Below are 42,183 nucleotides of genomic sequence, written 5' to 3' on the forward strand. Positions count from 1 at the left end.
GACGCGAAGGGTGGGCGTATCAGCTACAACTCGCCGCTGGGTCGCGCGTTGATCGGCCGAAGTGTCGACGACGAGGTCGAGGTGACGGTGCCGTCCGGCGACCGTTACTATCTCGTGTCCAAGATTGAATTCATCTGATCGCCCCACGGTCGCGATCAGCGCGAGCTATTGGGGCGAGTACAGGTTGCAAAGTAGCAGTTGCGGCTGGCGCTGTTTGTTTCTCTGTGCCGATCTGCAGGTCGGAACGCCATTCGCTAAAGATGCCCAGCACGGAACAGGTGCGCTATAACTCGTACTCTCACTGACGCTCTAATAAGCAGACGCTGTCGCGTCGTGTGACAACGTCTGCCTCATTGTTACGTTTCGGATTTGAGCGACGGCTCCAGCAGGCGGTGAAGGTGTACCACCACGTACTTCATCTCGGCGTCGTCAACTGTCCGCTGCGCGGCTCCGCGCCATGCCTTTTCTGCGCTGGCGTAATCAGGGAAGACGCCTACGACGTCGATCGACTTTAGATCGTTGAATTCCAGCGTGCGGGGGTCGCTGACGCGCCCGCCGAAGACGAGATGAAGCTTGCTCATGCTGGCCCCTCTAGCGTCCTCGGCGGGTTAGGTGAAGGGTCAGGCTGCGCTCGTCTGCCCGGCCGGCTGATCGTCGGAGTGACGAAGCTCCTGCTTTCCCGCTGATGCTGCCGCCTTGCCAGCGGTTGCCGCCGCACCGGCGACGTTTTGCAACAGGGTCTTTACCTGATCCTTTGCGGCACCCTTGGTGAAGCCGATGTTCTGAAGCTCGCTCTTCCCGCTGTTGCGCGCTGCTGCGAAAGCGGCAACGGCGGTCGCGCCGAGCCGCTTGCCAACCGGGGCGAGCAGTTCCTTCTCTTTCGCGCTGCGCGGCACGATCGCACCCACGAGTGCGCCGAGCGCGATACCGCCGGCGACGATCGCGAGCGGGTTGGTCTCCGCCGCATGCGCGGTCTGGTGCGCGAACTCACGCGTCTTCTCACGTGTCGTCTCGACGGCTTCGGTCACGGCCGATTTGGCGGTGTCGAGGCTCTCGCGGAATTTGCCGTGGTCGTCCGCATGATTGTGGTCGGTCATGTCGTCGTTCCTTTCGCGAACGGAAGAATGAGTTATCGAACGCGCCTGAGATGAGGCGGTTTCGCCGGTGATGGCGGTCGCTTGGAGAGGCCGAGCGCGCGGGCGAGTGGCTTACGGCACAGGAAGAGGACCACGGCTGCGACGCCGCCGGTCACCCCGCCAGGATGCTGCATCGCGGTCTTGATTGACGCGCGTGCTGCACTTTGCGCATTCTCTGTAACGCGATCGGCTGCGGTGCGAGCGAGCTTGCGCGGTGCAAGCTGCCCCTGCAACTGCTCCACCGTTCCGTTCAGTCGCGCTCGCGCCTCTGCGGCACGCGCCTCTGCTGCGGCCACGTCGGCAGGCGTACTCACACGCCAGCCTTGGGTGAAAGGCGGTTCTTGCCAACGATGCCAAGGATTGCGGCGATCAGCAATGTGCTGCCAACCACTACCAACGTCGCCAGACCGGGACCGATCAGCGTCGCCAGCGCCTCGATTGCGCCAACAAGCAGCGCAATCAGGCCCGCGAACGCGAGGACAGCCGCGATAACAAAAAAGATAATCGCGTTCTTATATCGTCCGACCGCCTCGCTGACTTTCGCCTTCTGCAAGTCGAACTCAGCACGCGCCAAGTCTTTCGCGTCGCCGGTCAAACGAGATACGAGATCGGTCAAGCCGGGTTCCGGCGCTATCCGTTCACGAACTGCCTCAGTCGTGCGCCTGATCGGCGTCACGTTGCTCGGGTCGCTCATCGCGTCAGGCGCCGCGCTGCTCGACACCGGCGGAGACGAGGCGTGCGACGACAAAGCCTACCGCGGCCGCAATCCCAACGGCAACACCAGGGCTCTTCTTCACCAGTTCACGCGCTTCGTCGAAAATTTCGTCGACCGTCGTGTCGTCCAATTTGGTGCCGAACGCCTGCACCTGATCCGCGGCGCTGCGGGCATATTGGCCGTACTGCTTGCCGAGCTTGTCATCGACCTGCGCCGCGGCATCGTTCAGAATCTGCGTCAATTGGCCTAGCGCGTCCGTTGCCTTCGACTTGCCGTCCTCAGCGAAAAGGCGCACGCGGTCGGTCGCTTGCCCGCGTAAGTCGGAGGCGCCCTGCTTGATTGTTTCGCCTGCCTCGCTCGCCTTCGACGACAGTGTGTCAGCGCCTCCCGCGTTGCTGCCCGGGTTTGCGTTCTTGAGTGGCGCTGCCTGCTGGAACGATGCGCTGCCGCTCGGCGTATCCATATCGCCGCTGGTCATCGGGGCCAAATCGTTGCGATCATTCGGGTCGGCCATCGTGGTCATGTCCTTCATGGTTTCGTCGTGAACCCCGCGCGTCGCCGCCGGTTCCCTCGCGTTGCGGCATCACTCGCCGCTCGCTACAGCCGCCCACGACATTGCTTTGCCCGAACAGCTAGGGGGATCGTTACGTGACCGCAATCATCGACATTCACGCACGCCAGATCGTGGACAGCCGCGGCAATCCGACGGTGGAGGTCGATGTGTTGCTGGAGGACGGCAGCTTCGGCCGCGCGGCTGTACCTTCGGGTGCGTCGACCGGCGCGCATGAGGCGGTCGAGCGGCGCGACGGCGACAAGGCGAAATGGAGCGGCAAGGGTGTCGACCAGGCGGTCGCCGCAGTGAACGAGGAGATCGCGGGCGAAATCGTCGGCATGGACGCGGAAGATCAGCTCGAGATCGATCACGCGATGATCGCGCTCGACGGTAGCGACAACAAGGGGCGGCTGGGCGCCAACGCGATTCTGGGCGTTAGTCTGGCGGTCGCCAAGGCCGCCGCGGACGCGCGCGGGCTGCCACTCTACCGCTATGTCGGCGGTGTCGCGGCGCACGTGTTGCCGGTACCGATGATGAACATCATCAACGGCGGCGAGCACGCCGACAATCCGATCGATTTCCAAGAGTTCATGATCATGCCGGTCGGCGCGCCCTCGCTCAGCGAGGCGGTACGCTGCGGGTCGGAGATCTTCCACACGCTGAAGAAGGGTCTGCACGACAAGGGGCTGGCGACCGCGGTGGGTGACGAGGGCGGCTTCGCGCCCAACCTCGCCAGCACGACCGACGCGCTCGACTTCATCATGTCGAGCATCGAGAAGGCGGGCTACACGCCGGGCGACGACGTGATGCTGGCGCTCGATTGCGCCGCGACCGAGTTCTTCAAGGACGGCAAGTACGTCATCTCGGGCGAGAACCTGACGCTCGAACCCGGCGCGATGGCGGAGTACCTCGCCGACCTCGTCGCGCGTTATCCTATCCTGTCGATCGAGGACGGCATGGCCGAGGACGACTTCGAGGGCTGGAAGGCGCTGACCGACGCGGTCGAGGGCAAGGTGCAGCTGGTTGGCGACGATCTGTTTGTCACCAACCCGAAGCGGTTGCGCGACGGGATCGGTCGCGGGCTCGCCAACTCGTTGCTGGTGAAGGTCAACCAGATCGGCACCTTGTCCGAAACGCTGGAAGCGATCCGCATCGCCGAGCGCGCCGGTTACACCGCGGTGATGAGCCACCGCTCGGGCGAGACCGAGGATGCGACGATCGCCGATCTGGCGGTTGCGACCAACTGCGGGCAGATCAAGACGGGCAGCCTCGCGCGCTCGGATCGGCTCGCCAAGTACAACCAACTGATCCGGATCGAGGAGGAACTGGACAAGGTCGCGCATTACGCGGGCCGCGACGTGCTCCGCATGCGCTGAGCCGCCTTGCAAACGGGGCGCATCTGCGCGATTCTGTCGCGCGATGCGCCGCAAGCCGACCCCTCCGCTCGTTCTTCTCCGCCGTGCGGCGGTACCCGCCGCGGCGCTGTCGGTCATGGCGTTCTTCGGCGCTTACGCCGTAACTGGTTCGAACGGCATCTTCGCGCTTGGTGACTACAAGCAGCAGATTGCGGTGCGTGAGCGGCAGTACCAGCAACTCGACGAGCGGCGGACGATGTTGCGCAACCGCGTGGCGCTGCTCGATCCGCGCCACGCCAATCCCGACCTAGTCGACGAGTTGGTTCGCAAGGAATTAAATGTCGCTCACCCGGACGAGGTGATCGTCCCCTTGAAGTAATCGGCGGAGCCGCGCCGAGCGGCCCCGCCGTTATCTCTCAGCGCAGGAAGGTCAGCAGATCCTGCGTCAGGCGATCGCCCTCGGTTGCGAACAGACCGTGCGGCGCGCCGTCATATTCGACAAGCTGGCTGTTTGCGATGCCTGCCGCTGCTGCGCGACCTGCGGCATCGATCGGTACCGTCTTGTCCGACGTGCCATGCAGAACCAGCGTGGGCACACGAAACGCAGGCAGATCGGGCCGGAAGTCGGTGTTGCCGAAACTCTCGGCGCAGGCGAGCGTCGGCTTCAACCCGGCCTGCATCGCCAGCCGCCAAGCCCAATCGATCGTCGCACTGCTGACCGGGCTGGTCAGATAGCCTTCGCCGAAGAAGTCCTTGAAGAACGACTGAAAGAAGGCGGGGCGATCCTTTTTGATGCCGTCGGCGATCTCCTGCAGCTTTTCCGCGGGCGTGCCATCGGGATTGTCGTCAGTCTTCAGCATGTATGGCACGACCGACGAGATCAGCCCGGCCGAGACCACGCCGCGGCCCTCATGCCGGCTCATGTAGCGTGCGACCTCGCCGCCGCCCATTGAGAAGCCGACGATGCTCGCATCGCTGTCCGCACCGGTCGCTTTCATCACGTCGGCCAGATCATCGGTGAGCGTGTCATAGTCGTATCCCGACCACGGTTGCCCCGAGCGCCCGAAGCCGCGACGATCGTATGCGATGACGCGGAAACCGGCGTCGGCGAGCGCCATCATCTGCGGGTCCCAGCTGTCCGACGACAGCGGCCAGCCGTGGATCAGCACGACCGGGCGACCGGAACCCCAATCCTTGACGTAGATGTCGGTACCGTCGCGCGTTTTGAGGTAAGGCATGCGGGAAAACTCCAGCCGGTTGTTGCGCGCGATCAACGTGGCGCCGGCTCCGCTGTTCCTGCGCCCCCTCAGCGCGCCTTGTCGTTCAGGAATCGCTCCACCCGATCGAGCGAGACGGTCTTGTCGAGGAAGGTCCGCCCGATCCCGCGCGCGAGCAGAAAGGGAAGCGTGCCCGCTGTCATCTTCTTGTCGTGGCGCATGTGGTCGACCAGCCGTGCCGCTGGCGCGGTGATGCCCGATGCGGCAAGTCCGTCGGGCAGCCCGCTCTCGCGCCAGTGGGCCTTCACACGTTCGGCGTCTTCGTGCGTGCACAATCCCGTCGTCGCCGAATAGTCGAAGGCCAGTCCGCACCCGGCTGCAACCGCCTCGCCGTGTAGCAGGCGGTCACTGAATCCTGCCTCCGCCTCAAGCGCGTGGCCGAACGTATGGCCGAGGTTCAGGAGCGCGCGGCGACCAATCGTCTCGAACTCGTCCTCGCCGACGATCCTCGCCTTGGCCGCGACCGCGTGCGCAATCGCGTGGGCGCGCGCCGCAGGATCGCCGGCGAGCAGCGCAGCGCCGTTCGCCTCGCACCAGGCAAAGAAATCGGCGTCATCGATCAGTCCGTATTTGACCACCTCAGCATAGCCGGCGCGCACTTGCCGTGCGGGCAAGGTATTGAGCACGTCGGGGTCGATCAGGACAACCGCCGGCTGGTGGAACGCACCGATCAAATTCTTGCCTGCGCGCGCGTTGATGCCAGTCTTGCCCCCGACCGAACTGTCGACCTGCGCCAGCAAAGTGGTGGGAATCTGTATGAAGCGGCACCCGCGCTTCAGGATCGCGGTCGCGAACCCGACCAAGTCGCCGATTACCCCGCCGCCGAGCGCGATCACGTGATCCTGCCGCTCGACACCATATTGGAGCAGCGCATCACACAAACGTTCGAGAACGGCCCAGCTCTTGGTGCCCTCGCCCGAGGGAAGCACGATCGCACGCGCGCTCACGCCGGCCGATGCGAGCGAGTGTTCGAGCGAGGCGAGATGCGGCGCGACATTTTCGTCCGCAACGATCACGACCGGTCGCGTGCCCACCAGCGGGGCGAGTTCGTCGCCGGCACGCGCGAGCAGCCCGCTCGCGATCCTGACCTCGTAACTGCGTGCGCCAAGCGCGACGGGCACCACCTTCATCGACCGATTGCCTCCAGAATGGCGCGCACCGTATTCTCGTGCGGCGCATCTGCGCTCGCGACACGCAGGTGCGCGAGGCTGTAGAACGGGGTGCGCTTGGCGGCGAGATCGCGCAGCACGGCGCCGGCATCGCGGCCGCGTAGCAGCGGGCGCGTGTCGCGGCGACGCACGCGATCGACCAGCACCTCGACCGGCGCGTCGAGCCAGATCGACAGCGCGTCCGCCAGGATAAGCGCGCGGGTTTGATCGTTGATGAACGCGCCGCCGCCGGTCGCGATCACCTTCGGCTTGCCATCGATCAGCCGTGCGATCACGCGGCGTTCACCGTCGCGGAAATACGCCTCGCCGAAGCGGTCAAAGATGTCGGCGATCGTCATGCCCGCCGCATCCTCGATCTCGTGATCGGCATCGACGAAGGGCAGCTTCAGCCGGTTGGCGAGCCGTCGGCCGACGGTCGACTTGCCCACGCCCATCAGCCCGACCAGAACGATCGGTCGCCCCGTCCAGGCGGGGATCACGGGCGGGCTATGCAACATGATGGGGCGGGCTATACAGCGCACTTCGACACCGACGCCAGACCTAGCGCTCGGTGAGGTCACCCGTTCATGTGCAAGGTCCGGATATGCGTTTCATCGTCTCGCTCGTGGTGCTGATCGTCCTGGTCGTGGGTGCCTTGTTCTTCTTCGCCGGACGCGCGACCGAGCGGCCGGTGACGCAGATCGAGAAGCCGGTCGAGCTCGGCAACCTTGCCAATTAAGCACCTGCTGATCGGGGTCGCCGCGACAGCGATCACGGCGACGGCATTGGCGCAGGAGCGGCCGGAGTCGCTGCTGCCCCCCGGCTTCGGGCAGACACCGGCACCCGCGCCTGCACCGACGCCGACGCCTGGCAGCAGCAGTGACGCCGGAGCGACGCCGACTTCGAGCAACATCGCCGGCGCGCTGCCTGCGTTACCGCCGCTGGTGCTCCCCACTCCGACGCCTACGCCGTCGCCGACCCCTGACGCGGCGCAACTTGCGCTCTACGAGATGCCTGCATTCGCGCGGCGGTCGCTGACGCGGGTCGGTCCGATCGGAGCCGGTGACGGAGGAGTGAGCGCCGACGCGTTCGGTCGCGCCGACGGCCGTTACCTCGAAGTGCTGATGCGGCGCCTGTCGGCGCCGCTGCCGTCGCGCTGGATGTCGATCACGCTGCGTCGGCTGCTCGCCTCGCAACTGAACACGCCCTCACACGTGAACGGTGCCGATTTCGCGGCAGAGCGCGCATGGCTGCTGCTGCGAATGGGGGAGGCGGTGGCGGCGCGTGCGGTGGCGCATTCGGTCGACGTCGGCAACGTCACGCCCAAGCTCGCGCAGGTGTGGATGCAGACCGCGCTCGCGACCGCCGACCCAGCCGGGCTGTGCACCTTGGCGCAATCGCCACGCGTGGCGGAAAGCGAGCCCGGCTGGATAGCCGCGCAGGCAATGTGTGCGGGCCTGACAGGCGAACCGACACGCCCGCTCGTTCAGAAGCTGCGCCGCCGCCGCATCGCGAGCGGAGTAGATCTGCAACTGGCACAGAAAGTGATCGGCGCAGGCGCCAACAGCGGGCAGGCGACCACGATCGAGTGGGATCCCGTATCTCAACTGACAGCGTGGCGCTGGGGCCTTGCGACCGCAACCGGTGTCGCCGTGCCGGACACGCTATACGAAACGGCCGGGCCGCAGGTCACCGGTTGGCGTGCGCTCGCCCCAGCCATTTCGCTAGCCGATCGGGCGAAGCCGGCCGAGCGCGCGGCGGCAATGGGGATCCTCTCCAATGCCGCGTTGGTCGATCTGTTCGCTGCCTCGCGTGAACTGGAGGAAGCGCCCGCAGCATTGGCGCAGACCGCGAACGACCTGCAGGACGCTTATGTCGGCAGCGATCGCGCCACCCGGCTGAAAGCGATGACGGCGTTGTGGAACGGCGGCGACACGCCCGCCCTGCGCTATGCCCGGCTGATCCTGACGGCGCGCGCGGCGGGGCGTCTGACCGTGTTCGACGGGGTCGAGCAGGCGGACCAGCTGATCGCGTCGATGCTGTCGGCCGGTCTCGATCGCACCGCGATGCGCTGGCAGGGACACGTGCCGGCCGGCAGCGATGCCTGGGCGATGCTGCAGATCGCTGATCCGGATCGTTCGGGCAGTGGTTGGGGCAGCGTCGACGACTATGCGCCCACGGGCGCGAATGCGCAGCGTAAGAAGCAGCTGTTCTTCGCAAGCATGGCCGGGCTGGGTCGTATCGGCGCAAGCGAGGTCGAGGGGACAGCGCAGTCGCTCGACGTGCGCATTGGCGCGGCGAACGCGTGGACACGCGCACTCGATCGTGCGGCGGCGGAGGGGCAATCCGGCACCGTGGTGCTCCTATGTGCCGTTGGCATGCAGACGAACGACTGGGCAGGTGTTCCCCCCGCGGCCTTGTATCGCATCGTCGGCGCACTGCGCGCAGTTGGTCTGACAGGCGAGGCGCGCATGATCGCGGCGGAGGCGCTGACGCGCTTGTGACGCAAGCGCCACCGCCCAGTGACCACGACGCGATCGATCGCTTTCTGGAGATGATGGCGGCGCAGGCGGGCGCAGCACGCAACACGCTGGCTGCATACCGGACCGACCTGCGGCTCGCGTCCGAACTGCTTAGCGGCGAGCTCGCGACCGCGCAGCCCGCGAGTTTGGAACGACTCTCGGCGAGCTGGCGCGATCTGTCGCGCGCCACGGTTGCGCGCAAGGCCGCGGCACTCCGACGCTTCTACGGCTTTTTGCTCGAGGAAGGTGACCGTGCCGACGATCCTTCATCCGCGCTCCCAAGACCGGGTACCGAACGCGGGTTGCCGCGCACCCTGTCGCACGATGAGGTCAACCGATTATTCTTGATTGTCGCCGAGCGGCTGCAACGCGATCCGCCGCTTGTACCCGACCTGCGGCTGTCGGCGCTGCTGGAACTGCTCTACGGCTCCGGCCTGCGCGCGAGCGAGTTGGTCGGCTTGCCGCGCGGTGCGGTGCAGGCGGACAAGCCGTTCCTGATCCTGCGCGGCAAGGGAGGGCGCGAGCGTCTGGTGCCTTTGTCCGATCGTGCCCGCGCCGCGGTTGCCGCATGGCGCGCTCATGTGCCGACCGATCAGGCGTTCCTGTTTCCTTCGGGAAAAACGCACCTCTCGCGCGTACGACTGTTTCAGATCGTTCGCGCCGTGGCGGCGGAGGCGGGGATCGCGCCCGAGCGCATGAGTCCGCACGTGCTGCGCCACGCCTTTGCCACGCATCTGCTCGAAGGCGGCGCCGACCTGCGCGCTTTACAATCCATGCTGGGGCACGCGGACATCGCCACGACTGAAATCTACACCCATGTCGACCGGCGTCGGCTGGTCGAGCTGGTGAACGAGCGCCACCCGCTACGCGAGGCGCTCGTTGACGCTGGCGCGCGCGCGTCCTAACCGCGCGCGATGTACAAATTCCTCGATTTCGAGAAGCCGATCGCCGAACTCCAGGCGCGCATCGACGAGTTGCGCGACACCGGCGCAGAGGGCGGGGTCGATATCGCGGCCGAGGTGTCGCGCCTCCAGGCCAAATCCGACAAGCTGCTGAAGGATACGTTCGCCAAGCTGACACCGTGGCAGAAGACGCAAGTCGCGCGACATCCCGAACGGCCACATTTCAAGGATTATGTCGCCGGCCTGTTCAGCGATTTCATGCCACTCGCGGGCGATCGCGCGTTCGGTGACGATCAGGCAATCCTGGGCGGCTTCGCGACGTTTCGTGGTCGACGTGTGCTCGTGCTAGGCCATGAGAAAGGCGACGACACTGCGACGCGCCTCAAGCACAATTTTGGGATGGGAAAGCCGGAAGGGTATCGCAAGGCGATCCGCCTGATGGAACTCGCCGACCGTTTCGCGCTGCCTGTCGTCACGCTGGTCGATACCTCGGGTGCGTTTCCGGGCATTCAGGCGGAGGAGCGCGGGCAAGCCGAGGCGATCGCGCGTTCGACCGAGACGTGTCTATCGCTCGGCGTTCCGCTGGTGTCGGCGATCGTGGGCGAGGGGGGCTCAGGCGGTGCCGTCGCGCTGGCGAGCGGCAACAAGGTGCTGATGTTCGAGCACGCGGTCTATTCGGTCATTTCGCCCGAGGGCTGCGCGTCGATCCTGTGGCGCACCGCCGACAAGGCGGCAGATGCGGCGGAAGCGATGAAGGTGACCGCGCAGGACCTGAAGGGTATGGGCGTCGTCGACACGATCGTGGCGGAGCCGGTCGGCGGGGCGCACCGTGATGCGGCGGGCGCGATCGCGACGCTGGGCGATGCGGTAAACAACGCGCTGGGCGAGCTTGTCGGCCAGACGCCGGATCAGCTGCGGCGCGGGCGCCGCGACAAGTTCCTTAAGATGGGCCGCGCCTGACGCGCGACGCACATGCGAAAAGGGCGGCGGATCGCTCCGCCGCCCCCCAGCTCACGTCTAATCAGTGAGCGACGGCAATATTACGACGTTGCGCCGTTCGTCGGGGCGGTACGGGCTGACGTGGTCAGCTTGGTTGCGGTGATCCCAAACGTGTCCTTGATGCCGTTACCAAGCTGCGTCATCGCACCCATGGCGGCGATGGCGATGAGCGCGGCGATCAGGCCGTATTCGATGGCGGTGGCGCCCTTGTTGTTCTTCAGGAATGCGCGAATCTGCTGCATATCGATCTCCGATGTCAGAAAGAGTAGTTTACCCGGCTGAACGACCGGGGGCCGGTATCCAGCAACGCCGTTCTACACGCCCGGCAGTTGCGAAATGCTTAAGAGCATTGGTAAATTACGGCGTCTGCATCGCTTCGGCGAACTTGCCGCTCACGTCGTCCCAGATTGCTAGATTGGCGTCCGCCGTCTGAGAGATGGCGGCAGCCACGGCGAGGAAAATCACCGCAATGATCATCGCGTATTCGACTGCAGTGCCGCCGCGCCGCGACTGTGCAAGCAGTCGGACGTAACGACCAAGCTTCGCCCTTATGTACCTGGCATCGCTCATGGAGCAAAGGAGTAGCAGCTGAGCCTTAACGATTCGCTCACCCATGTGTCCTTGACCAACCGTACGCCGCTTCTCGTCGTCGCAGCTGCCTTGCAGGATGCGCGTGGGCGCGTGCTGATGCAGCAGCGACCTTTGAACAAGGCGCATGGCGGTTTGTGGGAGTTCCCAGGCGGCAAGGTCGAGCCGGGAGAGACTCCGACGCGCGCGCTGGCGCGTGAGTTGCGGGAGGAACTCGCGATCGATGTGGCGGAAGACGACCTCCTCCCGTTCGGCTTCGCGACCGACGTCGCAGGCGGGCGCTGCGTGATCCTGCTGCTGTTCTGCTGCCGGCGTTGGTCGGGCGTTCCGCGCGCGCTTGATGCAAGCGATCTGTGTTGGGGCCGTCCGCACGACCTCAGGCAACTGCCGATGCCGCCGCTCGACGTCCCGCTTCTTGACCGGTTGATCGATCGTCGTCCCTGATAGCTTGGCACCTCGTTGGAATGGCTCGGCCAGTCGTGACTTGCTCCGTCTACCCCGCAAGGCGAGGCCTGTGAGCGTGCTCCGCTATCTTCTCGCGCAACGTCATCCGCGGCGCTGATCTTGCGGCGTTGCTGATGAAGGTCGCGGTCCTGGCCGGCTACATGGTCAGCAACTCGCCGCGACCGGGCGCTCAGGCGGCACAACTATAATCAGCTGGATTTTTATCCAGGATCGAATGAGACAACGCTACGCTCGCGCGTCCACTGGTAGATCGCCAGTGGCTGGACCGCGGAGCTCGACCTCACCGGCTACACGGTGAGATCGGGCCTTTCTGCTCGCGGTCACGCAGACGTTCGTAGCGCCGGATTACGCGTTTCCAAACGGCAGTTTTCGGCAGAGCTACCAGGATTTCCGCCACGATCATCGCTTTGGGAGTGCGCGACGGGTGGTCGTGCATGACGGTCATCTTGCGGGAATGTGCAACCGGGTGAGCCTCGGCCTCGAGCATAACGCCACGGACTTCGCCAGCCTTCGCCAACAGCTGGCGGCGAGCGCGCTCCCTGCGGTGGACGTGCGCGACCCGGCGGTGCTCGCCCTGCCAACATCGCCTGCGATCTTCACCAGCAGTAACGTCACTTTCGCCTGGCACGTCAGCGTGACGGGTGCCGCCTATTACATTGAGCACCGCGACATTATCGCGCGCGATCCTGCCAATAGGTCGCTCGCGGTTCAGGGTCGACGTTAGTCGTGCGCGGTGTCGAGCTGACCGCCGCACTCTCATCGTTCAGGTCGCTGCGACTGTCGGGCGGCGCATCGTACACGGACGCGCGCTACGATGAATTGAACGAGGTCGTGGCCGGCACGGCGGTCAGCAGGCGCGGCAATCGCTCGATCGACCTGCCGTTGACGACGCTCAACGCCTTCGTGCTCTACACGATCGCTCACGAGGTTACGCGTGGCAGTTTCCTGCGCCGTGCAAGCAACTTCTACATCGACATGGCGAATACGATCTGCGTCGCCGGACATAGCACCTTGGACGCAAGCATCTCGTCCCGGTCGCGCGCGCCGTCAGACTGACCACGATTGGGCGCAACCTGGCCCATGTTTTTCACGGCGATTATTCGGCTACCCCACCACCAACGTCTATATTGGCGCGACGCAAGCGTTCGAGAACGCGCTGGCGTCGCGGCTGAGGGCGCAACCGGTATGATAAGGAAGGCACGAGCCGCTGCATTTCACCGCGCCGTGTGGCGCGGGCATTTCTGGGCAGGGCTGATCGTCGCACCGTTCCTACTGCGCTGAGTGCGATCGGCGCGATCTACCTGTCTATCCACGAGCTGAACGACCTGATCTATCCATAGCTGCGACTGGTGCTGCCGCACGACCGCAGCGTGCCGGTATGGTGCATGATCGGAGCGGCGCTGGCAACCTATTCGGGAGCGATGTTGCGCATCGATGTGCCAGCAACAAACTAGCGTGCGACGTTGGTCTATGTCGCGCCCGACAATACCGCGCCTCCGCGCGTCCATGTCGATCCGGCACACGAGCGCGTGTTCGGCAGCCTCGTGTACGAGCGTACCCTAGTCGGCATCGCAGAAGAGTTAAACGAATCGTTGCTGATCGGAGCCGTCGGCGACCGGCTGGTCGAGCTGGCAGCGTGCCGGGGAGTTGGTGCTGCTCGTCGCCAGTACAACCCTGTGACGGCCGCGCGGGACGAGGCCTCGGCGGAGGCGTGGAGCAGAGTTGATGTGGCCGCATTTCGACCTGCGCGGTCGGCGCTTCCGGCGTGCGCTACACGGCCCAGTCGGATTCTGGAGTGGCGGCCTGATCGGCTTCCCGATCGTCACCGGCCTGCCGTGGGCGGGCGTGAGCCGAGACCTGCTCCAGCGTGCTAGTGCGGCGGTGGGCGTCGGCTATCCGTCGTCGTTCCGTCCCACAGCGTGCCGATATAGCAATCCTCGTTGACGTCCCTTGAAGGCTGAAGGCGGCACCAATGCCGCGATCCCAGCGCGCCCGATCAGCACGTCGGCCATGCGGGGCATAAGGCCTCAGCTACGGCGAACGACGTGAGGGCGATCCCGCAGATTGATCGCGTGACGCAATTGCTGGCGGAACGCCACCTTTACGGGCGTTATTGGCTCTATCTGCCGCGCGGCTCAGAGAGTGTCGACGTCGCGAGGACCTATCCCGTTCGGCCTCAGGGCCAGGGCATAAGCTACGCCGAACTCTACAGCCTGCGCCAGATCGGACCGGAGGTACGCTTCGCTGACTACGGAAGCGTCGGAAAAGCGGTCGAGCTCGGCGTGCAACTGCACAGGTGCTGACAAATTAACGGTGTGGCGATGACATGGATTCGACGGCCATCGCGGGCGCGCGAGCGAACGGACTGCTGGCGGCGCTCGTGGTCGGCGGACTGGTACTGCCGCTGTTCGGCGGGTCGCTGCTGGTGGTTGCAGCCGTCGATCTGTTGCTCGATCGCGCCCGCAGTTGGGGAAGGCGGGAACCGGCATCGGCGCTGGCGCGCTAGGCGACACGAAGGGGAGGTTCGCCGTTTGCTAATGCATCGTGAAGAGAGCGAACCGAGGACAGTCGTGGAGCGGCTGCGCCCGGTCGTTAGCGCCTGGGATCAGGTGAACAGCGACGAGGACTTCCCGACCGAGCGACTGCAGACGCTGGTCGCACTCGGCGCGACGAGCGCCTTTGTCTCGCTAGGTGACGAAGATGCCGCGGCCGATCTACTGACGACGCTGCGCTTCATCGGTGGCGCCGACCTAAGCCTTGGGCGCATCTACGAAGGTCATGTTAACGCAGCGCAACTTGTCCAGGCCTACGGTTCCGCCGCACAACGCGAGATGCTCGCGCATGATTTGGTGGCGGGGCGCATCTACGGCGTTTGGAATACCGAGCCGGCGCCCGGCATGCAGATCGAGCAGGTCGCGGGCGGGCACCGTTTGTCGGGTGCAAAGAGCTTCGCGACCGGTGCCGGGCATATCGACAAGGCACTCATCACCGCCAGCCGCGCGGACGGTCGCAAGCAGATGGTGCTCGCCAATCTGTCCGACACCGCTGCGCGTGTCGATAACAGCGCGTGGCAGGTGCGCGGCATGCGCGGCACCAAGAGCGGAACGCTCGATTTCGACGGCATGGTCGTCGGCGACGACGCGCTGATCGGACGAGCGGGCGATTACGAGCAGGAACCGCGCTTCTCCGCCGGCGCTTGGCGGTTCACCGCGGTGCAGCTGGGCGCGGTCGAGGCGTTGGTGCGGCACTGGCGCGATCACCTCGTCGCGACCAACAAAGCCGATGACCCGATCCAGCGCGCGCGCATCGGCGCAGCGATCGTCGCGACGCGCTCTGCCGGGCTTTGGGTCGAGCGCGCTGCCCGGCTGGCGGAAAGCGGCTCGCCGCACGCGATCGCACACGTGCTGATGACGCGCGGCGTTGTCGAGGAGGCGGGGCTGCTGGTGATGGAGGGCGCCGCGCGATCGATCGGCACCGCGTCATTCTTCGCGAACAGCCGCGTCGACCGGATCACTCGCGATCTCGGCCTGTACCTGCGTCAGCCGGTGCCCGATCAGGCGCGTGACCGGGCGGCGGCGGCGTGGATCAAGGCGGATCGCTGGGGCGACGACTCGTGGTGGTGATCCCGGGCCAGGCGCATTGGCGTCGCACGGTGCTGCGCGCGCGTCGGCTGCCGATCACGCAGGCCGCGCGTAACGGCTGGCTGATCCTCGCGCCCCATCCCGACGACGAGGCGCTCGGGGCTGGTGGGTTGATCGCCGGGCTGTCGCGCGCGGGCGCTAGGCTTCAGGTCGCCTTTCTCACCGATGGTGCCGCGAGCCACGTCGATGCGCCGGGGTGGACTGCGCGGCGCGTTGCCGCACTTCGCGCGGCCGAGGCTAAGGCTGCTCTACGCGTGCTCGGCGCCTCCGCGCCGCCAGCCTGGTGCGGCTGGCGTGACGCGGCGCCGTTCACCGCCGATGACCCGCGATTGGTACGCACAGTCGACCGGTTGGTGGCAATGTGTCGCCGTCAGGGTCTGACCCGCATCGCAACGACTTGGTCCGCCGACCCGCATTGCGATCATCAGGCGGCGGCGGCGGTGGCGCGCGCCGTGGCGGGGCGTCTCGGCACCGTGCCGCTGTTCTACTGCGTCTGGGGATGGACGCGCGGCGACATCGCGGAGCAGCTGGCGACGATGCGGCCGATCGTCATCTCCTCGCAGGGGCGTCGCGGCGTCGAGCGACGCGCGCTCGCGTGTCACCGCAGCCAGTTGGGTGGGCGGATCGCCGGCGCACGCGACCGTTTCGTGCTGCCCCGCGCGATGCGTCGCCTCGCCGATCGCCGGCTGACGCTCTTGCTGGAGGAACGCGATGAGGCGTGAACGATCGATCGAACCCGCTTGGTTCGAGGCGCTGTTCAAGCAGCAGGGCGACCCGTGGCAGTTCGAGACGAGCGATTACGAGCACGCAAAGTACGACCACACACTCGCAAGCCTGCCGCGCGCGCATTTCGAGTCCGCGCTCGAGGTCGGCTGCGCCAACGGCGTGCTGACGCAGCGACTGGCGCCGCGCTGCGACGCGTTGCTGGCGATCGACGTCTCTCCGACCGCACTCGCCGCTGCGCACGCACGCTGCGCCGATCTGCATCAGGTTCGGTTCGAGCAGCGGCAGATGCCGGGCGACGCGCCGGCAGGAGCCTTCGATCTCGTCGTGCTGTCCGAAGTGATCTATTACTGGGATCAGGACGACCTGGCCCGCAGCGCGGAGTACCTGCGCGATCATGTGAACAAGGGCGGCGACATGCTGCTGGTCCATTGGACCGGCGACACAGACTATCCGATGTCAGGTGACGACGCTGTCGAGCGGCTCCGATCGCTGCTGGGAGACGCGATCGACGTGATCGGCGCGGAGCGGCGCGAGCGCTACCGGCTCGACCTTTTTCGTCGGCGCTGATCGCCGTGCACGAACCATCGCGCCGGCGCATCGAACCGCTGCCGGCAGTGTCTCGAACGTGAGCCGGTCTTCCGCGGTCGCTCGCGCGGGATCGAGCGCGGCGGGGAAGGCGTAGGTTTCGTGTAGCGGCTCGTCGATCGGCTGCGCGATCCAGCGCGCGAACGCGTCGGCCATGCCTCCTGGCGCCCGTCCGTCAAGCCTGCTGGAGGTGAAGACGCGAACGTCGAGCGGGTGACGTACCATGCCGCCTGCAACGCGCACCGCTGCAAAAAGCGCCCGGTCCTCCGCGATCGGAGGTGTCGGTGCGCCGCCAATCCGGCGGTAGGTGCCAAGCGTCAGCGCAATGCTCGCGCCCCCTTCGTAGAAGTGACGCGGCCACGGATCGTGCGGCGAAGGCGCCGCATCGGCGCGCAGCCAGTCGAGCGCGGTATAGTAGCGACCGAGCAGATTGAGCCGCCGCATCGCCTCGACACCTAGCGAGCGGCGATCGTCGCGACGCGTCAGCGCACGACCCGCAACAGCGTCTATCCCGCCGCGAAGATGCCCGACCGCCCGCACGATCCATTCGGGTGACACGCGGGTATCCGCGTCGGTCGACATGAGAACGTCGTCAGAATCTTTCAGCGTCGCGGCGGCGGCGTCGAAGGCCAAGCGGCGCGCCCAGCCAGCGTGGCGGAACGCCGGCAGCAACGAAACAGAGATCGGCAGCAGCGCGGCGTTGCGCATGCGCGCTTCCTCCAGCACGAGCGCGGTCGCGTCGGTGCAATTGTTCGCCACGACCACGACGGTCACCTTGCCGGCAAAGCGCGCGGCGGCGCAATCTAGCGCGTCGAGGCAGGCGGGCAGGTCGCCCGCCTCGTTCTTCGCCGGCAGTGCAACCGCGACGCGTGGCGACAGATCGCTCATGGCAGACAAGCTGGCATTGCCGACCGGCCTAGAGCGGCGACGTAATCTCGACAACAAACGTGGATCAAGCGTCGGACTTGTCGCTGACGCTCGGGATCGTCATAGCGCGTCGCTCTCTGGCGGGCCTTTCCTCATGACGAACCTTCGCGCCGTCGGGCTGGATTTCGGCACCACCAACACGGTCGTCGCCGTGGCCGACCGCGCCGCGCGTTCCGCACGGCTGCTGACACTTGATTGCGACGGTGGAAGCGAGGTGTTCCGCTCGGCCCTGTGTTTCTGGCAGGATGAGGACGCGCGCGGTGGTTTGATGGTGGAGGCCGGACCGGCCGCGATCCGCGAGTATCTGGAATATCCGGACGGCAGCCGCTTCCTGCAATCCTTCAAATCGGTCGCGGCGAGTGCCTCCTTCGACACCGCCCCCGTCTTCAACAAGCGCTATCGCTTTGAGGAACTCGGACATGCCTTCCTCAACCGTTTGAGCGAGCATGCCGGCGACGCCTTCTCGCGCCTCGACCGTTTGGTGGTGGGACGGCCGGTCCGCTATGCCGGAGCGAGACCCGATGAGGCGCTTGCACGAGAACGCTACGACGCGATGTTCGCCGGACGCGCCGCCGACATCCATTACGTTTACGAACCGCTCGCTGCCGCGTATAGCTACGCTGCGCGCCTGGCCGATCCCGCCACGCTGCTGGTGGCTGATTTTGGCGGCGGCACCAGCGACTTCTCGGTCGTGCGGATCGAGCCTGACGGAGGCGGGCCTCAATGCCGGCCGCTCGGCCATGCTGGTGTCGGCATCGCGGGTGACCGGTTCGACTATCGCATCGTCGATCGACTTATGCTGCCGTTGCTTGGCAAGGGCGGAGCCTATCGCTCGTTCGACAAGATCTTGGAGATCCCAGGCGGCTATTTTGCCGATTTCGGCGACTGGTCGAAGCTCGCGCTGATGCGCAATCGCCGGACGCTGGCGGAGCTCGAGCGACTGCAGCGCAGCGCAGTTGACGCGCAAGCGATCGGGCGTATGATCGCGATCATCGAGCATGAACTCGGCTTTCCGCTTTACGATGCGGTTGGTCGGTTGAAGCGCGAGTTGTCGTTCGCGGACGCAGCCGAGTTCCGCTTCGCGGGTGGCGAGCTGGATATCGTGGCGAGCGTCGAGCGCATTGAGTTCGAACGCTGGATCGCCGACGATGTCGCCCGCATGGCGACCGCAGTCGATGAGGCGCTCGTCGATGCGAATATAGAGGCAGGCGCGATCGATCGCGTGTTCCTGACCGGCGGCACCTCGCTCGTCCCCGCGGTGCGACGGTTATTCGAGCAACGTTTCGGTGCTGACCGGATTGACGCGGGTGGTGAACTCACCTCGATCGCGCACGGCCTCGCGTTGATCGCGCAATCGGACGATCTGTCCGGCTGGACGGTCTAAAGCTGCTACAAAGAAAGATGTAGACTTTCACGCCAAGCTGCTCGGCTACGCCACTACGAGGCCATGTTTTTCACAAACCGAGCAGCCACGTTGATTTCACTTAAATCGCTCATCTCGTCGTCGTTTGAAGGCGCAACTGCGCGGTCCGCTGGGCTTTCACGTAAGTGCTGTCGATGGCGGTGCTCCTCATCACCGCGCCAGAGCGGGCAGCAGATCGCGCGAGCATCTCGGTGCGAGCAGCGGTTGAACCAATTGTAGACCGTGGTCGCGCACCCCTTTTCAGCCGGGCAGTCGCATCAGCTGCAGCCAACCTTCAGCGTACGCCGATTATACCCGAGATTACCGGCCGATAATAAAAGCGTTCAGTTCTGTTTTGTTTGTTCGCCAGGTGCGGCTCTGTCACTTTATCGGACAATTAGAACAACGCCATGTGCGCTCTCTCGTGAATCACCTAAACCTTGTGTCATATAGATGCAATTCTCACCGAAGTCAGGCGGGCGATGCGGAGGTATGACGACTTAAGGGCACTGATGCATCTGCCAACACGCCAGGATTGAGGGATGTACCTGCCTCGATTAATTTGCGGCCCTGAACATAGTCTTTGACGCTGTTTACAGCATCTATTGCGATCAAGTGATCGTCTTTGAAATACAAAACAGAGAACGACCGCGTTGCCAAATCGCCGCGTATAAGGCTTCGATCGTAGCCGATAGACAGGCCTGCGGTCTGAAGTTTCAAATCGTATTGGTTCGACCAGAACCAGGGGAACGCGGCATAGGGCAGGGCATCGCCCACGATGTCGCGCGCGACGCAGCTAGCCTGATCGTTGGCGTTCTGTACTGACTCGACCCGCATCCGAAGCCCACCTGCATGGACGTTCGCGAATGCGGCGCAGTCGCCAATGGCGTAGATGTTGGCGAGCGATGTTCTGCAATATTCATCAACGTCAACGCCGTTGCTGCCCGCCGCTCCGGCGACGAGAAGCGGCTCGACCGACGGAACGATGCCGATGCCGACGATGACCGCATCGGCGGGCAGCACACTGCCGTCAGCCAATAGCACCCCGTCAACGCGCTTGTTCCCAACGAGGCAGTCTACAGCGACGCCGGTTCGCAGGTCGACACCTTGGTCACGATGTTGCTGTTCGTAGAACGAAGATAGTTCAGGGCCTGCGACGCGCGCTAGAACACGTGGTAATGCTTCGAGCAAGGTAACCCGGCAGCCGAGCTTTCTCAGGACTGCGGCGGCTTCCAGACCGATATAGCCGCCGCCGATCACGACAAAGGTACGCGCGCCTTCGTCGATTTCACGCATCAGTTGGTCGCAGTCGGCACGCGACCTTACCGTATGCACCCCTTCCAAATTGGCTCCGGAGCATGTCAGCCGACGCGGTTGCCCGCCGGTTGCCCATACAAGCTTCGAATAACCGATGCTCCGCCCGTCGGATAGCGTCAGCAACCCCCGCGAGGGATCGACCGCGGTGACCGCGAAGCCAAGCTCCATTGCCACCGACTTGTTCTGCCAGAAGACGGCAGGGCGGATATAAAGCCGCTCGAAGCTTTTCTCGCCCGCCAGATATTCTTTCGACAGTGCCGGCCGTTCATAAGGCGGTTCGGGCTCGAGTCCGATCATGGCGATCGAACCGGCAAAACCCCGCTGACGCAACGCGATTGCACACTGCGCACCGCCGTGGCCTGCGCCGACGATCACGACGTCGTACCGTGTATCGGACTTGGTCTGGGCGGTCATGACGCTCCTCTCTCGGAATGTTGACGTCCAAGCTTTCCTGGCGCGTCTTAATCAGCTGGCGCAACGCGCCGCTACGAACAAGGCATTCTTATCGTCGGTGCGATCGAATGGCGCGTGTAACCGCCAAATGCGTGATGATGGACGTCAATTCCGGCCTCCATGTCGTAGCATGTCAAGGCGACGCGCAGTGCCGTTGAGTTCGAGGGGGTCGCCGCTCGCCACTCAGGTAGCGATAGGCACGTTATGCACCCTGTCATCGCGTTGATGAAAGCAGCTGCGGGATACGCGTGGGTGATGCCATCGGAGGCCTAGACAACGCCAGTGCCGTAAGTGAGATTATCCTTCCAAACCGCTTATCGAGCTTCGGACATCGTCGCCGCGCCGCGAAAACTTCGGTGAGGGCCGCCGAATGCCAGGATTGATGAACCGATATCGCCATGCCGATGTCGCGGATCGCAGCAGCGATATGCCGCGCCGCCTCTCGTACGCCGCGGCCGTGATGCTACGAAGGTCCGAGAGGCATGTAACGAAGGATCGCGATGTTGATCGATGTGCAGATTGAGGGCGGTGTCGCCATCGTCACCATCAACCGACCCGAGCGCAAGAATGCGATCACCATGGCGATGCGCGGGGCTTTTCAAACCATCTTTCAGCGACTCCAAGATGACGATGATGTTCGGGCCATCGTCCTGACCGGTGCGGGCGGTGATTTCGCGGCGGGCGCGGATGTCGGTGAAATGGGCACCGGCGGCGTGCGCGGCAACATGGTGAAGGCGCGTACGCTGCACCGGATGGTGCGAAGCGTGGCGCATACGCAAAAGCCGGTGATCGCAGCGGTCGAGGGGGTGTGCATCGGCGTCGCCTTCGCGCTGGCGCTGGCCTGCGATTTCGTGATCGCGGCGGAAAATGCGCGGTTCCAGTTCGCGTTCCGGCACATCGGCCTCGCGATGGACGGGGCCGCGGGCTGGCTGCTCGAGCGGCACGTTGGCGTGATGCGCGCCAAGGAGATCGCCTATTCGGGTCGCTTCGTCAGCGGCAGCGAAGCGGCGACGCTCGGCTTCGCGCTGGAAGCGGTGGCGCCCGGCGGTACGCTGGCGCGGGCGCAGGAGATGGCGGCAGGCTTCGCCACCGCGCCGACGCTCGCATTGTCGCAGATCAAGCGCCAATTCTCGAACGCCCCCGGCCAGTCGCTCGACGATGCACTCGAATTCGAAGCGGCGGTGCAGGCGCTGATGACGTGGACCGACGATTTCCGCGAGGGAACCACTGCGTTCAAGGAAAAGCGCACGCCGGCGTATCGAGGCGCCTGATGCCGGTGCAACCCGACCACGACTATCACGCGCATCTCGCTGCCGGTCGCTTCATGTTGCCCGCCGATGCCGACGGCGTCGCCTTTTATCCGCCGCGAGCCGTGGTGCCTGGTACGGCCGCCGACGCCGTACACTGGATCGCAGCATCGGGGCGAGGCGTCGTATACTCGTCGACGACCGTGCATAAGCGCGCGCCCGAGGCGAGCTACAATGTCGCGCTGATCGATCTGGCGGAAGGGCCGCGGATGATGAGCCGGGTGGAGGGCATCGACCCGAACGACGTCCGCATCGGCATGGCCGTCGTCGCCCGCATCGCGACGCGTGACGACGGCGAGCCGTTCGTCGTGTTTGAACCGGAGGTTTCGGCATGAGCCCGTTTCCACGTGGCCGGACCGCGATCGTCGGCACAGGCACCTTCGGCACGGTTCGCGCGCCGGGCTACTCGGCGTCGGACCTCGCCGCCGTCGCCGTCCACCGGGCACTCGATGAAGCGGGGCTGGCACTGTTCGATGTCGACGGATTGTTCTTCTGCCACGGCACCGATACGCTCGGCGGCCTCAGCTTCGCGCAATATCTCGGCATCCATCCCAAGGTTGTCGACAACAACCGCACCGGTGGGTCGGCGTTTCAGACCATGGTCGAGAATGCCGCTTGGCTGCTGGACGCGGGCGCGATCGATTGCGCGCTGATCGCCTATGGCTCGAACCAGGCATCGGCGGCGGGCAAGCTCGTCAATACGGTGATGCCCAACCCCTATGAGGCACCCTACCGTCCGATGACGCCGCTGACCTCCTATGCGCTGGCGGCGCAGCGCTATCTGCATCATTTCGGCGCGACCAAGGCGCAATTGGGCGAGGTGGCGCTGGCGGCGCGGAAATGGGCGCAGCTCAACCCCGAGGCGGCGGTCCGCGACGATCTGTCGATGCACGACTATCTAGCGGCGCGGCTCATCAACGATCCATTCGGAAAATACGATTGCTGCCTTGTCACCGACGGCGGAGCGGCGATCGTGATGACGCGCACCGACCGCGCACGCGACCTGAAGGCCAGGCCTGTCCGCGTCCTCGGTGCGGCGGCCGAAACCTCGCATCGGGAGATCATGTGCATGGCCGACCTGACAGTGACGGCCGCTGCCGAAAGCGGGCGGCGTGCATATGCCGCGGCGGGGGTGGCGCCCGCCGATATCGACGTCGTGATGGTCTACGACGCCTTCACGATCAACACGATCCTGTTCCTGGAGGATCTAGGCTTCTGTCCCAAGGGCGAAGGCGCGCGCTTCGTCGAGGGGGGACGGATCGCGCCGGGCGGCGACCTTGCCGTCAACACTAACGGCGGTGGTCTCTCCTGTACCCATCCGGGCATGTACGGTCTGTTCACCCTGATCGAAGCGACGCGACAGCTTCGTGGCGAATGTGGCGAGCGGCAGGTGGCCGACGCCGAGCTGGCGATCGCGCACGGCAATGGCGGCGTGCTATCGAGCCAAGCTACCGTGGTCCTCGGCCGATGAACCAGCAGGAGGCCGAGACGTGGGTCCGGGAGGCGATGACGGCCCCTTACGCTCACGAGCTCTTCGAACTCGAGGTGCTGTCGATCGCACCTGGCGCGGTGACGCTCGCGCTGCCGCATCGGCGCGCATACGAACATCAGCCGGGCTGGTTTCAGGGTGCGATCACCACCGCGCTTGGCGAATATGCCGCAAGCTATGCCGCCGCGACCGGCGCCGAACCGGGATCGGCGAACCTGACGCTCAGCCAGGCCATCCATTTCATTGGCCCCGCCCGCGGTGAGCGGCTGATCGCGGAGGCGAGGGTTATCGAACCCGGCCGGACGATCACGCACGCACGGGCCGATATCCATGTCGAGGCGGACGGCGAGCGCCGGCTTTGCGCCACGCTGACGCTGACGATGCGGCACGTCCAGCCGCGCAAATGACTGAGCGCTACGACGCGATCGTCGTCGGGGCAGGGGTCGTCGGGCTGGCGATCGCACGTGCGCTGTCGCTGGCGGGCAAACCGCCGCTGATCGTTGAGGGCGAATCGCACTTCGGATCGTGGACCAGCAGCCGCAACAGCGAAGTAATCCACGCCGGCATCTACTACCCGCTGGGCTCGATGAAAGCCGATCTGTGCGTCGCCGGCCGCGAACGCCTCTACGTCTTTTGCGCCGAGCGGGGCGTGGCGCATCGGCGGACCGGAAAGCTCGTTTTCGCGCACGATGCCAGCCAACTGCCCGCGCTCGAGGCAATTCAGACGCATGCCCGCAACGCCGGGGTCGAGGACCTTCGCCTGATCGATGCCGCGGGCGTACGCGCGCTGGAGCCGGCCCTCCGATGTGCGGGGGCGTTGTTGTCCCCATCGACCGGCATCATCGACAGCCATGCGCTGATGCTGGCGTTGCTAGGCGAGGCCGAGGCAAACGGGGCGATGCTCGTGCCGTCCAGCCGGGTGACGCGCGTGACCCGCGAGGACAAGCTGTGGGCCATCCACCTCGACGACGAGAGTGGTCCCGTCGTCGCCGCGCCCATCCTGATCAACGCCGCCGGCCTCGACGCACAGCGGCTGGCCGCGGCGATCGAGGGGCTTGAGCCGCGGTACGTGCCGCCCCTGTTTCTGGCCCGTGGTGTCTATTTCACCTATTCGGGCCGCACACCGTTCTCGCGCCTCATCTATCCGGTGCCCGAGCCCGGTGGCCTCGGCACGCATCTGACGCTGGATCTCGCCGGGCAAGTGCGTTTCGGGCCCGATGTCGAATGGATCGACCATGTCGACTATACCGTCGATCCTGCCCGGCACAGCAAGTTCCTCGCCGCGGCACGCCGTATCTGGCCCGCGATCGAGGGCGAGCGCCTGCAGCCCGGCTATGCCGGCATCCGGCCGAAGGTTACGGGACCGGGGCAACCCGCCGGCGATTTCGTGATCGATGGTCCCGACACACACGGGCTGGAGGGGCTGGTCAACCTGTTCGGAATCGAATCGCCGGGGCTTACCGCCTCCCTTGCGATCGGCGATCTGGTCGTGGAGCGGTTGCGTTGAGCTACGACTACATCGTCATCGGCGCGGGCAGCGCCGGCTGTGTGGTGGCCGCCCGGCTGAGCCAAGACCCGACGGTCCGCGTCCTGTTGCTGGAGGCCGGGCCGCCCGACACCAATCCATGGATCCACGTGCCGCTCGGCTACGGCAAGCTGTTCGACCATCCGGTGCTCAATTGGCGATACAAGACCGAGCCCGAATCATACATGCACGATCGCCGGATCTCACAGCCGCGCGGTCGCGTGCTCGGCGGGTCGTCGTCGATCAACGGCCTCGTTTATGTGCGCGGACAGCGCGAGGATTTCGACGATTGGGCTGCGGTCGGCAATGCGGGCTGGGGCTACGACGACCTGCTTCCGTATTTTCGCCGTGCGGAGGATCAACAGCGCGGGGCCGATCAATGGCATGGGGTAGGCGGGCCGCTTGCCGTTTCCGACGCGACCGGACCGCATCCGCTGTGCGATGCCTTTATCGCGGCCGCGGCAGAGGCGGGTCATCCGGTCAATCCCGACTTCAACGGCGCGACGCAGGAAGGGGCGGGCTATTTTCAGACCACGTCTCGTCGCGGTCGCCGTTGCAGCGCGGCGGTCGCCTATCTGCGACCTGCGCGCGATCGCCGCAATCTGGATATCGCGACCGGCGCGCATGTCCGGCGCATCCTGTTTGATGGACGGCGCGCGGTCGGTGTCGAATGGATCGGTGACGGGGCGAAGCGAGAAGCGCGGGCGACGCGCGAGGTGATCCTGTCGGCCGGCGCAATCGGATCGCCTCAGCTGCTGCAACTGTCGGGCGTCGGCGACGCCGCGCATCTCGCCGCGCTGGGCATCGCGCCCGTCCACCACAACCCGGAAGTGGGCGCCAACCTTCAGGACCATCTTCAGGTCCGCACCGTCTTTCGCTCATCGCGCGCCAACACCTTCAACGACGACATGCGATCGCCACTGCGCATGGCGAAGGCGGGGCTCGACTATGCGCTGCGTCGCAAGGGACCGTTGACGGTATCGGCGGGGTATGCCGGAGGGTTTTTCCGTTCGGCTCGTGCGGGCGATGGCAGGCCTGACGTGCAGGTCCATTTCATCACCTTCAGCACCGACAAGATGGGTGATCGGCTACATCCCTTCTCTGCCTTTACCGCGTCGGTCTGTCCTCTGCGGCCCGACAGCCGCGGGCACGTGCGCATCACCTCGCCCGATGCGGCAACGGCACCCGAGATCCTCGTCAACTTCTTGTCGACGCAGAAAGACCGCGCCGACATCGTTGCCTCGCTCGAACTCCTGCGCGACATCATGGCGCAACCGGCGATTGCGCCCTTCATTGCGGGCGAACTGCTGCCCGGCGTTGGGGTCGCGGACGCGGCGCAGCTTCTCGATTATGCGCGCGAGACGGGCGGCTCGATCTATCACCCCAGCTGCACCGCCGCGATGGGGCGCGTTGTCGACGCGTCGCTTCGGGTCACTGGCGTCGACGGCCTCCGCGTCGTCGACGCCTCGATCATGCCGGCGGTCGTGTCGGGCAACACCAATGCCGCGGTCATCGCGATCGCGGAAAAGGGCGCCGAGCTGATCCGCCGCTCAGCGTAGCCGCATGAGCGCTTCCTGCGCGGTGCTGGCGATCAGGTCACCGGCGCGGGTGTAGAGTGCTCCGCGGGCAAGGCCGCGCCCGTTGCCTGCCTGAGGACTGTCGCAGTCGTAGAGTAGCCAGTCGTCGACGCGGTGCGGCGCGTGGAACCACATCGCGTGATCGAGGCTGGCCATGAACAGCTCCGGCCCGGTCATGCGGACGGGATGCGGAACGAGCGTCGTGCCGGCCAGCCAATAGTCCGAAAGGTACGCGAGCAGCTGCTGGTGGACGGCTGGATCAGCGCTGTTCGCGGCGCTGGGCACGCGAACCCAGAAACGGCGGCGGGCGGGGCGCTCCTGACGCAGCAGTTGCTCTGGATCGACGAGGCGCGCCTCGATCAGTCGCAGATATTTGAGAATGGATACCGTATTTTCAGGCAATTGGTCGGCCATCATGTCCGCCGCTTCGGCCATCGTCGGCAGGTCATCCGGCGGTGGCACGTCTAGCGGCGGCGCCTCCTGGTGGTCGAACCCGGGTTCGCCGCGGTGGAACGAACATTCGAGGTGGAAGATCGGAACGCGGCTCTGCATTGCCACGACCCGCCGGGTCGAAAAGCTGCGCCCGTTGCGCGTGCGCTCGACGTTGAAGATGATGCGCTGGCCGGCCGATCCCGCGCGCAGGAAATAGCCGTGGAGCGAGTGGGCGACACCCGCCTCGATCGTCGCGGTCGCAGCGGCCAGTGACTGCGCCATCACCTGTCCGCCGAACAGATGGTCGCTCCGCTCATATTCGCTGAATCGATTGCGGAACAGGTCGGTGTCGAGTTCCTCGAGCGCAACCAACCGGGTGGCGTCACCGTTCGGACCACCCTCGGGCGGATTGTCGTGGTTTCGATTGGTCATGCCGCGTTGTGGAGCGCTTCGCGAGCGTGCGCAAACGCATCATCGCCAGCACGATCCTTGCGCCGCGGGGATGCGGATCGGCTTTGGCTTTGGCATGGCTCGACACTCGCCCGACCGGGCCTAAGCTGGAGCCGAACATGCCGCGTCTGATTGTTGTAAACCGCGAGGGTGAAGAGCGCACGGTCGAGGGCGATGCCGGCTTGAGCGTGATGGAAGTGATCCGCGAAAACGGGTTCGACGAGCTGCTCGCGCTGTGTGGCGGCTGTTGCAGCTGTGCTACCTGTCACGTCCATGTCGATCCGTCGTTCGCGGGCGTTCTGCCGCCGATGGGAGAGGACGAGAACGACCTGCTCGACTCGTCGGGACACCGCGACGACATGTCGCGTCTGTCGTGCCAGATTCCGTTCACCGACGCGCTTGACGGGCTGAAGGTCAGGATCGCCGAAGAGGATTAATGGAACGAGCCGGGGCGTCTCGCCATCTGGCGGACACCTATTGTTTCATGTCGTGGCGGACGGCGCCGCGAGCTTCTCGAGCAACTGGTGCAATAGCGCCATCTCAGCCGGAGTTAGCCGTTCGTCAAGCTCGCGCTGGGTCGTCTCCGCCACCGCGACCAATTGAGCCAGCTGCGCTCGGCCGTGCTCGGTCAGATGCAGTCGATCCCCCTCAGCCACGACCTCGCCGCGCGTGACGAGCCGGTCGATCGCGTCTTCCGGCAAGATGACGCCGCCATTGCCGGCGCGTGCTACCAAGCCGTCTCTCGTAAGCCCGTCACCAAGACCCAAGGAGGCGAGAACGGTGTAGTCCGAGCCGCGCATTCCGCGTTGCCGGTACTCATGCCGGATATCGGCAAAGGCAGCGTTGTAGGCTAGGCCGAGGAGGTGTCCGGTGAAGTAGCGCCCGAACTCACCGGCTTCGGCATCCTCGGGGCGGGCGGGCCGTTGCCCGGCCGGCATCATCTGGCCGTACTGGCCACCGTGGAAGACGAGCGGTGCTGCGGTGTCGATCGAAAGGTCGACGACCTCGCCCACGAAGATCGCGTGGTCGCCGCCCTCATGCTCGAACGCGGCACGGCAGGTGAAGCGCGCGGCGCATCCGTCAAGCAGCGGGACGCCACCCGGCCCGGTCGCATAGTCGAGCCCGGCGAACTTGTCGGCTCCGCGCGAGGCGAAGCGCTGCGAGAGATCGCGCTGGCCCGCGGCGAGGATATGAACCACCCAAAAGCCCGCGTCGCGAAAGGCGGGCAGGTTGAGGCTGTTGAGCGCGAGGCTCCAGAGCACCAGCGGCGGATCGAGCGATACCGAATTGAAGCTGTTAGCGGTGAGCCCGACGGGACGGCCGTCGGGATCACAGGTCGTGACGATCGTCACGCCCGTGACGAACGAGCCGAGCGCCTGTCGGAACAGGCGCGCGTCGATGGCGGCCGTCTGGGTCATGTGGTCTTCCCATGATGCAATGGTTCCGGTCGCACCGCGCGCTGGCCTGCCCAACCCTCGATTAGCGCCCGCAGGGCGACGACAAGCGCGTGTGGCTGATCGACCATCACGTGATGGCCGGCGTCGGGTATGTCGAAGAAGATCGATCCGTGTGGCGCCTGCCGGCGCTGTGCATCGACATCGACGTCGAGGAGCACGATCGAATCTTCGCCGCGCAGAAAGGCGAGGGCACAGCTCGCCCGCGCGATTTCGTCCCAGCCGCTCGTAAAGTCCAGCCGGGCGTAGAAATCAGGGTCGAAGCGCCAGGTCCACCCGCCTCCCTCCTCGCGAAGCGAGGCGCGGGCGATGTCGTCGGCGATGCAGGCGTGTCCGGCGTCCTGATCGGGCGCGAAGCGGAACCGGCCGAGTGCGGCGGAGAGGCTTGCGTAACGGCGTTCACGATAAAGGCCGGGGTCGGGATGCAACTCGTCGGCGAGCAGCAGCGCGTCGATGAAGACCGCGCCGGCCAGCCGGTCGCCATGGTCGGCGGCAAGCAGCGCACCCGCCTTGCTGCCGAAGCTGTGGCAGGCGATGACCGGCGGCGTATCGGCGGCAAACAGGTCGCCGGCATGCATCGCGGCCCACGCCTCGCGCGCGGTCTGGGCGACAGCGTAGCGGGGGCGCCGCGCCGATCCGCCGGTGCCCGACCATGAAAACGATGCAACGCGGTAGTCGCGCGCGAGCATCGGCGCGACCGGTCCCCACCAGCGCGCATGCGCGCCCGACCCATGGACCAGCAAGATACCCGGCTTGCCAACCTCGCCCCAGCAGAGGAGCTCGATATCGGCGCCTTCTACCTCGATACGGCGTTCCTCGACCGGCGCTGCCATCGCGGCCCTGTACCAGTTGGGAACAGGCGGGCGTTCACCGCCGAACGCGGCGAGCGGCCAGGTCCGTCGCGTCGGATCGGACAGCCGCGCACGTGCGGCCGCTATCCCGAAGTCCGCGTTCATCCCGCGTCCAGCGACGCGATCCGGCGGATATGAAAGTCGATGTCGCCGTAGCTCTTTTCGAGCGTGAGCAGCCGGCGATAATGATGGCTGACCTCATACTCGTCGGTCACGCCATAGCCGCCATGCAGCTGGATGGCGCTGCGGGAGACGAACTGCGACGCCTCGCCGATCGTGATTGCGGCGAGTGAGACGGCGCGCGCGCGCTCGCGCGCGCCAGCGGTCGCGACGGCAAGGGATTGGTACAGCGCAGAACGTGCCTGATGCGCCGCAACGAACATGTCCGCCATGATGTGCTGAAGCGCCTGAAACTTGCCGATCGCCTGGCCGAACTGCTGCCGTTCCTTGAGATAGGCGGCGCAGATCGAGAGTGTCGCCTCCATCGATCCGATCGCCTGCGCCATTAAGGCGATCTTGGCCCGGTCGTGCGCGGCGTCGAGCACCGCCTGCCCGTGTTCTGCCGGAACGAGGATCGCGTCCGCCGTCACGTCCACTTCGTCCAACCGGATATCGGCGGCGACGGTGCCGTCGATCAGCGGATAAGCCTCGCTCGCGACACGGTCCGCGTTCTTGTCGACCCGGACCAGCGCCGTGCCGTCTTCGCCCTCGATGCTGGCGGTGACGATCAGCGTGTCGGCCGATCCGGCATCGAGCACCAGCATCTTCTGCCCGGTCAGGGCGAACCCGTTGCCGCGGCGGACCAGCCGCGTGATGCGCGGTCCGCGCCCATAGCGCTCGCCGGGTTCGTCATGCGCCAGCGCGACGCGCCGCTCGCCCGCGGCGATTTCGGCCAGCAGGTTGGTATCATGACCGTCGGAAAGGATAGCAGGCGCGATAACGGCGTTGCTGACCAGCGGATCGACCACTAACCCGCCGCCGATCGCGATCATCAGCACGGCGACATCCTCAATACTGCCGCCGAGCCCATCCTTTTCCTCCGGCACGGCGAGCGCCAGCCAGCCAAGCTCGGCGAAACTGGCCCAGGCACCCGCATCGAACCCGTCATGATGATCGCGCAGTGCACGCCGATGCTCGAGCGAATAGCGGTCACTCACCAGCCGCTCTGCACTGTCGAGCAGCATCCGCTGCATGTCGGAAAGGTTGAAATCCATGTTTGCCCCTCAGAGCCCGAAGGCGAGTTTGGCGATGATCCCGCGCTGGATCTGGAGCGTTCCGCCGAAGATCGTCGCTGCTCGGCTGCCAAGCGCCGTCGCGGTGCGCCCCGCGATGTTCTCGGGCCACAGCGGTGTCGGGGTCTGATGGGCGAGTTCGATCGGAAACTGACGCATTGCCAGCGCACCGTACAGGTCGACTTGAAGCTCCGTGATCGCCTGCTGAAGCCGCGATCCCGAGACCTTGAGCGTGGAGGCAACCGCGGTGAGGTCATAGGCGAACTCTTCCGCGGCAAGGACGCGAAGCACCGACCATTCGAGTGCGGCGACCTCGGCTTCCAGCCGGGCGAGGCGCGACTGGAATTGCGGCAACTGCGCCAGCGGCACGCCGTCCAGCATCTCCGCTTCGGCGATCGCGCGCGCGCGGCGCAACTCCCGCTTGTTCCAATAGATGAAGGAACTCGTCGTCCGCTCGTGGTCGAGCAGGAACTTGGCATAGGTCCAGCCCATGCCGGGTTCGCCGACGAGGTTCTCGGCGGGCACTTCGACATTGTCGAGGAAGGTTTCGCAGAGATCGGCCTCGCCGTTGATCTCGGGGATCTGGCGGATGGTGATGCCGGGGCTCTTGAGATCGATCAGCAGGAACGAGATACCGCGCTGCGCCTTCACCGACGGATCGGTACGGACAAGGAAGAAACCCCATTCCGCGTCATGCGCGCCGCTGGTCCAGATCTTTTGCCCGTTGACGATGTAGCGGTCGCCCTGAAGAACCGCGGCGGTGCGCAGGTTGGCGAGGTCGGACCCGTTGCCCGGCTCCGAAAACCCTTGGGCCCAATAGTAGCGGCCTGCGCGGATGTCGGGCAGGAAGCGCGACTTCTGCTCCTCGGTGCCAAACGTGTAGATGACCGGGCCGACCATGTGGGTCGCGCCCCAGTTGACATCGGGCGCCCAGGCGCTGGCCAGCTCGTCCTCAAACACGAACTTTTGAAGCGGCGTCCAGTCCTGACCACCATGTTCGACTGGCCAGTGCGGCACCGACCAGCCTCGCTTGTGCAGGATCGCCGCCCATTTCAGTGCGTCCCCGTTCTCGCTTTGCAAGCCGCCGAATGCCTGTTGGCGCGCGCGCATGTCGGCGGGCAGATCCTGTGCCACCGCCGCGCGCACCATCTGCCGGAAATCGTCGAGCTCTCCGCCGAGCTTCAGGTCCATGTCCATCTCCGCGCGGTGGCCGATCCGCTCTGGCCGCGTCCGCATCCGACTAGAAGCAATGGCGGTGGCCACGATCAAGCCCAATGGCTTCCCATCACGTATCCGATGCCCGCACCGCTCGCTCGACGCCCCATGAAGCGCCATGCATGGTCAGGGGTAGGTTCATTGAAAAAGGGGAGCGTGCCGGTGGCCGCCTATATCGATACGCTGGCTCCGTGGCCCGAACAGGATTTTGCGGCGTTCGGACCCGTGGAGGTCCGCAAGCTCGGTCGCATTCAGCAGCTCACCGCGAGCTTTCTAGGTCGCAACTGGGTCGCGATCCCGCACGTGACCCATCACGACGAGGTTGACGTAACCAACCTGGAGGTCGCGCGGAAGGCTTGGAACGCGGTCAATCCCGCTGCAAAGGCGACGTTGCTCGTGCCGGTGGTGAAGGCGGTCGCTGCCGCGCTGCGCGCCTATCCGGTGTTCAACACTTCGCTAATGGCCGATGGCAAGTCGCTCGTCTGGAAGGACTTCGTCCATATCGGCGTCGCGATCGACACGCCCGGCGGCCTGCTGGTCGGAGTCGTGCGCGATTGCGACACGAAAGCGTCGGCAGTGATCGCCGAGGAGATCGCCGGCCTGTCCGCGCGCGCGCGCGCAAAGGGCCTCTCCATGGCCGAAATGACGGGCGGCAGCATGACGATTTCGTCGCTCGGGCATATTGGCGGGACGGCCTTCACGCCGATCGTCAACGCGCCCGAGGTTGCCATTCTAGGTATGACGCGTCTTCAGATGCGGCCGATGCCGGGGGAGGGGGGCGCCGTCGACTGGCGTCAGATGCTGCCGCTATCGCTCAGCTACGATCACCGGGTCATCAACGGTGCGGACGCGGCGCGCTTCGTCCGGCGCATCGGCGACGAACTGTTGAACTACCGTTTCGAATGACGAGGGCGGCGGGCGGGCATCGCCGTGTGCCTGGTGAGCGAATGCCTGCCGGCTAGGCCAGGCAGGCGGAGACTTGCACGCGCGGCCTGACCCTTTACGTCACCGCCGGCACAAGCTCCTGATGGCGGGAGCACCGAAATCGCATCGGCGATCTTGAGCCTAGCGTGCTGGTCAAACGACCGATGATGGCGACAGTCGCGACCGTAGCCAGGACAATGACATGATCGCGCGTGAGTGCATCGGGGTGAGGGCGCGGGGGTGTGAAGAGACGACCATGTTTCATCACTGTGCCGGTCGTCACGCAGTTCGTCGCTGCCGGTACCGCCATCAGCCTCGATGTCAGGCTGCCATCGACCTGTCCGCAGTTCGCGGCGCAGGCGGGTGTCGTTTTCCGGGGCATGGCCGGCTGCTTCCTGATCGCAAGCCAATGCGTGGCAGCGCGCAGGCGCGGTCAACAGCCGATCGCTTCGACTTTCCTTGGCTGTTGGCGGCTCCGGCCGTCATGGTTGAGACAATGGCGGTGGGCAAGGCCCGCTGCCGGCTTGTGGCAGGGAGCAGCAGATGACGATCGAGCGAACCGAGCGGGGGCTGAAGATCTTTGGCGAGATGATGGGGGAGGCGCGGGCGACCGAGATGCGCGCCGGCCTTTCGGGCGATCATTTCGGGGCCGCGATTGGTCAGCTCGCCGTGGACTACGCCTTTGGCGACGTCTGGGCGCGGGAGGGTCTGGCGCGCAAGCAACGCAGCCTTGTCGTCATCGGCATCCTGATCGCGCAACGACAGGTTGCCGAGTTGAAGAACCATGTCCGCATCGGCCTGGCCAACGGACTTACCGCGAGAGAGATCGAGGAAGCCTTGATCCAGGCCATTCCCTACACGGGCTTTCCAGCCGTCGCATCGGCGACGAGTGCCGTCCTTGAGGTGCTGCGCGAACAGGGCATCGATACGACCACGCGTACCCCCGAGGAGCGCGGCATGCTCTGATGAGGCGGGCATCGCGGCTATGATGTCGTTGCATCGTGGCTTTGAAGGTGTCGCTACGCGGTTATGCTCGGGGCCTGCACGATAAAGGAGCGGATACGATGACGGCGAACATCGGACCGGTGGCGCGACCGTCGCATGTTCCGCCCGAGCGTGTCGTCGACTTCGATATCTACGACCTGCCGGGCTCAGACGAGGATGTGCAATTGGCGTATCGGGCGTTCCAGCAATCGGCGCCCGCCGTGTTCTGGACGCCGCACAACGGCGGCCACTGGGTCGCCACCCGGGCCGAGAATATCGAAGCGATCCAGAAAGACACCGCCACCTTCTCGCACCAACGGATCACATTGCCCCGCCTGCCCGACAGCGTGCCCAGGCAGATTCCGCTCGAACTCGATCCGCCCGAACATGCTCCCTACCGCCGTCCACTGATGCAGGCGCTGCTTCCTAAGGTCGTGAACGCGATGGAGGCGGCGGTCCGCGCCCGCGCGATTGAACTCATCGAGCCACTGATCGCGCGGGGCCGATGCGAATTCGTCGACGAGTTCGCAGCGATCTTCCCCGTGTCGGTTTTCCTCGAATTGGTAAACATTCCGCAGAGCGATCGCGGCACGCTGCGCGAAATGGCGGAGCGATCGGTACGGGCGAGCGACAATGCGGTGCGGATGTCCTCGTTCGAGGATCTGGGTGCCTACCTCGCGCCGATCGTCGCGGCGCGGCGCGAAAAGAAGGGCAACGACCTGCTCAGCACGATCGTCAATGCGGAGATCGGCGGCGAGAAGATCGCCTTTGACAAGGCGATATCCTTCTCGATGCTGGTCATGTTCGGCGGGCTCGACACGGTCGCATCGATGCTCGGCTTCATCGCGCGCTTTCTCGCAACGCACGACGAGGTGCGCGGACAGATCGTGGCGAGGCTCGACGATGCGGCATTCCTACGGCACGCGACCGAGGAATTGTTGCGCCGGCACGGCGTTGCCAACACGGCGCGGGTCCTGACGCGCGACGTGGAGATGGACGGCGCGGTGCTGAAGGCGGGCGAGATGATCCTGCCGCCGAACATGCTCGTCGGCCTGGACGAAAGGAAGGTGAGCGACCCGATCACCGTTGATCTGTCTCGCCCTTTCCCGATTCGTCATGCCGTGTTCGGCAACGGTGTGCACACCTGTCCCGGCGCGGTGCTTGCCCGCCGCGAAATCCAGGTGTTCCTCGAGGAGTGGCTTCGCCGTATCCCCAACTTCCGGATTAGGGCGGGCACCCGCCCGGTGATGGCGACGGGCATGGTGAACGGCATCCTGAAGCTCGAACTGGAATGGGAAACCGCCGCATGACGACCGAGACGATCCTGATCGACACACCCGAGGAAGGCGTTCGGCGCATCACTCTCAATCGACCGGAGGCGCTCAACGCCTTTACCTGGCCGATGTACCAGGCACTACTCGACGCATTCGCTGCGATCGGCGACGATCCTTCGGTCCGGGCGGTGATCCTGACGGGCAATGGGCGCGGTTTCTGTTCGGGGCACGATTTGCGCGCGGCCGGGGTCAACCCGCACGCCCGCGAGGATCGCGGCCGGATCTATAACAACCGCCAAAGCGTGAGCGCGCTGGGACGGATACCGGTCGCGATGAGAGGCCTGCCGCAGCCGATCATCTGCGCGGCGAACGGCGTGGTGGCGGGCGTCGGCTATACGCTGGCGCTGGCGTCGGACATGACCATCGCAGCGCGATCGGCGAAGTTCGTCAACACGATCCACAATGCTGCGACCGGGGCCGAACTCGGCCTGTCCTACATGATGTCGCGCGCGATCGGGAGCCAGCGCGCGGCGGAACTGCTGCTGACCGCACGGCCGGTGCCGGCCGACGAGGCCGAGCGGATCGGCCTGGTCCTGCGCACGGTGGATGACGATCGGCTGATAGACGAGGCGCTGTTGATCGCGCGCGCCGTCGCAGCCAACGTGCCGCTGGGCATCGCGCTGACGAAGCAGTCGCTCTGGTTGAACCAGAGTGCGGGCAGCCTGGAGGCGGCGATCGAGCTGGAGGCTAGAGCGGTCCAGATCGCGCAATCGACCGCCGACGCTGCCGAGAAGCGCAACGCATTCATCGAAAAGCGCGCTCCTCGGTTTACCATCGAATAGGGAGGCGGCGGGCCGGCGTCCGCCGCGCCCGGCAGCTAGTCGAAGCGCACGTGGATCGCCTTCGGTCCGCGTAGTGCCATGCCGCACACCTCGGGCGCCGCGAAATCCGTATCGAGCCGAAGGCGGGGCAGGCGGTCGAGCAGCGCGTTGAGCGCGTTGACCATTTCAAGACGGGCCAGGTGCTGGCCGATGCACATATGCGGACCGTATCCGAACGCCGCATGGTTGCGGGTCGCGCGGCTGATGTCGAACGCATCGGGGCGATCGAACGCCTTTTCGTCGCGATTTGCCGAGGCAAGGAAGACCATCATGTGGTCACCCGGATTGATCGTCACGCCGCCAAGCTCGACGGTCTCGACGGGCGTGCGCGAAATACCCGGGACCGGGCAGTTCCAGCGTAGCCCTTCCTCGATTGCCTTGGGCACCAGCGTACGGTCGGCCTTGACCTGTTCGAACTGGTCCGGATGCGTGAGGAGCGCCGTCAGCACGCTGGAGAACCCATTGAAGCTCGTGTCACCGCCGGCATTCATCAGCTGGCGGAAAAACGAGATAACGACATTGTCGGGTAGCCGCTCCCCATCGACCTCAGCGGTGGCGATCGTCGACATGAAATCACCCTCACGTGGATTGTCGCGGCGGTCGTGTACGACGGCCGTCAGATAATCCTTCAGCTTGGTGACGGCGTCCATGCCGTGTTCCGTGTCAAAGGTAATTGCGATCTGACCGAAGGCTAGCTTGTGGAAAACAGCCCGGTCCTCGATCGGTAGGCCCATCAACTCATGAATAAAATGGAACGGGAAATGGAGCGTGAATTCGCTGATCAGTTCGGCGCGGCCTCTTCCTTCAAAACCATCGATCAGGTCATTGATCATCCGGGGGATTAGATGTTCGCCCCAGCTGGCAATCATCTTGGGCATAAACGCCTTCTGGAAGAGCTGCCGGTACCTGGCGTGGTCCGGATTATCCATGATGGTGATCGAATCACCGAAGAAGACACCCATATTGTGTCCGTAGACCGTGTTCGAATACAGTTTCGGGGCGAGCAAGACGTCCTTGACCTCCTTGTAGCCGAGGACCGCCACATGCCGCAGGTGCGCCATCGTCAGGTCGCCATGCAGCCCGAAATGCCGGCGCAGATCGCCATCGAAAACCGGGCTTTGGTCACGCAGTCGCTTCAATTCCGGATAGAAGTCGCTGATCGATCCCTCGCCCGCGTCCTTCATCGCGGTGAACGGATTATAGTGGGGGTCGTTGAAGTCCTGAATCTTGCTGATCGCGTTCATTCGTTTCTACCTTTGGGAAGCGGTGTTTGATTTCGCTCAGCGCGCCTGCTGACCGCCGGCGACACAGATGTTCTCACCCGTCACCATCGCGGCGCCGGACGAGCATAGCCACATCACGGCGTCGGCGATTTCTGCTGGTTCGATGATCCGACCGATCGGCTGGGTCTGCGCGGCCAGTTTGCGCTGCTGCTCGGCGTCGAGAAAGCGCTCAACCGCGGCAGTGCGGGTGAGGCCGGGGGACACGCAATTGACGCGGATGCCATCGGCGGCGACCGCATTGGCGGCGTAGCGGGTCATCTGGATCACACCCGCCTTCGCCGCCGAATAGGCGATGTTGGCGTCGGGCGCATAGGCGATCCCGGCCATCGATGCGGTGTTGACGATCGCGCCGCCGCCGCTTTCTCGCATCAATGGCAGCTCGTGCTTCATGCAGAGCCAGGGTGCGCGCATCGAAACCGCGACCGTGCGGTCCCAATCCTTCACTGACAGCTCTCTGACTCCTTGCCCCCAGCTGAAGCCGACGTTGTTGAAGGCGAGGTGGAGGCCACCGAAGGTGGTCCGCGCACGGGCGACAAGTGCCACGGTATCGGCTTCCGCCGTCACATCGGCGCGCTGGAAGCAGGCGCGGCCGCCTGCCGTCTCGATTTCGGTCACGAGCGCTTCGCCGGCTCTGTCGTCGATGTCGCTGACGACGACTGCTGCGCCGCGCGCGGCAAACGCGAGTGTGGCCGCGCGGCCGATACCGGCGGCAGCGCCAGTGACAAGCGCCACCTTGCCGTCGAAGGGACGATCGGTCATCGCCTCAGGCTGTCGCGATCGCGCCATTTGCAGCGCTGCGCGACGGCCGGGCAAGGTCGCCACCCGGTTCGAAGCGACGTAGATATTCGAACATCCCCTTTGGCGTCCGCTTGCGCGCGGGATTGTACCACGGCAGGAACACCTTGAGCAGCTGCGGCAGGGTATGCCGCTTTTGAAAGTCCCTCAGCTCCTTGATGTCGGCGTCGAGCTTCGCCTTCTGCGCCTCGCTCATGGTCTGGCGATCGACGTCCAGCATGTAGGCGAACATGCGGTCCATATAGCCGTTCAAGTGCCGCATGGCGAAGATGGTGCCGTAGAGGCGGTAAAAATAGCCGTTCTTTACCGCATTCCACAGACCGCGCCCGAACATCGCGTGGTAGAGGTTGAAGCACACTTCGCGATGCTCGAACTCTTCGGCCATGTGCCATTTCCACAGCGCGACGGCGTTGGGATGCGCGCCTTCGAGCATCCCGTCGCTCCGCTCGAACCAGACGCCACCGGCAACGGCGCCGAGCGATTCGAACCCATCGGCATAAGCGAGCAGGAACTTGAGCGAGCGGTTGCGCAAAAAGCCGTTCAGGTCGTCGGTCAGTTGCTGCTCGAACTCGGCAAGCTTGGGGTAGCCTTGAGCGATCAATACCTTGTTGAACAAGCGATGCTGGCGGAAATGCTGTGATTCCTGACCAATGAAGCCGCGAACATCATCGCGCAGCGCGGCGTCTTCGGGAAGGAGATCTTCGATCGCGGCCTGAAGGATCTTGATCAGCCACGGTTCGATTGGCGTCGGGATGAGCGAGGTTGCGTTCTGATACTGCGCGAACGCGACGTTGCGCGCCCAGTGCGGGCGAACGCCGTTGTAGTCGACCTTAGGATAACGGACCACCAGCGACATCCTTGGCTCTCCTTATATTCTTCGACCGGATATAGCACCGCCGGCTCGGTTTGGCGCATCGCGCCTGCGATGTGTGACGAAGCCGCTGGCGGGCGGCGGCGAGCCGAAGGACCCTGCGGGCGAGGAGACGACGATGACCCTGAGAATCGAAGAACCCGCACCCGGCGTGATGCTGCTGACGCTTGATCGCCCGGCGCAGCGAAATGCGATTGACCTTGTGCTGGCAGATGCGCTGGCTGCGGCGCTGGCTGAATTCGATGCCGATCCGCGCTGGCGAGCGGGAATCATCACCGGGGCGCAGCCCGCCTTTTGCGCCGGGCTCGACCTTAAGGCGTTTTCCGCGCCCGATGCGCCGCGCAGCCGCGTGACTGAGGTGATCGTCGCATTCGCGAACCGGCACAAGCCGATGATCGCCGCGGTCAACGGCGCGGCTTACACCGGTGGGCTGGAAATCGCGCTTTCCTGCGATTTCATCATCGCGGCGGAGAGCGCGCGCTTCGCCGACACCCATGCCAAGATCGGCGCCCTGTCGGGAAGCGGCATGGGATCGCGCCTGCCACGCGCGGTCGGTGCGCGCTTTGCCCGTCAGATGATGCTGACCTGTGCCCCGATCGATGCGGCGACGGCGCTTCGCGTCGGTCTGGCGAACGAGGTCGTGGCCGCCGACGCGCTGTTGTCCCGCGCGATCGACCTTGCGACGATGATGGCGGGCCACGACCCCGAGATCGTTGGGATCGCCAAACAGGTCGTCGACCGCGGGACCGAGGCAACGCTGGCCGAAGCAATCGTGATCGAGCGTGAGGCGCTCGCCCGTCGCAAAGCGAAGGGAACAATGGCCTGGACGCGTTGAAACCTGACCTTGTCAGCCGCCAGTGAAGACCGGATCGCGCTTGTCGAGAAAGGCGTTCACCGCCTCCTGGTGATCGGCAGTTTCATGAGCGAGCGCCTGATAGGCGGCGGAGAGTTCGAGGATTTCCGACATGCGCTGGGTCTGGGCCTCGCGCAGCAGCCGCTTGGTCAGGCGCAATGCGCGGGCGGGATTGGCGGCGATCCGGCGAGCCAGGGTGAACGCCTCATCCATCAGCGCCTCGTCCGGCACAACGCGGCCCACCAGACCAAACTCCGCGGCCTCCTCGGCCGAATAGCGATCGCCGGTAAAGAACATCTCGGCCGCGCGCGCATAGCCGACGACGCGCTGGAGCGACCAGGCGCCGCCGTCACCGGGGACGATGCCGACCTTGATGAAGCTGGCGGAAAACTTCGCACTCGCCGCGGCAAGCCGCATGTCGCACAGGCAGGCGAGGTCGCAGCCTAGGCCGATTGCATGCCCGTTGACCGCGGCGATCAGCGGTATCTCGCATGCCATGAAAGCCGCGGTGATCCGCTGAACACCGCGCCGGTAATTGTGGCGGGTCGAGTCGGGCTGGTCGAGCGGCCCGATCCCGTTGCGCTGCTGCATCGCCTTCAGGTTGCCGCCGGCCGAAAAGGCACGGCCGTTGCCCGTGACGATACCAACCGAGATTGAGCGATCGTCGGTCAGCGCCTCGATGGCGCGGACCAGATCGTCGCAGTCCTCGTGCGTCGCGATCGCATTAAGTGTGTCGGGCCGGTTGAGCCGGATGACGGCAATCGGTCCATCGACCGACATCTCGACGAAATCGCCCATCGACAATGCTCCCTTTTATCTTAGCCAGCCGCGACCGGCTGCCAGGTCACGACGCTGACCTGTGACGTATCAATCGCGTCGTTGATCGGCATCGCGTCGGTACCGGCGCGCTTGCCGATCTCGGCAAGCGTTTGGAAGATATCGTCGCTTTCGATCTCGTAGATGGCCAGGAATTGATAGGGCCTTTCGCCAACAGCGGTGAAGCGCTCGGCTGAAATGAAACCCGGCACTGCGAGCATGTCGGGCATGTGCCGGCTCTCGTACCATCGTTCGAAATCAGCCTCTCGCCCCGCGACGGCGTTGGAGTGAGCGACGAGTTTGTAGCGGGCCATGAGCGATCTCCTCGTTTGATTGCTAACAGGGCGCGGGCGGGGCCGAAACCGAGGGGCGGAGGCATCGTTGATGTGATACAAACCGCGACGCGGGCCGAATGCCTTGCACGGTTGGCGACGTTGCCGGATATGTTGGCTCGTCATGAAACTCGCGGCCGGCCCCATTCCGCTCTATCACCAGCTCGAACAGGATCTGGCCGCCCGTATCGTCGCCGGCGAATTCGGCGAGGGTCAGGCTCTTCCAACCGAGGAGCAGATCTGCCGTGACTACGGTGTCAGCCGCATTACGGTGCGAAAGGCGCTCGACACACTGATGTCGCAAGGGCTGATCCTGCGCCGACGCGGTGTCGGATCGTTTGTCGCCGAGCGGCGGCGCGGCGTCCACGCGATTCATCTTAGCGGATCGCTCGATGAATTCCTCTCGAGCGCGTCGCAACTTCGGCCCAAGGTCCTTTCGCTTGGCATATGCCCGGCGCCGAGCGAGATCGCCGCAGATTTCGGCCTTTCGCCGCGCGGGCACGTGCTGCGCCTCGAATTGCTCAGCCATGGCGAGGACGGACCGTTGGCGCATGCCTGCTTCTATTTCCGGCAGGAGGTCGACGCGGTGCTGACGGCAGAGGATCTGAGTCGTCAGGAACCGGTGATCCGCACCGTCGAGCGAAAGCTGGGCGTACGGATCGCGCGCGCTTCGCAGGTAATCGAAGCGGCGGCGGCGGCGGCGGTCACCGCGAGCCATCTCGAAGTAGAGATCAACCGGCCGCTGCTGAAGACGACGCGCCGCTACTACACCGCCGAGGGCGAATTGATCGAGGTCGCGCAGCTCCTCTATCACCCCGAGCGATATCGCTATGAGGTCGATCTGCGCGCCGCGCCCTTCGCGATCTGACCCCTGGCCGGCGGGGATCAACCCCGCCCGCGAACCTTCACGATACCGTCGCCATAGGG

General features: G+C 65.2%; 51 protein-coding genes. 29 read left to right on the forward strand and 22 right to left on the reverse strand.

Annotated elements, in window-relative coordinates:
• Nucleotides 1-138 (forward strand): GreA/GreB family elongation factor (locus QZ847_RS02560; RefSeq protein ID WP_294352873.1); only part of this gene is annotated, 138 nt, incomplete at its 5' end.
• Nucleotides 139-356: 218 nt separating this feature from the next.
• Here the strand turns inward: QZ847_RS02560 and QZ847_RS02565 are convergent.
• Genes QZ847_RS02565 through QZ847_RS02580 form a run of 5 tightly spaced genes read right to left on the reverse strand, consistent with a single transcriptional unit; the run spans nt 357 to nt 2,383 of the window.
• Nucleotides 357-581, reverse strand: a complete 225-nt coding sequence (locus QZ847_RS02565; protein ID WP_294352797.1) for a DUF4170 domain-containing protein — start codon at nt 579-581, stop codon at nt 357-359.
• A gap of 39 nt (nt 582-620) precedes the next feature.
• Nucleotides 621-1,097 (reverse strand): hypothetical protein, encoded by a 477-nt coding sequence (locus QZ847_RS02570; protein ID WP_294352799.1) that lies wholly within the window; start codon nt 1,095-1,097, stop codon nt 621-623.
• Between the two features lie 32 nt (nt 1,098-1,129).
• Nucleotides 1,130-1,450, reverse strand: coding sequence for a DUF3618 domain-containing protein (locus QZ847_RS16990; RefSeq protein ID WP_366930163.1), 321 nt, complete (start codon nt 1,448-1,450; stop codon nt 1,130-1,132).
• Nucleotides 1,447-1,830 carry a phage holin family protein gene (locus QZ847_RS02575; RefSeq protein WP_294352800.1) on the reverse strand — a complete coding sequence of 128 codons (384 nt, stop codon included), beginning with the start codon at nt 1,828-1,830 and terminating at the stop codon, nt 1,447-1,449. The genes QZ847_RS16990 and QZ847_RS02575 overlap by 4 nt, the downstream gene beginning before the upstream one ends.
• A 4-nt stretch (nt 1,831-1,834) precedes the next feature.
• The gene (locus QZ847_RS02580) at nt 1,835-2,383 is read right to left on the reverse strand and encodes a hypothetical protein (protein ID WP_294352801.1); all 549 of its coding nucleotides are present in this window, start codon (nt 2,381-2,383) and stop codon (nt 1,835-1,837) included.
• A 116-nt stretch (nt 2,384-2,499) separates the two neighbouring features.
• On the opposite strand from QZ847_RS02580, the gene eno reads away from it, so the two are divergent.
• Together eno and QZ847_RS02590 are read left to right on the forward strand one after the other, a co-directional pair.
• On the forward strand, nt 2,500-3,780 hold the full coding sequence (gene eno / locus QZ847_RS02585) for a phosphopyruvate hydratase (protein ID WP_294352802.1): 1,281 nt from the start codon (nt 2,500-2,502) through the stop codon (nt 3,778-3,780).
• A gap of 43 nt (nt 3,781-3,823) precedes the next feature.
• The gene (locus tag QZ847_RS02590) at nt 3,824-4,138 is read left to right on the forward strand and encodes a septum formation initiator family protein (protein ID WP_294190263.1); all 315 of its coding nucleotides are present in this window, start codon (nt 3,824-3,826) and stop codon (nt 4,136-4,138) included.
• 37 nt (nt 4,139-4,175) lie between these two features.
• On the opposite strand, the gene QZ847_RS02595 is transcribed toward QZ847_RS02590, so the two are convergent.
• The 3 genes from QZ847_RS02595 to QZ847_RS02605 all read right to left on the reverse strand — a co-directional run bounded on the left by QZ847_RS02595 (nt 4,176) and on the right by QZ847_RS02605 (nt 6,702).
• The gene (locus QZ847_RS02595; RefSeq protein WP_294352804.1) at nt 4,176-4,997 is read right to left on the reverse strand and encodes an alpha/beta hydrolase; all 822 of its coding nucleotides are present in this window, start codon (nt 4,995-4,997) and stop codon (nt 4,176-4,178) included.
• A gap of 68 nt (nt 4,998-5,065) precedes the next feature.
• On the reverse strand, nt 5,066-6,166 hold the full coding sequence (gene aroB / locus QZ847_RS02600; RefSeq protein WP_294352806.1) for a 3-dehydroquinate synthase: 1,101 nt from the start codon (nt 6,164-6,166) through the stop codon (nt 5,066-5,068).
• Nucleotides 6,163-6,702, reverse strand: a complete 540-nt coding sequence (locus tag QZ847_RS02605) for a shikimate kinase (RefSeq protein ID WP_294190266.1) — start codon at nt 6,700-6,702, stop codon at nt 6,163-6,165. Before QZ847_RS02605 ends, aroB begins: the two co-directional genes overlap by 4 nt.
• Before the next feature lie 86 nt (nt 6,703-6,788).
• On the opposite strand from QZ847_RS02605, the gene QZ847_RS02610 reads away from it, so the two are divergent.
• Genes QZ847_RS02610 through QZ847_RS02625 form a run of 4 tightly spaced genes read left to right on the forward strand, consistent with a single transcriptional unit; the run spans nt 6,789 to nt 10,568 of the window.
• Nucleotides 6,789-6,923 carry a hypothetical protein gene (locus tag QZ847_RS02610; protein WP_294190267.1) on the forward strand — a complete coding sequence of 45 codons (135 nt, stop codon included), beginning with the start codon at nt 6,789-6,791 and terminating at the stop codon, nt 6,921-6,923.
• Nucleotides 6,913-8,688, forward strand: a complete 1,776-nt coding sequence (locus QZ847_RS02615) for a hypothetical protein (RefSeq protein WP_294352808.1) — start codon at nt 6,913-6,915, stop codon at nt 8,686-8,688. Before QZ847_RS02610 ends, QZ847_RS02615 begins: the two co-directional genes overlap by 11 nt.
• On the forward strand, nt 8,685-9,611 hold the full coding sequence (locus QZ847_RS02620) for a tyrosine recombinase (protein ID WP_294352811.1): 927 nt from the start codon (nt 8,685-8,687) through the stop codon (nt 9,609-9,611). Before QZ847_RS02615 ends, QZ847_RS02620 begins: the two co-directional genes overlap by 4 nt.
• Before the next feature lie 9 nt (nt 9,612-9,620).
• Entirely contained in the window at nt 9,621-10,568 is a 948-nt protein-coding gene (locus QZ847_RS02625) for an acetyl-CoA carboxylase carboxyltransferase subunit alpha (protein WP_294352813.1), read from the forward strand.
• A gap of 80 nt (nt 10,569-10,648) precedes the next feature.
• Here the strand turns inward: QZ847_RS02625 and QZ847_RS02630 are convergent, their stop codons facing one another.
• Together QZ847_RS02630 and QZ847_RS02635 are read right to left on the reverse strand one after the other, a co-directional pair.
• Nucleotides 10,649-10,849: a Flp family type IVb pilin gene (locus QZ847_RS02630; RefSeq protein ID WP_294352815.1), complete on the reverse strand. Its 201-nt coding sequence runs from the start codon at nt 10,847-10,849 to the stop codon at nt 10,649-10,651.
• A gap of 115 nt (nt 10,850-10,964) precedes the next feature.
• Nucleotides 10,965-11,177 (reverse strand): Flp family type IVb pilin, encoded by a 213-nt coding sequence (locus QZ847_RS02635; protein WP_294352816.1) that lies wholly within the window; start codon nt 11,175-11,177, stop codon nt 10,965-10,967.
• Nucleotides 11,178-11,228: 51 nt separating this feature from the next.
• Here QZ847_RS02635 and QZ847_RS02640 point away from each other — a divergent pair, with 51 nt between their 5' ends.
• From QZ847_RS02640 to QZ847_RS02675, 8 genes are all read left to right on the forward strand, one after another.
• A complete protein-coding gene (locus QZ847_RS02640; protein ID WP_294352818.1) occupies nt 11,229-11,639 on the forward strand; it encodes a (deoxy)nucleoside triphosphate pyrophosphohydrolase in 411 nt (136 codons plus the stop codon).
• 445 nt (nt 11,640-12,084) lie between these two features.
• A complete protein-coding gene (locus QZ847_RS02645; RefSeq protein ID WP_294352820.1) occupies nt 12,085-12,384 on the forward strand; it encodes a hypothetical protein in 300 nt (99 codons plus the stop codon).
• 2 nt (nt 12,385-12,386) lie between these two features.
• Entirely contained in the window at nt 12,387-12,716 is a 330-nt protein-coding gene (locus QZ847_RS02650) for a hypothetical protein (protein ID WP_294352822.1), read from the forward strand.
• A gap of 989 nt (nt 12,717-13,705) precedes the next feature.
• A complete protein-coding gene (locus QZ847_RS02655) occupies nt 13,706-13,963 on the forward strand; it encodes a hypothetical protein (protein ID WP_294352824.1) in 258 nt (85 codons plus the stop codon).
• A 23-nt stretch (nt 13,964-13,986) separates the two neighbouring features.
• On the forward strand, nt 13,987-14,166 hold the full coding sequence (locus QZ847_RS02660; RefSeq protein ID WP_294190274.1) for a hypothetical protein: 180 nt from the start codon (nt 13,987-13,989) through the stop codon (nt 14,164-14,166).
• A 64-nt stretch (nt 14,167-14,230) separates the two neighbouring features.
• Entirely contained in the window at nt 14,231-15,283 is a 1,053-nt protein-coding gene (locus QZ847_RS02665; protein ID WP_294352826.1) for an acyl-CoA dehydrogenase, read from the forward strand.
• Entirely contained in the window at nt 15,274-16,023 is a 750-nt protein-coding gene (locus QZ847_RS02670) for a PIG-L family deacetylase (protein ID WP_294352828.1), read from the forward strand. The genes QZ847_RS02665 and QZ847_RS02670 overlap by 10 nt, the downstream gene beginning before the upstream one ends.
• Nucleotides 16,013-16,594: an SAM-dependent methyltransferase gene (locus tag QZ847_RS02675; RefSeq protein ID WP_294352830.1), complete on the forward strand. Its 582-nt coding sequence runs from the start codon at nt 16,013-16,015 to the stop codon at nt 16,592-16,594. Before QZ847_RS02670 ends, QZ847_RS02675 begins: the two co-directional genes overlap by 11 nt.
• Here QZ847_RS02675 and QZ847_RS02680 read toward each other — a convergent pair.
• Nucleotides 16,484-17,500 (reverse strand): glycosyltransferase, encoded by a 1,017-nt coding sequence (locus QZ847_RS02680; RefSeq protein WP_294352834.1) that lies wholly within the window; start codon nt 17,498-17,500, stop codon nt 16,484-16,486. The genes QZ847_RS02675 and QZ847_RS02680 overlap by 111 nt on opposite strands.
• A gap of 133 nt (nt 17,501-17,633) precedes the next feature.
• Here QZ847_RS02680 and QZ847_RS02685 point away from each other — a divergent pair, with 133 nt between their 5' ends.
• Nucleotides 17,634-18,923 carry an Hsp70 family protein gene (locus QZ847_RS02685; protein ID WP_294352836.1) on the forward strand — a complete coding sequence of 430 codons (1,290 nt, stop codon included), beginning with the start codon at nt 17,634-17,636 and terminating at the stop codon, nt 18,921-18,923.
• Between the two features lie 489 nt (nt 18,924-19,412).
• Here the strand turns inward: QZ847_RS02685 and QZ847_RS02690 are convergent, their stop codons facing one another.
• The gene (locus QZ847_RS02690; RefSeq protein WP_294352838.1) at nt 19,413-20,672 is read right to left on the reverse strand and encodes an NAD(P)/FAD-dependent oxidoreductase; all 1,260 of its coding nucleotides are present in this window, start codon (nt 20,670-20,672) and stop codon (nt 19,413-19,415) included.
• Between the two features lie 539 nt (nt 20,673-21,211).
• Here QZ847_RS02690 and QZ847_RS02695 point away from each other — a divergent pair.
• Genes QZ847_RS02695 through QZ847_RS02720 form a run of 6 tightly spaced genes read left to right on the forward strand, consistent with a single transcriptional unit; the run spans nt 21,212 to nt 26,591 of the window.
• Nucleotides 21,212-21,982 (forward strand): enoyl-CoA hydratase-related protein, encoded by a 771-nt coding sequence (locus tag QZ847_RS02695; protein ID WP_294190281.1) that lies wholly within the window; start codon nt 21,212-21,214, stop codon nt 21,980-21,982.
• On the forward strand, nt 21,982-22,353 hold the full coding sequence (locus QZ847_RS02700; RefSeq protein WP_294352839.1) for an OB-fold domain-containing protein: 372 nt from the start codon (nt 21,982-21,984) through the stop codon (nt 22,351-22,353). Before QZ847_RS02695 ends, QZ847_RS02700 begins: the two co-directional genes overlap by 1 nt.
• Nucleotides 22,350-23,489: an acetyl-CoA acetyltransferase gene (locus tag QZ847_RS02705; protein WP_294352841.1), complete on the forward strand. Its 1,140-nt coding sequence runs from the start codon at nt 22,350-22,352 to the stop codon at nt 23,487-23,489. The genes QZ847_RS02700 and QZ847_RS02705 overlap by 4 nt, the downstream gene beginning before the upstream one ends.
• A complete protein-coding gene (locus QZ847_RS02710; RefSeq protein ID WP_294190284.1) occupies nt 23,486-23,914 on the forward strand; it encodes a PaaI family thioesterase in 429 nt (142 codons plus the stop codon). Before QZ847_RS02705 ends, QZ847_RS02710 begins: the two co-directional genes overlap by 4 nt.
• Nucleotides 23,911-25,014: an NAD(P)/FAD-dependent oxidoreductase gene (locus QZ847_RS02715; RefSeq protein ID WP_294352843.1), complete on the forward strand. Its 1,104-nt coding sequence runs from the start codon at nt 23,911-23,913 to the stop codon at nt 25,012-25,014. Before QZ847_RS02710 ends, QZ847_RS02715 begins: the two co-directional genes overlap by 4 nt.
• The gene (locus QZ847_RS02720) at nt 25,011-26,591 is read left to right on the forward strand and encodes a choline dehydrogenase (protein WP_294352845.1); all 1,581 of its coding nucleotides are present in this window, start codon (nt 25,011-25,013) and stop codon (nt 26,589-26,591) included. The genes QZ847_RS02715 and QZ847_RS02720 overlap by 4 nt, the downstream gene beginning before the upstream one ends.
• Here QZ847_RS02720 and QZ847_RS02725 read toward each other — a convergent pair.
• Nucleotides 26,583-27,473: an acyl-CoA thioesterase II gene (locus tag QZ847_RS02725; RefSeq protein ID WP_294352847.1), complete on the reverse strand. Its 891-nt coding sequence runs from the start codon at nt 27,471-27,473 to the stop codon at nt 26,583-26,585. The genes QZ847_RS02720 and QZ847_RS02725 overlap by 9 nt on opposite strands.
• A 137-nt stretch (nt 27,474-27,610) precedes the next feature.
• On the opposite strand from QZ847_RS02725, the gene QZ847_RS02730 reads away from it, so the two are divergent.
• Nucleotides 27,611-27,928 carry a 2Fe-2S iron-sulfur cluster-binding protein gene (locus QZ847_RS02730; RefSeq protein ID WP_294352875.1) on the forward strand — a complete coding sequence of 106 codons (318 nt, stop codon included), beginning with the start codon at nt 27,611-27,613 and terminating at the stop codon, nt 27,926-27,928.
• A gap of 45 nt (nt 27,929-27,973) precedes the next feature.
• On the opposite strand, the gene QZ847_RS02735 is transcribed toward QZ847_RS02730, so the two are convergent.
• Genes QZ847_RS02735 through QZ847_RS02750 form a run of 4 tightly spaced genes read right to left on the reverse strand, consistent with a single transcriptional unit; the run spans nt 27,974 to nt 32,264 of the window.
• A complete protein-coding gene (locus tag QZ847_RS02735) occupies nt 27,974-28,909 on the reverse strand; it encodes a flavin reductase (RefSeq protein WP_294352849.1) in 936 nt (311 codons plus the stop codon).
• Nucleotides 28,906-29,901, reverse strand: a complete 996-nt coding sequence (locus QZ847_RS02740; RefSeq protein ID WP_366930164.1) for an alpha/beta hydrolase — start codon at nt 29,899-29,901, stop codon at nt 28,906-28,908. Before QZ847_RS02740 ends, QZ847_RS02735 begins: the two co-directional genes overlap by 4 nt.
• A complete protein-coding gene (locus QZ847_RS02745; RefSeq protein ID WP_294352850.1) occupies nt 29,898-31,010 on the reverse strand; it encodes an acyl-CoA dehydrogenase family protein in 1,113 nt (370 codons plus the stop codon). The genes QZ847_RS02740 and QZ847_RS02745 overlap by 4 nt, the downstream gene beginning before the upstream one ends.
• Before the next feature lie 9 nt (nt 31,011-31,019).
• Nucleotides 31,020-32,264, reverse strand: coding sequence for an acyl-CoA dehydrogenase family protein (locus QZ847_RS02750; RefSeq protein WP_294352852.1), 1,245 nt, complete (start codon nt 32,262-32,264; stop codon nt 31,020-31,022).
• On the opposite strand from QZ847_RS02750, the gene QZ847_RS02755 reads away from it, so the two are divergent.
• The 4 genes from QZ847_RS02755 to QZ847_RS02770 all read left to right on the forward strand — a co-directional run bounded on the left by QZ847_RS02755 (nt 32,235) and on the right by QZ847_RS02770 (nt 36,267).
• Nucleotides 32,235-33,149, forward strand: a complete 915-nt coding sequence (locus QZ847_RS02755) for a 2-oxo acid dehydrogenase subunit E2 (protein ID WP_294352853.1) — start codon at nt 32,235-32,237, stop codon at nt 33,147-33,149. The genes QZ847_RS02750 and QZ847_RS02755 overlap by 30 nt on opposite strands.
• 561 nt (nt 33,150-33,710) lie before the next feature.
• Entirely contained in the window at nt 33,711-34,133 is a 423-nt protein-coding gene (locus QZ847_RS02760) for a carboxymuconolactone decarboxylase family protein (protein WP_294352855.1), read from the forward strand.
• Between the two features lie 98 nt (nt 34,134-34,231).
• Complete coding sequence (locus QZ847_RS02765; protein WP_294352857.1) at nt 34,232-35,461, forward strand: cytochrome P450; 1,230 nt, start codon at nt 34,232-34,234, stop codon at nt 35,459-35,461.
• On the forward strand, nt 35,458-36,267 hold the full coding sequence (locus tag QZ847_RS02770) for an enoyl-CoA hydratase-related protein (protein WP_294193237.1): 810 nt from the start codon (nt 35,458-35,460) through the stop codon (nt 36,265-36,267). The genes QZ847_RS02765 and QZ847_RS02770 overlap by 4 nt, the downstream gene beginning before the upstream one ends.
• Before the next feature lie 35 nt (nt 36,268-36,302).
• On the opposite strand, the gene QZ847_RS02775 is transcribed toward QZ847_RS02770, so the two are convergent.
• From QZ847_RS02775 to QZ847_RS02785, 3 genes are read right to left on the reverse strand one after another with little or no spacing between them, the layout of a single operon-like run.
• Nucleotides 36,303-37,550, reverse strand: coding sequence for a cytochrome P450 (locus QZ847_RS02775; protein ID WP_294352859.1), 1,248 nt, complete (start codon nt 37,548-37,550; stop codon nt 36,303-36,305).
• Nucleotides 37,551-37,586: 36 nt separating this feature from the next.
• Entirely contained in the window at nt 37,587-38,348 is a 762-nt protein-coding gene (locus QZ847_RS02780) for an SDR family oxidoreductase (protein ID WP_294352861.1), read from the reverse strand.
• A 4-nt stretch (nt 38,349-38,352) separates the two neighbouring features.
• Nucleotides 38,353-39,231, reverse strand: a complete 879-nt coding sequence (locus QZ847_RS02785) for a metal-dependent hydrolase (RefSeq protein ID WP_294352863.1) — start codon at nt 39,229-39,231, stop codon at nt 38,353-38,355.
• Nucleotides 39,232-39,373: 142 nt separating this feature from the next.
• On the opposite strand from QZ847_RS02785, the gene QZ847_RS02790 reads away from it, so the two are divergent.
• Nucleotides 39,374-40,090, forward strand: coding sequence for an enoyl-CoA hydratase-related protein (locus QZ847_RS02790; protein WP_294352864.1), 717 nt, complete (start codon nt 39,374-39,376; stop codon nt 40,088-40,090).
• Between the two features lie 12 nt (nt 40,091-40,102).
• Here the strand turns inward: QZ847_RS02790 and QZ847_RS02795 are convergent, their stop codons facing one another.
• Together QZ847_RS02795 and QZ847_RS02800 are read right to left on the reverse strand one after the other, a co-directional pair.
• Nucleotides 40,103-40,906, reverse strand: a complete 804-nt coding sequence (locus QZ847_RS02795) for a crotonase/enoyl-CoA hydratase family protein (RefSeq protein WP_294352866.1) — start codon at nt 40,904-40,906, stop codon at nt 40,103-40,105.
• A gap of 20 nt (nt 40,907-40,926) precedes the next feature.
• Nucleotides 40,927-41,238 carry a DUF4286 family protein gene (locus QZ847_RS02800; RefSeq protein ID WP_294352869.1) on the reverse strand — a complete coding sequence of 104 codons (312 nt, stop codon included), beginning with the start codon at nt 41,236-41,238 and terminating at the stop codon, nt 40,927-40,929.
• A gap of 142 nt (nt 41,239-41,380) precedes the next feature.
• Between QZ847_RS02800 and QZ847_RS02805 the strand changes: the two genes are divergently transcribed.
• Nucleotides 41,381-42,124 carry a GntR family transcriptional regulator gene (locus QZ847_RS02805; protein ID WP_294352871.1) on the forward strand — a complete coding sequence of 248 codons (744 nt, stop codon included), beginning with the start codon at nt 41,381-41,383 and terminating at the stop codon, nt 42,122-42,124.
• Nucleotides 42,125-42,183 lie beyond the last annotated feature (59 nt).

The organism is uncultured Sphingomonas sp. (genome assembly GCF_913778135.1).
In the GTDB taxonomy this organism is placed as follows: Bacteria; Pseudomonadota; Alphaproteobacteria; order Sphingomonadales; family Sphingomonadaceae; genus Sphingomonas.

Coding starts and splice junctions, on each gene's coding strand:
- QZ847_RS02635 (WP_294352816.1), bottom strand. CDS start 11,177: ATGAGCGATGCCAGGTACATAAGGGCGAAGCTTGGTCGTTACGTCCGA.
- QZ847_RS02660 (WP_294190274.1), top strand. CDS start 13,987: ATGGATTCGACGGCCATCGCGGGCGCGCGAGCGAACGGACTGCTGGCG.
- QZ847_RS02690 (WP_294352838.1), bottom strand. CDS start 20,672: ATGACCGCCCAGACCAAGTCCGATACACGGTACGACGTCGTGATCGTC.
- QZ847_RS02765 (WP_294352857.1), top strand. CDS start 34,232: ATGACGGCGAACATCGGACCGGTGGCGCGACCGTCGCATGTTCCGCCC.
- QZ847_RS02775 (WP_294352859.1), bottom strand. CDS start 37,550: ATGAACGCGATCAGCAAGATTCAGGACTTCAACGACCCCCACTATAAT.
- QZ847_RS02710 (WP_294190284.1), top strand. CDS start 23,486: ATGAACCAGCAGGAGGCCGAGACGTGGGTCCGGGAGGCGATGACGGCC.
- QZ847_RS02565 (WP_294352797.1), bottom strand. CDS start 581: ATGAGCAAGCTTCATCTCGTCTTCGGCGGGCGCGTCAGCGACCCCCGC.
- QZ847_RS02800 (WP_294352869.1), bottom strand. CDS start 41,238: ATGGCCCGCTACAAACTCGTCGCTCACTCCAACGCCGTCGCGGGGCGA.
- QZ847_RS02590 (WP_294190263.1), top strand. CDS start 3,824: ATGCGCCGCAAGCCGACCCCTCCGCTCGTTCTTCTCCGCCGTGCGGCG.
- QZ847_RS02740 (WP_366930164.1), bottom strand. CDS start 29,901: ATGAACGCGGACTTCGGGATAGCGGCCGCACGTGCGCGGCTGTCCGAT.
- QZ847_RS02610 (WP_294190267.1), top strand. CDS start 6,789: ATGCGTTTCATCGTCTCGCTCGTGGTGCTGATCGTCCTGGTCGTGGGT.
- QZ847_RS02595 (WP_294352804.1), bottom strand. CDS start 4,997: ATGCCTTACCTCAAAACGCGCGACGGTACCGACATCTACGTCAAGGAT.
- QZ847_RS02715 (WP_294352843.1), top strand. CDS start 23,911: ATGACTGAGCGCTACGACGCGATCGTCGTCGGGGCAGGGGTCGTCGGG.
- QZ847_RS02745 (WP_294352850.1), bottom strand. CDS start 31,010: ATGGATTTCAACCTTTCCGACATGCAGCGGATGCTGCTCGACAGTGCA.
- QZ847_RS02675 (WP_294352830.1), top strand. CDS start 16,013: ATGAGGCGTGAACGATCGATCGAACCCGCTTGGTTCGAGGCGCTGTTC.
- QZ847_RS02735 (WP_294352849.1), bottom strand. CDS start 28,909: ATGACCCAGACGGCCGCCATCGACGCGCGCCTGTTCCGACAGGCGCTC.
- QZ847_RS02795 (WP_294352866.1), bottom strand. CDS start 40,906: ATGGGCGATTTCGTCGAGATGTCGGTCGATGGACCGATTGCCGTCATC.
- QZ847_RS02680 (WP_294352834.1), bottom strand. CDS start 17,500: ATGAGCGATCTGTCGCCACGCGTCGCGGTTGCACTGCCGGCGAAGAAC.
- QZ847_RS02780 (WP_294352861.1), bottom strand. CDS start 38,348: ATGACCGATCGTCCCTTCGACGGCAAGGTGGCGCTTGTCACTGGCGCT.
- QZ847_RS02790 (WP_294352864.1), top strand. CDS start 39,374: ATGACCCTGAGAATCGAAGAACCCGCACCCGGCGTGATGCTGCTGACG.
- QZ847_RS02805 (WP_294352871.1), top strand. CDS start 41,381: ATGAAACTCGCGGCCGGCCCCATTCCGCTCTATCACCAGCTCGAACAG.
- QZ847_RS02575 (WP_294352800.1), bottom strand. CDS start 1,830: ATGAGCGACCCGAGCAACGTGACGCCGATCAGGCGCACGACTGAGGCA.
- QZ847_RS02695 (WP_294190281.1), top strand. CDS start 21,212: ATGTTGATCGATGTGCAGATTGAGGGCGGTGTCGCCATCGTCACCATC.
- QZ847_RS02605 (WP_294190266.1), bottom strand. CDS start 6,702: ATGTTGCATAGCCCGCCCGTGATCCCCGCCTGGACGGGGCGACCGATC.
- QZ847_RS02770 (WP_294193237.1), top strand. CDS start 35,458: ATGACGACCGAGACGATCCTGATCGACACACCCGAGGAAGGCGTTCGG.
- QZ847_RS02685 (WP_294352836.1), top strand. CDS start 17,634: ATGACGAACCTTCGCGCCGTCGGGCTGGATTTCGGCACCACCAACACG.
- QZ847_RS02700 (WP_294352839.1), top strand. CDS start 21,982: ATGCCGGTGCAACCCGACCACGACTATCACGCGCATCTCGCTGCCGGT.
- QZ847_RS02760 (WP_294352855.1), top strand. CDS start 33,711: ATGACGATCGAGCGAACCGAGCGGGGGCTGAAGATCTTTGGCGAGATG.
- QZ847_RS02725 (WP_294352847.1), bottom strand. CDS start 27,473: ATGACCAATCGAAACCACGACAATCCGCCCGAGGGTGGTCCGAACGGT.
- QZ847_RS02750 (WP_294352852.1), bottom strand. CDS start 32,264: ATGCGGACGCGGCCAGAGCGGATCGGCCACCGCGCGGAGATGGACATG.
- QZ847_RS02630 (WP_294352815.1), bottom strand. CDS start 10,849: ATGCAGCAGATTCGCGCATTCCTGAAGAACAACAAGGGCGCCACCGCC.
- QZ847_RS02580 (WP_294352801.1), bottom strand. CDS start 2,383: ATGAAGGACATGACCACGATGGCCGACCCGAATGATCGCAACGATTTG.
- QZ847_RS02730 (WP_294352875.1), top strand. CDS start 27,611: ATGCCGCGTCTGATTGTTGTAAACCGCGAGGGTGAAGAGCGCACGGTC.
- QZ847_RS02570 (WP_294352799.1), bottom strand. CDS start 1,097: ATGACCGACCACAATCATGCGGACGACCACGGCAAATTCCGCGAGAGC.
- QZ847_RS02625 (WP_294352813.1), top strand. CDS start 9,621: ATGTACAAATTCCTCGATTTCGAGAAGCCGATCGCCGAACTCCAGGCG.
- aroB (WP_294352806.1), bottom strand. CDS start 6,166: ATGAAGGTGGTGCCCGTCGCGCTTGGCGCACGCAGTTACGAGGTCAGG.
- QZ847_RS02705 (WP_294352841.1), top strand. CDS start 22,350: ATGAGCCCGTTTCCACGTGGCCGGACCGCGATCGTCGGCACAGGCACC.